This is a genomic window from Ruminococcus sporogenes (genome assembly GCF_054655175.1).
Genome location: NZ_BAAHOA010000001.1, coordinates 230687 through 286747, shown reverse-complemented (window position 1 = coordinate 286747; position 56061 = coordinate 230687). Strand labels below are relative to the sequence as shown.

Annotated in this window: 67 protein-coding genes (2 of these 67 only partly in view); 14 read left to right on the top strand and 53 right to left on the bottom strand. The window is 42.1% G+C overall.

Annotated elements, in window-relative coordinates; genetic code table 11:
• From ACYQ0N_RS01495 to ACYQ0N_RS01460, 8 genes are all read right to left on the bottom strand, one after another.
• Window positions 1-1520, bottom strand: the 5' portion of a protein-coding gene (locus ACYQ0N_RS01495) for an ABC transporter ATP-binding protein (RefSeq protein WP_460161667.1). 364 nt of this gene lie to the left of the window's left edge; only the first 1520 of its 1884 coding nucleotides appear in the window; its start codon is at window positions 1518-1520; its stop codon lies beyond the left edge, outside the window.
• Window positions 1520-3250: an ABC transporter ATP-binding protein gene (locus ACYQ0N_RS01490; protein WP_177532350.1), complete on the bottom strand. Its 1731-nt coding sequence runs from the start codon at window positions 3248-3250 to the stop codon at window positions 1520-1522. The genes ACYQ0N_RS01495 and ACYQ0N_RS01490 overlap by 1 nt, the downstream gene beginning before the upstream one ends.
• The gene (locus ACYQ0N_RS01485; RefSeq protein ID WP_460162159.1) at window positions 3247-3657 is read right to left on the bottom strand and encodes a MarR family winged helix-turn-helix transcriptional regulator; all 411 of its coding nucleotides are present in this window, start codon (window positions 3655-3657) and stop codon (window positions 3247-3249) included. Before ACYQ0N_RS01485 ends, ACYQ0N_RS01490 begins: the two co-directional genes overlap by 4 nt.
• A 225-nt stretch (window positions 3658-3882) precedes the next feature.
• Window positions 3883-5307 (bottom strand): 4Fe-4S dicluster domain-containing protein, encoded by a 1425-nt coding sequence (locus ACYQ0N_RS01480; RefSeq protein ID WP_177532348.1) that lies wholly within the window; start codon window positions 5305-5307, stop codon window positions 3883-3885.
• Between the two features lie 15 nt (window positions 5308-5322).
• Window positions 5323-6495 carry a SpoIIE family protein phosphatase gene (locus tag ACYQ0N_RS01475; protein WP_177532429.1) on the bottom strand — a complete coding sequence of 391 codons (1173 nt, stop codon included), beginning with the start codon at window positions 6493-6495 and terminating at the stop codon, window positions 5323-5325.
• Window positions 6488-8161: a [Fe-Fe] hydrogenase large subunit C-terminal domain-containing protein gene (locus tag ACYQ0N_RS01470; RefSeq protein WP_460162158.1), complete on the bottom strand. Its 1674-nt coding sequence runs from the start codon at window positions 8159-8161 to the stop codon at window positions 6488-6490. The genes ACYQ0N_RS01475 and ACYQ0N_RS01470 overlap by 8 nt, the downstream gene beginning before the upstream one ends.
• Before the next feature lie 39 nt (window positions 8162-8200).
• Window positions 8201-8443, bottom strand: coding sequence for an NAD(P)H-dependent oxidoreductase subunit E (locus ACYQ0N_RS01465; protein WP_460161666.1), 243 nt, complete (start codon window positions 8441-8443; stop codon window positions 8201-8203).
• A gap of 167 nt (window positions 8444-8610) precedes the next feature.
• Window positions 8611-10848 (bottom strand): AsmA family protein, encoded by a 2238-nt coding sequence (locus tag ACYQ0N_RS01460; protein ID WP_177532346.1) that lies wholly within the window; start codon window positions 10846-10848, stop codon window positions 8611-8613.
• Window positions 10849-11137: 289 nt separating this feature from the next.
• On the opposite strand from ACYQ0N_RS01460, the gene ACYQ0N_RS01455 reads away from it, so the two are divergent.
• The 3 genes from ACYQ0N_RS01455 (at window position 11138) to ACYQ0N_RS01445 (ending at window position 12839) form a co-directional block, all read left to right on the top strand.
• On the top strand, window positions 11138-11320 hold the full coding sequence (locus ACYQ0N_RS01455) for a DUF1540 domain-containing protein (RefSeq protein WP_177532345.1): 183 nt from the start codon (window positions 11138-11140) through the stop codon (window positions 11318-11320).
• Window positions 11321-11473: 153 nt separating this feature from the next.
• Window positions 11474-12223, top strand: coding sequence for a polysaccharide deacetylase family protein (locus tag ACYQ0N_RS01450; protein ID WP_460161665.1), 750 nt, complete (start codon window positions 11474-11476; stop codon window positions 12221-12223).
• A 280-nt stretch (window positions 12224-12503) separates the two neighbouring features.
• Window positions 12504-12839 (top strand): helix-turn-helix domain-containing protein, encoded by a 336-nt coding sequence (locus ACYQ0N_RS01445; protein WP_460161664.1) that lies wholly within the window; start codon window positions 12504-12506, stop codon window positions 12837-12839.
• A gap of 78 nt (window positions 12840-12917) precedes the next feature.
• Here ACYQ0N_RS01445 and ACYQ0N_RS01440 read toward each other — a convergent pair whose 3' ends face one another.
• The 3 genes from ACYQ0N_RS01440 to ACYQ0N_RS01430 all read right to left on the bottom strand — a co-directional run bounded on the left by ACYQ0N_RS01440 (window position 12918) and on the right by ACYQ0N_RS01430 (window position 17259).
• Window positions 12918-13532 carry a TIGR04100 family radical SAM protein gene (locus ACYQ0N_RS01440; RefSeq protein ID WP_460161663.1) on the bottom strand — a complete coding sequence of 205 codons (615 nt, stop codon included), beginning with the start codon at window positions 13530-13532 and terminating at the stop codon, window positions 12918-12920.
• Window positions 13533-13627: 95 nt separating this feature from the next.
• A complete protein-coding gene (locus ACYQ0N_RS01435) occupies window positions 13628-16498 on the bottom strand; it encodes a YfhO family protein (protein ID WP_177532343.1) in 2871 nt (956 codons plus the stop codon).
• 125 nt (window positions 16499-16623) lie between these two features.
• On the bottom strand, window positions 16624-17259 hold the full coding sequence (locus ACYQ0N_RS01430) for a manganese efflux pump (protein WP_460161662.1): 636 nt from the start codon (window positions 17257-17259) through the stop codon (window positions 16624-16626).
• Between the two features lie 127 nt (window positions 17260-17386).
• On the opposite strand from ACYQ0N_RS01430, the gene ACYQ0N_RS01425 reads away from it, so the two are divergent.
• The 5 genes from ACYQ0N_RS01425 to dnaJ all read left to right on the top strand — a co-directional run bounded on the left by ACYQ0N_RS01425 (window position 17387) and on the right by dnaJ (window position 23341).
• On the top strand, window positions 17387-18361 hold the full coding sequence (locus tag ACYQ0N_RS01425; RefSeq protein ID WP_177532341.1) for a biotin--[acetyl-CoA-carboxylase] ligase: 975 nt from the start codon (window positions 17387-17389) through the stop codon (window positions 18359-18361).
• 170 nt (window positions 18362-18531) lie between these two features.
• Window positions 18532-19572 (top strand): heat-inducible transcriptional repressor HrcA, encoded by a 1041-nt coding sequence (hrcA, locus tag ACYQ0N_RS01420; RefSeq protein ID WP_177532340.1) that lies wholly within the window; start codon window positions 18532-18534, stop codon window positions 19570-19572.
• On the top strand, window positions 19565-20122 hold the full coding sequence (grpE, locus tag ACYQ0N_RS01415; protein WP_177532339.1) for a nucleotide exchange factor GrpE: 558 nt from the start codon (window positions 19565-19567) through the stop codon (window positions 20120-20122). The genes hrcA and grpE overlap by 8 nt, the downstream gene beginning before the upstream one ends.
• 30 nt (window positions 20123-20152) lie before the next feature.
• The gene (dnaK, locus tag ACYQ0N_RS01410) at window positions 20153-21988 is read left to right on the top strand and encodes a molecular chaperone DnaK (protein WP_460161661.1); all 1836 of its coding nucleotides are present in this window, start codon (window positions 20153-20155) and stop codon (window positions 21986-21988) included.
• Between the two features lie 180 nt (window positions 21989-22168).
• The gene (gene dnaJ / locus ACYQ0N_RS01405) at window positions 22169-23341 is read left to right on the top strand and encodes a molecular chaperone DnaJ (RefSeq protein WP_177532337.1); all 1173 of its coding nucleotides are present in this window, start codon (window positions 22169-22171) and stop codon (window positions 23339-23341) included.
• Window positions 23342-23436: 95 nt separating this feature from the next.
• Here the strand turns inward: dnaJ and htpG are convergent, their stop codons facing one another.
• Window positions 23437-25317 carry a molecular chaperone HtpG gene (gene htpG, locus ACYQ0N_RS01400; protein ID WP_460161660.1) on the bottom strand — a complete coding sequence of 627 codons (1881 nt, stop codon included), beginning with the start codon at window positions 25315-25317 and terminating at the stop codon, window positions 23437-23439.
• A gap of 125 nt (window positions 25318-25442) precedes the next feature.
• On the bottom strand, window positions 25443-26012 hold the full coding sequence (locus tag ACYQ0N_RS01395) for a M15 family metallopeptidase (RefSeq protein ID WP_460161659.1): 570 nt from the start codon (window positions 26010-26012) through the stop codon (window positions 25443-25445).
• 186 nt (window positions 26013-26198) lie between these two features.
• On the opposite strand from ACYQ0N_RS01395, the gene ACYQ0N_RS01390 reads away from it, so the two are divergent.
• The 5 genes from ACYQ0N_RS01390 (at window position 26199) to ACYQ0N_RS01370 (ending at window position 30152) form a co-directional block, all read left to right on the top strand.
• On the top strand, window positions 26199-26495 hold the full coding sequence (locus tag ACYQ0N_RS01390; RefSeq protein ID WP_177532334.1) for an RNA polymerase sigma factor: 297 nt from the start codon (window positions 26199-26201) through the stop codon (window positions 26493-26495).
• 9 nt (window positions 26496-26504) lie between these two features.
• Window positions 26505-27794, top strand: a complete 1290-nt coding sequence (locus ACYQ0N_RS01385) for an aminotransferase class V-fold PLP-dependent enzyme (protein ID WP_460161658.1) — start codon at window positions 26505-26507, stop codon at window positions 27792-27794.
• A gap of 134 nt (window positions 27795-27928) precedes the next feature.
• Window positions 27929-28252 (top strand): cyclic-di-AMP receptor, encoded by a 324-nt coding sequence (locus ACYQ0N_RS01380; protein ID WP_177532332.1) that lies wholly within the window; start codon window positions 27929-27931, stop codon window positions 28250-28252.
• Entirely contained in the window at window positions 28249-29223 is a 975-nt protein-coding gene (locus ACYQ0N_RS01375; RefSeq protein ID WP_460161657.1) for a DNA polymerase III subunit, read from the top strand. The genes ACYQ0N_RS01380 and ACYQ0N_RS01375 overlap by 4 nt, the downstream gene beginning before the upstream one ends.
• Before the next feature lie 65 nt (window positions 29224-29288).
• The gene (locus ACYQ0N_RS01370) at window positions 29289-30152 is read left to right on the top strand and encodes a PSP1 domain-containing protein (RefSeq protein WP_460161656.1); all 864 of its coding nucleotides are present in this window, start codon (window positions 29289-29291) and stop codon (window positions 30150-30152) included.
• Window positions 30153-30265: 113 nt separating this feature from the next.
• On the opposite strand, the gene ACYQ0N_RS01365 is transcribed toward ACYQ0N_RS01370, so the two are convergent.
• From ACYQ0N_RS01365 to ACYQ0N_RS01170, 40 genes are all read right to left on the bottom strand, one after another.
• Window positions 30266-31621, bottom strand: a complete 1356-nt coding sequence (locus tag ACYQ0N_RS01365) for a GH1 family beta-glucosidase (protein ID WP_460161655.1) — start codon at window positions 31619-31621, stop codon at window positions 30266-30268.
• A gap of 165 nt (window positions 31622-31786) precedes the next feature.
• Window positions 31787-33754 (bottom strand): glycosyl hydrolase, encoded by a 1968-nt coding sequence (locus ACYQ0N_RS01360; RefSeq protein WP_460161654.1) that lies wholly within the window; start codon window positions 33752-33754, stop codon window positions 31787-31789.
• 137 nt (window positions 33755-33891) lie between these two features.
• Complete coding sequence (locus tag ACYQ0N_RS01355) at window positions 33892-34935, bottom strand: tetratricopeptide repeat protein (protein WP_460161653.1); 1044 nt, start codon at window positions 34933-34935, stop codon at window positions 33892-33894.
• A gap of 174 nt (window positions 34936-35109) precedes the next feature.
• Window positions 35110-35451: a 50S ribosomal protein L17 gene (gene rplQ / locus ACYQ0N_RS01350; protein ID WP_177532326.1), complete on the bottom strand. Its 342-nt coding sequence runs from the start codon at window positions 35449-35451 to the stop codon at window positions 35110-35112.
• A gap of 58 nt (window positions 35452-35509) precedes the next feature.
• On the bottom strand, window positions 35510-36469 hold the full coding sequence (locus ACYQ0N_RS01345) for a DNA-directed RNA polymerase subunit alpha (protein WP_177532325.1): 960 nt from the start codon (window positions 36467-36469) through the stop codon (window positions 35510-35512).
• Between the two features lie 69 nt (window positions 36470-36538).
• Window positions 36539-37135: a 30S ribosomal protein S4 gene (gene rpsD / locus ACYQ0N_RS01340; RefSeq protein ID WP_460161652.1), complete on the bottom strand. Its 597-nt coding sequence runs from the start codon at window positions 37133-37135 to the stop codon at window positions 36539-36541.
• Between the two features lie 21 nt (window positions 37136-37156).
• A complete protein-coding gene (gene rpsK / locus ACYQ0N_RS01335; protein WP_177532323.1) occupies window positions 37157-37558 on the bottom strand; it encodes a 30S ribosomal protein S11 in 402 nt (133 codons plus the stop codon).
• Window positions 37559-37572: 14 nt separating this feature from the next.
• Window positions 37573-37941, bottom strand: coding sequence for a 30S ribosomal protein S13 (gene rpsM, locus ACYQ0N_RS01330; protein WP_177532322.1), 369 nt, complete (start codon window positions 37939-37941; stop codon window positions 37573-37575).
• 40 nt (window positions 37942-37981) lie between these two features.
• Entirely contained in the window at window positions 37982-38095 is a 114-nt protein-coding gene (gene rpmJ, locus ACYQ0N_RS01325; RefSeq protein ID WP_177532321.1) for a 50S ribosomal protein L36, read from the bottom strand.
• A gap of 66 nt (window positions 38096-38161) precedes the next feature.
• Window positions 38162-38380 carry a translation initiation factor IF-1 gene (infA, locus tag ACYQ0N_RS01320; RefSeq protein WP_177532320.1) on the bottom strand — a complete coding sequence of 73 codons (219 nt, stop codon included), beginning with the start codon at window positions 38378-38380 and terminating at the stop codon, window positions 38162-38164.
• A gap of 23 nt (window positions 38381-38403) precedes the next feature.
• Window positions 38404-38646 carry a hypothetical protein gene (locus ACYQ0N_RS01315; protein WP_177532319.1) on the bottom strand — a complete coding sequence of 81 codons (243 nt, stop codon included), beginning with the start codon at window positions 38644-38646 and terminating at the stop codon, window positions 38404-38406.
• 13 nt (window positions 38647-38659) lie between these two features.
• Complete coding sequence (gene map / locus ACYQ0N_RS01310) at window positions 38660-39409, bottom strand: type I methionyl aminopeptidase (RefSeq protein WP_460161651.1); 750 nt, start codon at window positions 39407-39409, stop codon at window positions 38660-38662.
• A 1-nt stretch (window position 39410) separates the two neighbouring features.
• Window positions 39411-40043, bottom strand: a complete 633-nt coding sequence (locus ACYQ0N_RS01305) for an adenylate kinase (protein ID WP_460161650.1) — start codon at window positions 40041-40043, stop codon at window positions 39411-39413.
• 13 nt (window positions 40044-40056) lie between these two features.
• Window positions 40057-41376, bottom strand: coding sequence for a preprotein translocase subunit SecY (gene secY, locus ACYQ0N_RS01300; RefSeq protein WP_460161649.1), 1320 nt, complete (start codon window positions 41374-41376; stop codon window positions 40057-40059).
• Window position 41377: 1 nt separating this feature from the next.
• Window positions 41378-41818, bottom strand: a complete 441-nt coding sequence (gene rplO / locus ACYQ0N_RS01295; protein ID WP_460161648.1) for a 50S ribosomal protein L15 — start codon at window positions 41816-41818, stop codon at window positions 41378-41380.
• A gap of 18 nt (window positions 41819-41836) precedes the next feature.
• Window positions 41837-42013, bottom strand: coding sequence for a 50S ribosomal protein L30 (gene rpmD, locus ACYQ0N_RS01290; RefSeq protein WP_460161647.1), 177 nt, complete (start codon window positions 42011-42013; stop codon window positions 41837-41839).
• Window positions 42014-42026: 13 nt separating this feature from the next.
• Window positions 42027-42527 (bottom strand): 30S ribosomal protein S5, encoded by a 501-nt coding sequence (rpsE, locus tag ACYQ0N_RS01285; RefSeq protein ID WP_177532313.1) that lies wholly within the window; start codon window positions 42525-42527, stop codon window positions 42027-42029.
• Window positions 42528-42543: 16 nt separating this feature from the next.
• The gene (gene rplR / locus ACYQ0N_RS01280; RefSeq protein ID WP_177532312.1) at window positions 42544-42903 is read right to left on the bottom strand and encodes a 50S ribosomal protein L18; all 360 of its coding nucleotides are present in this window, start codon (window positions 42901-42903) and stop codon (window positions 42544-42546) included.
• 18 nt (window positions 42904-42921) lie between these two features.
• On the bottom strand, window positions 42922-43467 hold the full coding sequence (gene rplF, locus ACYQ0N_RS01275; protein ID WP_177532311.1) for a 50S ribosomal protein L6: 546 nt from the start codon (window positions 43465-43467) through the stop codon (window positions 42922-42924).
• 13 nt (window positions 43468-43480) lie between these two features.
• Entirely contained in the window at window positions 43481-43879 is a 399-nt protein-coding gene (gene rpsH / locus ACYQ0N_RS01270; protein WP_177532310.1) for a 30S ribosomal protein S8, read from the bottom strand.
• Window positions 43880-43901: 22 nt separating this feature from the next.
• The gene (locus ACYQ0N_RS01265; RefSeq protein WP_177532309.1) at window positions 43902-44087 is read right to left on the bottom strand and encodes a type Z 30S ribosomal protein S14; all 186 of its coding nucleotides are present in this window, start codon (window positions 44085-44087) and stop codon (window positions 43902-43904) included.
• Window positions 44088-44105: 18 nt separating this feature from the next.
• Window positions 44106-44645 carry a 50S ribosomal protein L5 gene (gene rplE, locus ACYQ0N_RS01260; RefSeq protein WP_177532308.1) on the bottom strand — a complete coding sequence of 180 codons (540 nt, stop codon included), beginning with the start codon at window positions 44643-44645 and terminating at the stop codon, window positions 44106-44108.
• Between the two features lie 16 nt (window positions 44646-44661).
• Window positions 44662-45027 (bottom strand): 50S ribosomal protein L24, encoded by a 366-nt coding sequence (gene rplX / locus ACYQ0N_RS01255; protein WP_177532307.1) that lies wholly within the window; start codon window positions 45025-45027, stop codon window positions 44662-44664.
• A 13-nt stretch (window positions 45028-45040) separates the two neighbouring features.
• Window positions 45041-45409 carry a 50S ribosomal protein L14 gene (rplN, locus tag ACYQ0N_RS01250; RefSeq protein WP_177532306.1) on the bottom strand — a complete coding sequence of 123 codons (369 nt, stop codon included), beginning with the start codon at window positions 45407-45409 and terminating at the stop codon, window positions 45041-45043.
• A 59-nt stretch (window positions 45410-45468) separates the two neighbouring features.
• Window positions 45469-45726: a 30S ribosomal protein S17 gene (gene rpsQ, locus ACYQ0N_RS01245; RefSeq protein ID WP_177532305.1), complete on the bottom strand. Its 258-nt coding sequence runs from the start codon at window positions 45724-45726 to the stop codon at window positions 45469-45471.
• Between the two features lie 18 nt (window positions 45727-45744).
• Complete coding sequence (gene rpmC / locus ACYQ0N_RS01240) at window positions 45745-45951, bottom strand: 50S ribosomal protein L29 (RefSeq protein WP_177532304.1); 207 nt, start codon at window positions 45949-45951, stop codon at window positions 45745-45747.
• The gene (gene rplP, locus ACYQ0N_RS01235) at window positions 45951-46376 is read right to left on the bottom strand and encodes a 50S ribosomal protein L16 (protein WP_177532303.1); all 426 of its coding nucleotides are present in this window, start codon (window positions 46374-46376) and stop codon (window positions 45951-45953) included. The genes rpmC and rplP overlap by 1 nt, the downstream gene beginning before the upstream one ends.
• Window positions 46376-47125, bottom strand: coding sequence for a 30S ribosomal protein S3 (gene rpsC, locus ACYQ0N_RS01230; RefSeq protein ID WP_177532302.1), 750 nt, complete (start codon window positions 47123-47125; stop codon window positions 46376-46378). The genes rplP and rpsC overlap by 1 nt, the downstream gene beginning before the upstream one ends.
• An 18-nt stretch (window positions 47126-47143) precedes the next feature.
• Window positions 47144-47479 carry a 50S ribosomal protein L22 gene (gene rplV / locus ACYQ0N_RS01225; RefSeq protein WP_177532301.1) on the bottom strand — a complete coding sequence of 112 codons (336 nt, stop codon included), beginning with the start codon at window positions 47477-47479 and terminating at the stop codon, window positions 47144-47146.
• Between the two features lie 17 nt (window positions 47480-47496).
• Complete coding sequence (rpsS, locus tag ACYQ0N_RS01220; protein WP_177532300.1) at window positions 47497-47781, bottom strand: 30S ribosomal protein S19; 285 nt, start codon at window positions 47779-47781, stop codon at window positions 47497-47499.
• Window positions 47782-47802: 21 nt separating this feature from the next.
• Window positions 47803-48636, bottom strand: coding sequence for a 50S ribosomal protein L2 (gene rplB, locus ACYQ0N_RS01215; RefSeq protein ID WP_177532299.1), 834 nt, complete (start codon window positions 48634-48636; stop codon window positions 47803-47805).
• 68 nt (window positions 48637-48704) lie between these two features.
• The gene (gene rplW, locus ACYQ0N_RS01210; RefSeq protein WP_177532298.1) at window positions 48705-49016 is read right to left on the bottom strand and encodes a 50S ribosomal protein L23; all 312 of its coding nucleotides are present in this window, start codon (window positions 49014-49016) and stop codon (window positions 48705-48707) included.
• A complete protein-coding gene (gene rplD / locus ACYQ0N_RS01205) occupies window positions 49016-49639 on the bottom strand; it encodes a 50S ribosomal protein L4 (RefSeq protein WP_177532297.1) in 624 nt (207 codons plus the stop codon). The genes rplW and rplD overlap by 1 nt, the downstream gene beginning before the upstream one ends.
• Before the next feature lie 17 nt (window positions 49640-49656).
• The gene (gene rplC / locus ACYQ0N_RS01200) at window positions 49657-50289 is read right to left on the bottom strand and encodes a 50S ribosomal protein L3 (RefSeq protein WP_177532296.1); all 633 of its coding nucleotides are present in this window, start codon (window positions 50287-50289) and stop codon (window positions 49657-49659) included.
• 114 nt (window positions 50290-50403) lie between these two features.
• On the bottom strand, window positions 50404-50718 hold the full coding sequence (gene rpsJ, locus ACYQ0N_RS01195) for a 30S ribosomal protein S10 (protein ID WP_177532295.1): 315 nt from the start codon (window positions 50716-50718) through the stop codon (window positions 50404-50406).
• Between the two features lie 384 nt (window positions 50719-51102).
• Window positions 51103-52464, bottom strand: coding sequence for a peptidoglycan DD-metalloendopeptidase family protein (locus ACYQ0N_RS01190; RefSeq protein ID WP_460161646.1), 1362 nt, complete (start codon window positions 52462-52464; stop codon window positions 51103-51105).
• A 166-nt stretch (window positions 52465-52630) separates the two neighbouring features.
• Window positions 52631-53098 (bottom strand): S-ribosylhomocysteine lyase, encoded by a 468-nt coding sequence (locus ACYQ0N_RS01185; RefSeq protein WP_177532293.1) that lies wholly within the window; start codon window positions 53096-53098, stop codon window positions 52631-52633.
• Between the two features lie 37 nt (window positions 53099-53135).
• Window positions 53136-53987 (bottom strand): RluA family pseudouridine synthase, encoded by an 852-nt coding sequence (locus ACYQ0N_RS01180; RefSeq protein WP_177532292.1) that lies wholly within the window; start codon window positions 53985-53987, stop codon window positions 53136-53138.
• Window positions 53978-54742, bottom strand: a complete 765-nt coding sequence (locus tag ACYQ0N_RS01175) for a DUF975 family protein (RefSeq protein ID WP_177532291.1) — start codon at window positions 54740-54742, stop codon at window positions 53978-53980. The genes ACYQ0N_RS01180 and ACYQ0N_RS01175 overlap by 10 nt, the downstream gene beginning before the upstream one ends.
• A 47-nt stretch (window positions 54743-54789) precedes the next feature.
• Window positions 54790-55413 carry a histidine phosphatase family protein gene (locus tag ACYQ0N_RS01170; RefSeq protein ID WP_177532290.1) on the bottom strand — a complete coding sequence of 208 codons (624 nt, stop codon included), beginning with the start codon at window positions 55411-55413 and terminating at the stop codon, window positions 54790-54792.
• Window positions 55414-55651: 238 nt separating this feature from the next.
• Here ACYQ0N_RS01170 and ACYQ0N_RS01165 point away from each other — a divergent pair, with 238 nt between their 5' ends.
• Window positions 55652-56061, top strand: the 5' portion of a protein-coding gene (locus ACYQ0N_RS01165) for a helix-turn-helix domain-containing protein (protein WP_177532289.1). The gene runs 205 nt beyond the window's last position; the window shows 410 of its 615 coding nt (coding positions 1-410); the start codon lies at window positions 55652-55654; its stop codon lies off the right edge, out of view.

The window sequence follows — 56061 nt, the reverse complement described above, 5'->3', positions numbered from 1 at the left end:
ATAAAAGTATCGGCATTAGCGAGCACAGCCGCCGACCTTACCTCCTCATCAGAAGCTCCAAGCTTTCCGTATCGTATATTGTCCGCTATTGTTCCCGTAAATAAATGAGTGTCCTGAAGTACTATCGACTGTGAACGCCTTAAATCAGCTTTTTTTATTTTATTGATATTAATATCGTCATATCTTATTTTTCCGTCCGGAACATCATAAAAACGATTTATCAGATTTGTTATCGTCGTTTTTCCGGCGCCCGTCGAGCCTACGAAAGCGATTTTCTGTCCCGGCTTCGCATAAAGCGTTATACCGTTGAGAACGGTCTTGTCTTCATTATATCCGAAAACCACATTATCAAAGGTAACCTTACCTCTCACCTCGGTATATGTCAGCGTTCCATCATGATGAGGATGCTTCCAAGCCCATAACCCGGTTCTGTGGTCAACTTCATGGAGCCCGCCGTTTTCATCCTTCTGGGCATATACAAGAGTTACATATCCATCGTCCGTTTCCGGCTGCTCGTCTATGAGATTGAATATTCTTTCAGCGCCTGCAAGCGCCGAAAGCACGGCGTTGAACTGCTGCGAAATCTGAGTAATAGGCATTGCAAACTGTCTTGTATACTGTAAAAAAGCCGCTGCTGCTCCGAAGGTTATATATCCTAAAACAGCTATAATTCCTCCTGCCATCGCCGTAACGGCAAAATGTATATAAGACAGATTGTTCATCACCGGCATAAGTATATTTGCATAAGTGTTTGCGTTGGTTGACGCTTCTCTAAGTCTTTCGTTAATTTTTTCAAAGCCTTCTTTGGATTTTTCCTCATGACAGAAAACCTTAACTACCTTCTGTCCCTCTATCATTTCCTCGATATATCCGTTTGCAGCTCCTATCGCCCGCTGCTGGTCCTTGAAATATTTTCCGCTTTTTCCGCCGATATTCTTTATAACCAGCAGTATAACGCCAAGCATTGCCACAACTATAATAGTAAGCTGCCAGCTCAGAACAAGCATCATGCAGAAAACGCTTACAACTGTTATTCCTGATGAAATAAACTGAGCGATACTGTTTGTAAGCATTTCTCTTACAGCGTCCGAATCATTGGTATAACGGCTCATTATCTCGCCGTGGGTGTGAGTATCGAAATACTTTATAGGAAGAGACTCCATTCTGCTGAACATATCGACGCGTATTTTATAAAGCGTTTTTGTAGCGACGCTTATCATTACTCTGTTAAAAAGCCACGAGGACGCCGCGCCTATGATATATATAAACGACATTAGAACCAGCATCCCAATAAACTTGCTAAGATCCGGATTTTCCTTGCCGATAAAGGGTTCGATATAATTGTCGATTATTGGCTTTAGCATATAAGTACCTGCAACCGACGCCACCGAGCTAATTACAATCGCTATAAAAATCACAAATAATTTAAGCTTGAATTCACTCATATAGCTGAATATTCTCCGAAGAGTAGCAAAAGTATTCTGCGGTTTGCCGATCGCTCTTTTCTGCGGTCCGGGCATTATCGGTCACTTCCTTTCTGCTGAGATTCGTAAACCTCCCGATATATTTCATTAGATTCAATAAGCTGCTCATGAGTTCCTATACCGCTTATCCGGCCGTCGTCAAGAACGATGATTTTATCGGCGTCGCTTACCGAAGAAATTCTCTGAGCTATTATTATAGTTGTCGTATCGGCAAGCTTTTCTCTGAACGCCTGCCGGATTTTACTGTCAGTCGCGGTATCAACCGCGCTGGTGCTGTCGTCGAGTATTATAATTTTAGGCTTTTTCAGCAGCGCTCTTGCGATGCATAAACGCTGCTTCTGCCCTCCGGAAACATTTACGCCGCCCTGTCCCAGATCAGTATCGTATCCGTCCGGAAAGGACATTATAAAGTCATGAGCCTGAGCCGATTTGCAGGCGTCGATTATTTCATCGTCATCAGCGTTTTCATTTCCCCATTTTAGGTTTTCTTTTATTGTGCCTGAAAACAAAACGTTTTTCTGAAGCACCATCGCAACCTCGTCCCTCAAATGCTCGAGGCTGTATTCCTTAACGTCATGACCGCCTACGTATACCGTTCCGGAGGTAGTATCGTAAAGCCTCGGAATAAGCTGAACAAGACTTGTCTTAGAAGATCCTGTTCCGCCTATAATACCTATGGTTTCACCTGATTTTATCTCAAGATTTATATCTGTAAGGGCGCAGTTTGATTCATCGTTTACATAGCTGAACGATACGTTTTCAAATTTAATTGAACCGTCGCCTACGAACACGTCCTTTCCCGAACCGTCGCAAATATCCGGCTGCTCATTTAAAACCTCGGAAATTCTGGCGATTGACGCCCTTGAAATAATACACATAATGAAAATGAATGAAATCATCATAAGCGACATTAAAATCTGAGTCACATAAGTAAGAAAGCTGGTAAGCTGACCCGTTTCCATTGTTCCGCCTATTATCATATTTCCGCCGAACCAGAAAATCGCAACAATACTTGCATACATAGTAAGCTGCATTATCGGATTATTTAAAATTACAAGTTTTTCCGCGAAAAGCTGGGCCTTTCTTACATCGTCGGCAGAGGCTTCAAATTTTTTATTTTCATGCTTTTCCCTGACAAAGGCCTTAACTACTCGTATACCTATCAGATTTTCCTGAACTGACGCGTTCATAGCGTCATACTTTTTCAACATCTTCTGAAAGCGAGGATGAGCATGAGAGCCTATAAGAAACAAAGCGATTCCCAAAAACGGTATTGCAATAAAAAATATAACGGAAAGTCTCAGGTTTATAGTAACGGCCATTATGGTTGCTCCTATCATCATCATAGGCGCTCTAACTGCTGTTCTGATAATCATCATAAAGGCGTTCTGAGTATTAGTAACATCTGTTGTAAGACGAGTTACCAAAGAAGCCGTACTGAATTTATCTACATTTTTAAATGAAAAATCCTGAATTTTATTAAAAAGCTCTTTACGGACATTTTTTGCAAATCCCATACCCGCCGTTGCCGCGAATTTTCCGGCAAGCGCTCCGCAGATAAGAGAAAAAGCGGCCATAAGCAGCATAACGATTCCCATTTTTATTATGTAAGGTATTCCTCCGTCGCCGTTTATACCCACGTCCAGTATTTTAGCCATAACAAAAGGTATCATAATTTCCATCAAAACCTCGCCGATAATAATTACCGGCGTTAATATCGCATATTTTTTGTATTCGCCGATGCAGGAAATAATTTTTCTGATCATATATCCTTATTTTCCTCCTTTTCTTCCCTTACTCGCCTGATAAGTTTATTTATTTCATAAAAATCAGCTCCGCTGTGATTATCGCCTATTGCCTCCTCCATATTATAAATCAGCTTATCAAGAAATATTTCCGCATTTTTAATTTCATCGGCATTTATATTCCTGAATATATAATTATCATATTCGTCAAAAGGAGCGTGACATTCGTCAAGCGCCTTTTTCCCTAATGGAGTTAGGCTAAGCCTTTTGCATCTCAGATTATCCTCATCAATTGTTTTCGTAATAAAACCGGATTTCTGAAGTCTTTTTGTAGACGTTGCAACGCAGGCGGCAGTCACCTGAAGCCTTTCAGCAATATCCGCCTGTGTACAGCCGTCGTTTTCCGATATATAATTCATTACCGGAATCTGACCGAAATGCAGCTTGGATTTTGCCGTAAGACGCTGACAATAAATCCTGCGCAGAAGATGAGCCTTTTCCAGACGGTTAATAATGTCACAGTAAATTTTTATCGCCTCCTACTGTTAAACGTTTAACTGTTAACCGTTATATTATAACAATTCCAGCTTTTTTTGTCAATGTTCAAAATTCAAAAAAAATATGCGGAATCTCCGCACATTTTTTATATAAAATTATTGCGTAAAACTAATCGCGCTTGTAATGGTTTTTTCCATGGCCTCTCTTCCGTACTTATCAACCTCATTCTTATCCTTAACGCCGTGCGTAAGACAACCGGCGCCGCCTATACAGCCGCCGCTGCAAGCCATTCCTTCAATAAAATTATTGGGCAAAACATTTTTTGAAGCCTTAAGCAAGGCTACTCTGCATGCTTCAATACCATCGCATGAAACGGGATCATATTTAAAGTCCTCAATTCCATGCTCGGAAAGCGCCTGACTTACGGCGTCCGCAAGACCGCCGCTTCTTGCAAATATACGTCCGTAATATGAAGCGTTGTCAAGCACGTCCTCTTCAAGCTTTGTTATATCTATTTCCCTTCCGTCAAACAACGCCTGAAGCTCTTCAAAGGTTATAACGCTGTCGATATAAGGCTTTACTCTTTCCTTCTGAAATTCCATTTTTTTAGCCGTACAAGGTCCGATAAAAACAATTTTTGCGTTTTCATCTGTTTCCTTGATATATTTTGCAATAGTAGCCATAGGCGATAAATTATGAGAAACATGCTCCTTCATTACAGGAAATTGTTTTTCAATATAATCAACAAACGCCGGACAGCAAGAGCTGGTCAGAAATTTCTTTTCAGCAAGCTCCTGAGCTTCCGCATAAGCTACCATATCAGCTCCTAACGCCGCTTCTACCACTGTATGGAAGCCCAGTTCCTTTATGCCTGTAACTACCTGACCAAGCTTAGCATATGAAAACTGGCTTGAAATAGACGGTGCGACTACCGCATAAAGCTTATCGTCGTTTTTGTCCTTATTCTTTATCATTTCTATAACGTCTAAAATAAAGGATTTGTCCATAACTGCTCCGAAAGGACACTGATATACGCAAGCCCCGCAGGATATACATTTATCATTGTCAATTTCAGCGCATTTTGACTTGCCCATATGTATAGCGTTTACCTTACACGCTCTTTCACACGGACGCTTTCTGTTTACGATCGCTCCGTAAGGACATACAGTCGAGCATCTTCCGCACTCAACGCACTTATCCTTGTTTATAACCGCCTTCTGATCCTTATCGAAATCTATCGCGCCCTTCATACAGACATCCTCGCAGCGATGGGCTATACAGCCTCTGCAAAGATCATGAAGCACGTTATAGCCGCTGACAGGACATTCGTCGCACGCTATATCTATAACCTCGATAACGTTAGGATTCGATTTATCTCCTCCAAGCGCAAGCTTGATACGCTCTGTGACTATAGCTCTTTCCTTGTATACGCAGCACCTCATAGTAGATTCGTCGCCTTTAACGATAACTCCCGGAATATCGGTATAGCAATCCATGAGATTTCCGGCAAAAGCATGCTTTGTAACTTCTCGTAATATTTTATATTTCAGATACTGTACCTTTGTGTCAAACTTTCTCATTGCTCTTGACCTCCATCAAAAATAACTTACATTGATCCGTTTTCCCATTTTTTTCAGACATTCCGAAAGCTCTTCCACTATCCTCATTTTAATGCTGAAATTGATCGGCAGATTCGGATTCTGATGCGCGGGATTTTTAGCTCTTCCCACATAAAAATTTATGTCTGTCGCCTCTTCAAAAATAATTCTGGAAATTTTTGAGGCTCCGTCACGTTTAGTACTCCAGTCGTAATAGCATTCGTTGTCCGAGATATAACTTTTTGCATATTCCAATACTCTTGTCATGGTAATGACTCCCTCAGTTGAAAGATCCACTCCCTTTATCTCTGCTATAGGAGGTATTTCAGGATCAAGGTAATCCATATCGGGAATTACCTCTGTACCAAGATATTGAGCCGCCAGCGAGGACGTGGTGCCTCCGCAGACTATATGCTTGCCTTCCTTCGAAAAGAAAAGAGCCATCATTTTATTTACGTCCTTAGGATCGGCAGGCGGTCCGAAAAGAAGACTGACCGGCTTTCTTGGTCTTATCTTTATTGCCGCTACCGTTGTATCGTCGCCCGGTTCGTTTCCATAAAGCCTGTTGCATTCGTCAAGTATCAGGGTAGAAATAACCTTTGCCGTATAATTAGGTTCATACAGCTTTTCAATATAATCTATGATGTTTTCTCTCTGCCAGCCGAAATTCATATATTTGCCTACGCCCGCAAAGATTGCGCCGTCGCTCATAGCTATAAATACGTCGTTTTCACAAAGCTGAATTTTTGACGTGTATATCGTTTTTCCGCCGGTTTCAGACGAGGTTTTCTCATAATCAAAATTTCTGCCGTTTCTGAGTAAAATAACCTGAGGGTTATCATACTGTATCAGCTCCGCTTCACTGTTATTCCGAACGCACATTATTGTAAACGTGGAATAAGCGACCTTTCTGACCTCGCATACCGGCAGCGTAGCGGCTATTGTTGAAACACAGTCCTCAAGACTCATTTCATTGGCGATCATAGTTGAAATGATTTTTGATGTAAGAGTTGATAGTATACTCGCCTTTACGCCGCTTCCCAGACCGTCCGCAAGAACAAGAACGGTATAATCCTCTCCCCTTTCTATAACCTCAACATGATCTCCGCAAAGCTGTTCGCCGTATTTATTGATACTGCGGTATCCTATATCGGTGCAAAGATTATTCATCACTCAGGCTCTCCTTTAAGTTAGTAAGCGCAACCTTTGTTTCTGCGACAGTTTCGCCCAGCAGCGACGCGATTTCCTGAACGGTCCTCATCTGCTTTTCAATAACCTTATCTGTAATCTCGATCGTATTACTGCATATTTCACCGCGTTTTTCCTTATCCTTTTCCTCTTGGGTTATGTCTCTAAGTATTCCCATGACTATATGGTATTCCGGATCATATATAATAGTTTCCTCGACATATTTACCGTATTCGGCAAGGTAAACCTTTTTATCGTGTATATTTCTTCCGGTATCCATTACGGTAATAAACTCAAGCGGATTAAGTATTCTTACTACCGGCGAATTCAGAATATCAGACGGGTTTTTAACGTTCATTATTTCACACGCGGACTTATTGATTTGCTGTACCTCAAGCTCCTCGTTCAAAACTATTATACCGTTCGGCGTATTCCTTATTATTTTATCGGAAAACGACTCTGCCTTTTCCTTCAAAAACGGCAGGCACATAGTAAAATCAGCCTTATTCTGATATACCGCAATAGCTTTTTCACGGCATGTATCATATCCGCAGCTTCCGCAGTTGAGCTCCTGATCAGGAGAGGTTTTTCCCATTTTATGCAAAATTTCCTCAATAATCCTGCTGCTCGGCATTGCCCTGTGCAGAATTTCTCCCTTGAACTCCTTTTTAAGCTTCGCACTGTCAACCTCAGGTGTTTTAAACCTTTCTTTCCCGGCATATTTGTCAACAGCAACAAAATCAGTCACAGGCTGTCTGTGTTCCTTATCCATTGCCGGTCCCCCTATGCAGCTTCCGGCACATGCGGACATCTCTATAAAGCAATCGCTTATTTTTCCGTCAATTACATCTTTGATAGCCGCAATACAGTTATCTGTGCCGTCAACCGATAAATAACTATATCTTTCACTGTTCCTCGACATTGTACGAAGTATTCCTCCGCTTGTCGGGTAAAGCCTTGTCAGCCCCTTTTCGACCGTATCCTCCATCGGTCTGAATTCGATTCCTTCTTCATTAAGCCATTCAGTCAGTTCCTCAAAGGTCAGAACAGTATCGACCAATCCCTTATATTTATCCGCTTCCTCTTTTTTAGAAATACATGGTCCTATAAAAACGGTATAACAGTCGGGATATTCGTCCTTTAGCTTCTGACAGTGAGCCTGCATAGGCGACAAAACGTCAGCCAGATATTTTACCGCTCCGGGGTAATACTTCTGTATAAGAGTGTTAACAGTATTGCAGCATGAAGAAATAATAACGCTATGGCCGCCTTCCTGTATTAATTTTTCATATTCAGACGTAACAAGCTGCGCGCCGACTGCCGTTTCCTCCGCAAAATAAAAACCCAGTCTTTTCAAAGCGTCCTGCATTGAGGCTATTGTAACTCCCTCATAATTTGCGGCAAACGCCGGAGCTATGCTTGCAACTACTCTTTTTCCCCCCGACATAGCCTCTCTGACTCTTGACACGTCGTTTCTTATCTGCTTGGCGTTCTGAGGACAGACTACGAAGCATGTTCCACAGAGAATACATTCATCATTTATTATATTCGCCTGATTTCCCGAAAATTTTATTGATTTAACCGGACAATGACGTATACATTTATAGCAATTTTTACAATTCAACTTTTTAAGCTGCAAATAATCCATCATTTTAATCTGCTCCATTTCAATATGTATTTCAGGCGTTTATATCTTATCGAGAACATGCTTTTTAAATATATCGTCAAAATTGTCCGGAGATACGCCGCATATAATCTCATCGTCAATTTTAATTGATACCCCTTCTGTACATTTTCCCAAACAAAAAGCTCCGGAAAGCTTTATTTTATCCTCAAGGTTATTTTCCTTTACCGCATCTTTTATAAGTTCTACTATTTTTGCGGATCCTCTCAGATGACACGAGCTTCCGACGCAAACAAAAATATTCATTATCTTAAACCTCCGTTTTTATATTAGATCCGTATTGTTAATTTATTAACAATCATATTATATCATATAGAATTTTTCATGTCAACGGGTTTTAATAATATTGTTGTTTTAAATAAACAAAAACGGCTGGAAATTATATCCAACCGTTTCAGTTTAATTTTTAAAAGTTAAAACTCCATAAACTCTATATTTATTTCATAAATTTTTCCATCGTAATAATAAACTACCATTTCGTTCCATTCAGATGATATATCATAAATGGTGAAGTATCCGTTATTAGCATCCTGTAGCTTTACGCCGTATTTATTCGCCAAATCCGCAACGTTGCCTCCGACAGCAAAACCGTCGATTGTAACCGAAACCGGCGAGCCCTCGGAAACATCAATACCTGAAATCAGGCAGTCCTTCGGAGCCGCGTCCGTATCAGATTCATTAGCAACAGTTAATCCAAATGAATAATCATCATTATAAAAGCTTTCAAGATATCCGGCTTCAACCTTTTCCTTATCAATTGTAACCTGATCTATAAGTCCGTCAATTTTGGCAGGAAGCTTGACGCTCTGTCCGTTTACCTTTATATCAAGCTTTGAAAAATCATAAGTAACATCTCCGCTGACGCCGGTCGTTGAGCCTGAGGTAATGTCTCCGGCAGATCCGTCTGTTATGCCGCTTCCGGTATATCCGCCTGTAACATCTCCGCTCTGATCAGACATAGCCGCACTCATTAACGCTCCCAAACCGTCAACTCCAAAGGCAGAGCCTATATTATTAATAAAGGTTTCAAGATCTGCATTTGATATATACTGCTCAAGCTGTGCGCCATCCTCTGAATACTGATAAACCTGCTGAGAAGAATCAAATTCCGGAATATCCACGGTAAGCTCTTCCTTAGAGGTCAGCGACAATGTTCCGTAATTTTTGCCGTCGACAGTGATGTCTGATTTAATTGTTTGGCTCTTTCCGTCCGAGTCAAGGTTTACAGTAATAACCGGACCGTTTAACGATGTCAGGTCAACTGAAACGTCTCCCTTTAAATATCCTTTATCTTCATTAATAGTTTCTAAATCGCTGTAATTAATCGCAAATTCAATATTATCGCCCGATCCCGCAAACATAACCTTAGCGCTGCCGCTTTCCTTACCGGATTTTTCTTCACAATTTCCGACGATCTGAAAACCTTCGTCATTTGCTAAAAGCTTAATGTCAAAAGAACTGTCAGAACCGTCCTTTGCAGTCATATAACCGATATCGATATTTTCTTCATCAGGAACAACAAATTCACGTCCGCAGATTTTTCCGTTGGAATCAACGTAAACGTACATTTTTAAAACAGTATCTCCGCCGCTGACGCTAACTGTTCCGATTTGCGAAAGCAGACTATCGACAGCCGCTGTATAATCGTCTTCAGTTAAACCGAACTTTTCAACTAGCTTAATAAGAGTTTTATCCTTTTTAGCCTCTTTCAAAACGTCCTTGACAATACTGAAAACGGTTCCCTGATCAATATTTGCTTCAAGCTTATTATATGTAGTTTCAACTCCGTTTACTTCGCATTCAATGCTTTTGTCAAGCTCTACGTCGTCAATATTCTCGAAAACAATCGTAAAATATTTTACCATAAGCTCGTTAAGCTCTTTTTCAGAGAGCATTTCTTTAAGAGACTCAGGATCAGTAGATATGGACATTAATGCATCCATATATGATTCTATAAAAGCCGCTTCCTCAACTCCCATATCGCTATACATTTCTTCCATAACTGTATCAAGATCCATGGATATGTAAGAAGGCGATAGCTCCGGAATCTGATAATAATAAACTCCGTCCATCATATATAAATTCATTGTAGCAAGTGTTTTATCATCAGAATTAAAAACTAACGATGATTTGATATTTCCGTTTTCATCAATATCAGCGCCGCTTTTTATTGCTACGCTCGACGGAAGAACAATACCGCTTTCAGAAAGCGGAGAACCGGTCAGTTCCTCGATCAGCGCGCCGACATTTGCAGAATCCAAATCCGCTTTAAACTCAAATTCCTCTGAAGTTGCAGACGAACCAAGCATTTTACCGTAAGCTTCAGAAAACTTATCGGCAGCGTTTTCAATGTTTTCCTGTTCAACCCAAGCATAGTAGTCTTCGGGACTATTTAAAAGCATTTTTACATTATTTTTTACCCATGGTATAAAGTTATATGCCGCAGCGCTGCCTGCCGCCAATATCACCACTATTATAGCTATAATCAAAAATACAGGTTTTTTCTTAGCCGGCTCAACCCCTCCTACAAGCTCGGCGCCGGCGAACGACGCTTGATCCGGCGAAGCGGAAGCAGACTCTGCGGAATTGCTTTGAGAAACTTCTGCAGTCTGAACCTGCTCGTTTGTCTGATTTTCATTTAAATCTGACATTTCATATCCCCCTTAAAAATATTAAATAAATCCAGAATATAATCTGAATAATATCATATTAACAAATTAATTTTATAAAGTCAATATAAAAATTTAATTTTTGTTTATTTGTATATAAATTGTAATTATATACATATTATTTTTATCGGTTGTTTTAACACGGATTTAAATATACGCCTTAATTTTTTACATGCGCTGTTTTTTATGAATTTTTAAAAATTTTCTGTACATAATAATATTGTTCTCTTAATGGATTGAGAATTAAACTTTATGAAAAAGGTGATTTAACATGGAATCAAAGAAGAAGAATTCAAACATCCACTGTACAGTCAAGCAGTGCGAGCACAATATGCGGACTGAAGATTACTGCTCTCTGGACGCTATCAAGGTTGGAACTCACGAGGCTGATCCTACTGTTCCTGAATGTACAGACTGCAACTCTTTTGTACGCCGTTCAAACTGCTGCGGCTAAGCAAATTATAAAAATAAAAGGGACGTCTAAAACGTCCCTTTATTTTTTCTTATTTATTCCACGCTTTTTTGAAAAGCTTACCTTGCATATGAAAAAGAACCTGTCGCATACTATTTACACCGGATTAAATAAATTCCGGTACGAGGTGACCTGATGATATTAAAACAAAAAATAGCCGCGGCTATGACGGCCGCTATGATACTCTTTACCATGCCCGGAGCCGCAGCTCAGGCGATGAGCAATAATAAATCGGGTTATGGCCAGGGGAAAGAAACTGACTGCAAAAACTGTCCGTTAGGCGCGGTGGATTTCAATTCTCAATATGGAAAATACGACGCATATGCATTGACAAACGATGAAAACCGTATAATCCTTACGTTCGATCAGGGCTATGAAAACGGCTACACTGCTCCGATTCTTGACGTTTTAAAGGAAAAGAATGTGAAAGCAATATTTTTCCTAACCGGAGATTACGCTAAAAAGGAAGAGGATTTAGTAAGGAGAATGGTCGATGAAGGACATATATTAGGCAACCACGGCATGTCGCATGCCTCGATGCCGGATCTTTCATCTGAATCTCTCAAAGAAGAAATTATGAGTCTTCATGATTTTGTTGCGGAAAAATACGGGTATGAAATGCAGTACCTGCGTCCTCCCTGCGGTGAATTTTCGGAACAGTCCCTTGCTCTAACAAGCGAATTGGGATATAAAACTCTGATGTGGAGCTTTGCTTACGTCGATTGGAAAACTGACGATCAGCCGGATCCGTCACAGGCCTTGGAACGGATAGTATCTTCCGCTCACGGCGGAGGAATATATCTGCTTCATTCGGTATCAAGCACTAATGCCGCAGTACTTGGCGACGCCATTGACGGTCTGAGAGCAAAAGGATTTACTGTATAAAAACAATTATGCGGATACTAAAAAAGTATCCGCATAAATTAATTCAGCCTTTTTCAAATCGCTCCGATAAATCAAATCAAAACCTTTTGGGGAAGTCTTAATTTTTGATGATGATATAATTCAGGAGCTTACCGGAGCGATTTGAAATAAGCCGAAAAGTTCTAATAACTATTCGGTGTTTGTATATTGAATTATAACACCATTCGGTTAGAATGTCAAATATAACCATATAGTTTGCTATATAATATTAAAAATATGACAATTTTAGGAGTGAGAAGTTATGTTTTTTTATCAAAGATTACGAGATTTACGCGAGGATGCAGATAAAACTCAGAAGGAAATTGCATCATATTTAAATACCAGCCAGGTTCAATATCAGAGATATGAATCCGGCAAAAGAGAAATTCCATTTCATATGGTAATTAATCTTGCGGAGTATTATAATGTTTCCATCGACTACATAGCCGGTCTGACAAATTTAAAATCAGGAAAGAATAACCTATCAGAAGATGAAAAAGATTTTCTTGAGAAATTCAACAGAATAAATGAAAGAAACAAGGGAAAGCTTGATTATTTCATCAATACGGTTTTAAGGAATCAGCGCCTTAGGAAATAAATAAAAAGGAGCGCTTTTAAAGTGAAGTAGTATACTAACTATTGACTGCTTCGCTTTTAATGCGTTCCTTTTTATTTATCAGCTTTCATATTTTCTTATTCTAAGCCTAATTCCCAGCTTGTCAGCCAGCATACGGGACGCGTTTAATTCTTCTTCGCCTATAACGTCAACAACAGTAAAAACGACATTATCAACATACTTCTTACATTCAGAAGCAAATTCCTGCATTGCGTAAAACGCTTCTTCTCCAAAAGACGGTCTTGTCACCTTTATATACTCTTCCATGGTGCCTGCGTTTAAACTTATAGAAACCGTATCCACCCTTCCCTCCAGCATATGAGCCGTAGGCTTTTTATTGATAAGATCTGACAAGCCGTTTGTATTCAGTCTTACAGGAGGACCTCCGTTTTTCTTTATAAATTCCGCCGTAAGAACAAGAATGTCTATACGCTCGGTAGGCTCTCCGTATCCGCAGAATATTATTTCATTATACTTCTTAAAACCCGCCTTTTTCAGCGCGTCTTTAATCTCTTCCGCCGAAGGCTCATGCTCAAGCCAAAGACTGTCAGAGCCATAAGCGCCGTCGCCGTTCTGCCTTATGCAGAATGTACAGCTACAGGGACATTTATTGGTTAAATTAACATAGAGGCTGTTACCGACCTCATAAACAATTGTCATAGCTTTTTCAGACATCGGTTTTCTCTCCCTTCCTCCGCCGTATAACGGCAGTCTGCAAATTCCTTGTTTAAATTTAAAATAGGGAACGCTTTTTAGCGCCCCCTTATTTATTATTTTTTCTTTTTATTTCCGGATTTTTTACTCTTTGTTTCAGCCATATCCTGTGAACGGTACCTTGCAATCAGAATTTTATTGTTTCTTTTGTCATATCTGTAAATAAATACAATACATACGATTCCGATTATCAAAGTTATTATTCCGAAAGTTAATCCCGGCGGAGTATAAGTCATAACCACGGTATGCTCGCCCGGTGCAAGCTTAATTCCTATAAGAGCCTCGGCAACCTCAATATATTCGGTTTTCTTGCCGTCGACCTTAACCGTCCAGCCCGGCTCATAAGGAATGCTTGTCATCATTATCTGACCTTCGCCGGCTGTAATTGTTCCTTCAATCCGTCGGCCGCCGGCCTCTGTAATATTCCACTGATTCTGCTTCAAGGTATTTATAGAATCGGCGAAAAGCTCCTCGTCAAATTCATAAAAGAAAAAGTCCTTTACTATTGTATACTCATTTGCTACAGTCATACGTAGATTTATAACGGATCCGGGCTCGAAGGTTCCAAGCTCAAGAGTATGATAATCATGATTTTCAAAATAGGTGCCGACAAATTCATGATCTGTATACATTCCGTTTTCATCCTGTGTTTGACTTAACCACAAGTTTACAGCTTTCTGATTTTCAGTCTTAAAAAATATATAAATAGGCTTATCAGACGGTACCGTTATAAACATATCCACAGTAGGATCGCCGCTTTCAGCCGCCGTATACATCGTCTGATTTCCGTAAGGAGAAGTCGTTACATTATTAAGAACAAAATCTTCCGGATTGACTTCTATCCTCTTAAAATATTCATTGAATGAATTGAACTGTCCGGTCGTCAGATCAATATCCGTATTTCCTGATAAGGTACTGAGCAATATATTCTGGCTGTTGAAAGTATTATCATTTCCGAACCTTTGAATATTCGTTATTGATTCGTCCGCCATATATCCGATTGAAAGAGCATATGGATTTTCATAAACATCAATTATTCTTTCCTTATCGCTTTCATCAGTATACTCATAGGAAAACACCTGATTATATGCTGAATTAACCAACCGCTTATAGTTTTCAGTTCCAACGTCAGCCTTATTATTTCTGTCCATTGCATATTTTATGCCAAGCAGGGAATCCGTTATAGGGGTAGCTCCGTCGTATCTTGAATAGTACGTACTTGTGGAATATCCCATCGCCTCCAGGAATTTAAGAAGCTTAGCGTTCATTACAGAGCTTGAATGACTGACGCCTCTGAGTCCTAAAGCCGCGTTGTCGTTAATCATTCTGTGAAAGGTTTTTTCCGCACGGTAGAAGCTATCGTCATAATCATAAAGCTTCTGAGTAACCTCTCTTCCGTTGTCGATAAAATTATACCATGTGGAACGTTCGGAATAACTTATTTCCTTGTCCTCGGCTTTTAACGTGTCGACGCAGTTATACAAAAGCTCGCCTCCGGACACGGCAAGTATCATTACAGGCACTGCAACCGCAAGCGCCTTTTCCTTTTTTCTTGCTATGAAAATGAAAGCGCAGTAAACCGCCGACAGCGCGATACATATCCAAATATCCCTCGAAGCTATATGCTCTATATTTCTCGATTCGGTTATCAGCAGAAAAGCTGTTATTCCGGCAAGGGTACCGCCTATAGCCGTAAGCTTTATACCCTTTAAGCTTTTAAAGGTCTCTGCCGCCATACAGAGCAGCACAAACGAAAACGTAAACGAATACCTGAACGGAAGCCAGTTAGGCATCTGGAAGCCATGCCAAACCATATCTACAGGTCTTATATACATACAGAAGAACAGAACGCCCGCAAGCAGCGCATAGCCTGCCTTTTTTAAAGTTTTTATTTCCTTGTTCAAAAAGAAAAGCGGAACAAGAACAACTGTAAGAAGACCGCAGTAAATTTCCGGAAGCCCCTGTACGTTAACGGAATCATACTGAGCCGCCATAAGCTGCGGGAAGAAATCCAGCGGCGAAAACTGAGTGGCATAACTGAAATCAGGCTGGGTAAAATCAAATTTACCAAGCTTTAAAGCATTATAAACGGGCAAAAGCATAAACGCTGCACATGCAAGCGCTACAACTGCGGACAGAGCAAACCTCAGAAACGACTGCCAGATTTCATATAGGCGATTTTTTTTGCCTGCATTGGCGCATCCGAATATAGTGTAATACAGATAATACAAAAACGTAAAAATACATATCATATATCCGATATAAAAGTTGGCTACAAGCATTATGGCAAGCGGAATAATAAAATTTATTTTTCTTCCGTCATCAACGAGATATTCCACACCGAGAATTATAAGGGGAAGAAAAATCAATCCGTCTATCCACATAGGATCAATAAGCTGTATAACCGCATAAGCGCAGAGGGAATAAAGTGATGAAAACACCAGAGAATGCAGCGGAGAAAGCTTTTTTGACTTCTGCATAAAATAACAGAAGGTAACCGCCGCAGACCCGAGCTTAACAAGCTGCATTATCATAAGGCTGCCCAAAAGCATAGTCCTTGGCAGAAGCATAACTATAAGAGTGAAGGGACTTGCGAGATAATATCCTATGACGCCTGCGAATCCTCCGGAGAGATTTCTGGACCAATTATATAAAATACTTTTGTCGCCGCTCCAAAAGGCGTCTCTCAGGGCTTCAAAATAATATACATACTGACCGTTTAAATCAAGCACCAGAACCGACTGATCGCCGAAAGGATAAACTCTAAATATAACGTATGCGGCGTACATTATTACGACCGGTATAAAAAATGCGATAAAATAAATTTTGTTTCTGAAAGCCCAGTCGCGCAGAAAAATAAGAAAACCCTTGAATCTGCCGCTTTCCGACTTCTGCGCCCGAAGCCTCATCTCTGATGAATCAGACATTTTTATCCTCCTGAATTTTATTTCGGCATATCTGCGCCGATTTCATAAGCAATTAACATTATACAATATTTCTGCCGATTTTACAATAGTTTAGATCGAATTTTAACAAAATAAAGAACTATTACTTAATAAATATATTTAAAAAGTCCCAGTATTATAAGTATAGCGCCGGAAAGCCACGAAAGACGCGGCTTTTTGCAGGCCGCCTTCTGACCGAAAAAACTGCCTGCCACAATAGAAGCCAATCCCACAGCAAGGCTTATCAGGGCTATTCTTATTATATTGGCGCCGCCAAGTCCGGCTCCGAAGCCGCTTGCAAGGGAGTCTGCCGAAAGGGCTAAAGCCAGTGTTACCGCCTCCTTAGCGGACAGCGTTTTGGAACTGTCGCAGTCCGCTTTAGTTTCGTCGAGATAAACGCAAATTACAAAGTCTATATTGAAAAAACTAAATTTCAGCCCTCCCTCCCCCTGACGCTTGCGAAGGGCGTTTTTAAGCATATTCTGAAAAAGCGAAACGGTCCCCATAACGGTAAGCAGCCCCGCGCCCGCCGCACTGCAAAGCCTATCGGGTATCATTCCTCCGAGAAGAGAGGAAAGTATTATTGAAGCAGTTAGAATAAGCGAGCATATAAAGCTTATAATAAACGCGGAATACGCCGGAATCCTGATCCTTCCGGCTCCGTAAGAAAAGGCCGCTATCAGCGCGTCTACCGAAACGGCTGATACAAGCATCAGATCCTGTATTAAACTATGTACGTCCATTGCCGCTCCTTTCATTTTATGACATACTTGTTATTCTTATTTTTTTGTGCTATATTAATGTATGCGGAAAAAACAAATCGGTGCGCATTACTTAAAGCGCGCAAAAACAAGAAACGGAGATTTTTATATGACAACTAAGAATAACGTACTTTTAGCTCTGCTCGACTGTAAAGATCACCTTTCAGGAGGAGAGCTTGCTGAAAAGCTCGGAGTTTCGAGAAACGCGGTATGGAAATCAGTCAAGGCTCTTCAGGCGGAAGGATTTGATATAAAGGCAGTCCCAAACAGAGGATATTTTCTGAATTCAAGCGTTTCCGTATTAAATGAAACCGTTATAAGAAAATATCTTCCTAAAGGAGATAACCGAAAAATTTTTATTTTCGATTCAATAGATTCAACCAATAATTATGCAAAATACCTCGCCGCCTCCGGCGCGGAGAACGGCGCTCTCGTAACAGCAGAAACTCAAACTGCCGGAAAGGGAAGAATGGGAAGAAGCTTCTACTCGCCGTCAGGCGGAAGTATTTATATGAGCGTAGTGCTGCGTCCGCAAACAGACATGGAATCAAGCCAGCTTATAACCTCATGCATTGCCGTAGCAACGGCAGAAGCGATTGACCGCGTTTGCTCTACGGACGTTAAGATAAAATGGGTAAACGATCTTTTTCTCGGAGAAAAAAAAATATGCGGCATTTTGACGGAAGCGTCGCTCAATTTTGAAAACGGCAGACTTGATTATGCGGTTGCAGGAATCGGTATAAATTTAAAAAGCGTCAAAAATTCGTTTTCGCAGCAGCTTTCAGAAATAGCCACTTCAATCGAGGACGAAACCGGAAATATCCCCGACAGATGCCGTCTTATAGCAGAAATACTTAAAAATATTGATTTATATATGTCCAATATGGAAAAACGTAATTTTCTTAATGAATACCGCAGACGCTCGTTTATTTTAGGAAAACGGATTGCAGTGTCAAAATTCAATTCAGAACGCATGGCGACTGCAATAGGAATAAGCGACAATGCCGGTCTGATTGTAAGATATGACAACGGCAATGAGGAAACCCTTCATTCTGGAGAAGCAAGAATTATAAGGCAAAGGTAAAAATGCTCATAAAACATACTTGTTTTAAGCCGCGTTTTGTTTAACTATACAAAAATGAATAATTCTCTTGACTTTCGTCTATAATAGTGATAAATTATATTTAGCACTCATAGACGTTGAGTGCTAACACTCATAAATAACATCTGCCAGCAGTAAAGGAGGAAGGAGTAGTGGATGACAGAAAGCTTAAAATATTAGCCGCTGTCATTGACGAGTATGTTATGACGGGAGAACCGGTAGGTTCAAAAGCGATAGCATCACTTCCGGATATTACAGTTTCTGCTGCAACAGTAAGAAACGATATGGCAGTGTTGGAACAGATGGGATATCTTGAACAGCCGCATACGTCGGCAGGCCGTATCCCAACGTTCAGCGGCTACAGGCTTTATATCGACAAAATAATGAAATGCAATTCGCTCCCGGAGGACGAAAAAAGGCGTCTGGACTGCATGCTTGAGGAAAAGGGCGCTTTGACCGAGGAACTGATAATCGAAAGCGCTACGACTGCTCTTGCAGAGCTTACAAAATGCGCGGCGGTCGCCGCAAATTCCGCTCCTAAGTTTTCAGTGATTTCTAAGGTGGAAATAATACCCACCGGAAAAAGACTATATGTCATTTTATTGATAACCTCCAACGGAAGCATTAAAAACAAGGCATGCAGGCTTGAATTTGATCTTACAAATGAACAGCTTGAGTTTCTGACGAATTACATTGAAGAAAATCTTATGGGGGTTTCAGTTTCAGAGCTTTCTGACGAAATGCTTGCAAAGCTTGTCGAAGCGCTCGGAACCTACATGCTGACGCTGTCCCCTCTGGTTGAGGGAATATACGAGCTTTCAAAAGATCTTCTCCATAAGGAACTGACGGTTAGCGGAACAAAAAACCTTCTTTCCTGCGACGAGCTTAACACAATGGAAATTGTAAAGTTTATGGACCATCATGAGGAACTTGAAAGTTTGCTTAATGAATCATTCAACGGAATACACGTTATGTTCAGCCAGGAAAGTGACGGATTTGTAATAGGCAATTCAAGCATGATAGTGTCCAATTATCAGAAGGGCGACAAAACAGCCGGAGCTCTCGGCGTTATAGGTCCAATGAGACTTGATTACGCAAAGATAATACCTTATATAGAATATTTTACACAGAAAATTTCCGATCTTATTTCAGAGGATACGGAAACCGACGGAAAGGAAGACGAAGATGAGTGAAGAAAAGCATAAGGATAAAAATAAAAAGGAACCGGCTAAGGATATGGAAATAGATATACCGGTCGGCTCCGGAGACGCCGAAAAAATGAAACAGGAAATAGAAGAGCTTAAGGAAAAAATCGAGGAAAATGAAAAAAAGCTCGGCGAATGCGACGACAAATATCTACGTCTTTGCGCTGAATACGACAACTACAGAAAGCGCACGTCAAAGGAAAAGCTTGAGATATTCAGCGATTCGACAATAAAATGCGTGGCGGAATTTCTGCCGGTGCTTGACAGCTTTGAAAGAGCCATTGAAGCCGAATGTACGGACGAATCCTTTAAAAACGGCATGAAAATGATCTATAATCAGTTTATAGAATCTCTTGATAAAATAGGAGTTAAGGAAATGGAGGCGCTTGGGAATGAATTCAATCCTAATCTTCACAACGCTATCAAACAGACAGAGGACGAAAACTTCGGCGACAACATAGTATGCGAGGTTTTCCAAAAGGGCTACATGCTTAACGACAAGGTTATCCGTCATGCGGTTGTGGCGGTTGCAAACTGATTAAAGGGTATACAGAAAGGAAGATTTATTATGGGAAAAATTATAGGTATTGACTTAGGCACTACAAATTCATGCGTAGCTGTAATGGAAGGCGGAAACGCCGTTGTAATCCCTAATTCCGAAGGTGCAAGAACTACTCCGTCGGTAGTAGCGTTCTCAAAAACAGGTGAAAGACTTATAGGTCAGGTAGCAAAGCGTCAGGCTGTAACAAACCCGGAAAAAACAGTCATCTCAATCAAACGCCATATGGGTTCTGACCATAAGGTTGATATTGACGGCAAATCATACACGCCTCAGGAAATTTCGGCTATGATACTTCAGAAGCTTAAATCTGACGCCGAGGCTTATCTTGGCGAAAAAGTAACGGAGGCCGTTATAACCGTTCCCGCATATTTTACGGACTCCCAGCGTCAGGCTACTAAAGACGCCGGTCAGATTGCCGGTCTTACCGTTAAGAGAATTATTAACGAGCCTACCGCAGCGGCTCTTTCCTATGGAATAGACAAGGAAGAGGATCAGAAGATAATGGTTTACGACCTCGGCGGCGGTACATTCGACGTATCTATCATTGAAATGGGAGACGGCGTAACGGAAGTACTTGCAACTGCCGGAAACAACCACCTCGGCGGCGACGATTTCGACCAGAGAATTATAGATTGGATGACCTCAGAATTTAAGAAGGCTGAGGGAATAGATCTTTCAAACGATAAAATGGCTATGCAGAGATTGAAGGAAGCGGCAGAAAAGGCTAAAATAGAGCTTTCGTCTACTCCTACCTCACAGATTAATCTACCGTTTATTACAGCCGACGCAACAGGTCCAAAGCATCTTGACCTGACTTTGACGCAGGCTAAATTCAATGAGCTGACCGCTGATCTTGTTCAGGCTACAATGGGACCGGTAAAGCAGGCTCTCTCTGACAGCGGACTATCAGCCAGCGAGCTGCATAAGGTTCTTATGGTCGGCGGTTCTTCAAGAATTCCGGCTGTACAGGACGCTGTTAAGAATTATATGGGCAAGGAACCGTTTAAGGGAATAAATCCTGACGAATGCGTAGCTCTCGGCGCGGCTTATCAGGGCGGCGTTCTCGGAGGCGACGTTAAAGAGGGGCTTCTTCTTCTGGACGTTACACCGCTTACACTCGGAATCGAAACGGCAGGCGGCGTAAGTACTCCTATGATCAAGAGAAATACGACTATTCCTACAAAGCAGACTCAGGTTTTCTCAACCTATGCAGATAACCAGACCGCTGTTGACATTAACGTACTGCAGGGCGAACGTGAATTCGCAAAGGACAATAAGCTTTTAGGTACCTTCCGTCTTGACGGTATAGCTCCGGCTCCGAGGGGAATCCCGCAGATCGAGGTTACTTTTGATATTGACGCAAACGGTATCGTTCATGTTTCGGCTAAGGATAAGGGTACCGGAAAAGAGCAGAACATTACTATTACCTCTTCTACAAACATGTCTAAGGACGATATTGACAAGGCTGTCAGAGACGCCGAAATGTTCGCCGAGGAAGATAAAAAGAAGAGAGAAGAAGTAGATACGAAGAACAACGCTGAAAATTATGTATTCCAGTGCGAAAAGGCGCTTAAGGATTTCGGCGACAAGGTTACTTCCGAAGAAAAGGCGCCTATAGAAGCTAAGTGCGAAGCGCTTAAGGAAGCCCTGAAGGGCAGCGACACCGCCGATATAAAGGCAAAGACAGAGGAGCTCCAGAAGGCGTTCGGTGAACTTGCCGCAAAGGTTTATCAGAATGCAAGTCCTGAAGAACAGGCGGCTGCCCAGCAGGCGGCAGGCGCTGCGGCAGAAAACAATTCAGGCGACGACGGAGTAGTTGACGCTGATTATACAGAAGCATAAATTTATTGAAACAAATACTTTCAGGGCGGATAAAAAATGTCCGCCCGAAAGCTGTATATTGAGGACATTAACTAACGCCGGATTATGGCTGGTATTCCGGCAATACTGATACGGTTTCGGTCGTATCATGATAAGAATTTACCCATGGGCTTTTAAGAAGGCCGGAAAGGTGTGGTCAGAATGGCTGATGAAAGAGATTATTACGAGGTGCTGGGGTTAAAAAAGGGAGCATCAGACGATGAAATAAAAAAAGCCTTTAAAAAAATGGCAAGGCAATACCACCCCGACCTGCATCCGGACGATAAGGAATGCGAAGAAAAATTCAAGGAAATAAATAAAGCGTACGAAATACTATCCGATCCGGAAAAAAGACAGAAATACGATCAGTTCGGTCATGCCGGAGTTGATCCTAATTATGGAGGCGGAGGCTTTACAGGCGGATTCAACGGCGGCGGATTTGGAGATATGGGCGATATCTTTGAGGATATATTCGGCGGTATATTCGGCGGCGGCTCCGCGAGAAGATCAGGACGTTCAAGCGTAAACGCTCCAAGAAGAGGCGGAGATATAACCGCTAACATCAATATAAGCTTTATGGAGGCCTGCACCGGCAAAAAGCAGGATATAAAGATCAATCACATGGAACAATGCTCGGAATGCGGGGGCACCGGCGCAAAAAAAGGAACATCCCCTCAGACCTGTCCCGAATGTAACGGAAGCGGAACCGTCAACATAACACAGGCTACTCCGTTCGGCAGAATCACAAATACAAGAACTTGCACAAAATGCGGAGGTAAAGGAAAGATTATAGGCTCTCCGTGCTCAAGGTGCGGAGGAACGGCAAGAATCCGCGTGGAAAAGAATATCAGCGTTGAGATTCCCGCCGGTATTGACGACGGACAGATACTTCGCGTTGGAGGACAGGGCGACAGCGGCTTGAACGGCGGACCTTCCGGAGATCTTAACGTGGTTATTTCAGTAAGACCTCATCCGATTTTCGTAAGGGACGGATACGACGTACACTGTGAAATACCTATTACTTACACACAAGCGGTACTGGGCGATGAAATAACGGTGCCTACTATTGACGGAAAGGTTAAATACACTATTGCGGAGGGTACTCAAACCGGAACGGTTTTCCGTTTGAAAGGCAAAGGCGTCAAAAAGCTAAGACGTTCAGACAGAGGGGATCAATATGTAAAGGTCAATATCGAGGTTCCGAAAAACCTCAATAAAAAGCAGAAGGAAGCCCTTAAAAACTATGAAAAAACGATGAGTGAAAGCTCCACTGATAAACACTATACTAAAAGACAGTCGTTTTTCGATAAATTCAAAGAAATATTCAATCAGTAAAAAAGAAACCGCGGCATTAAAATGTCCGCGGTTTTTTTAATATAAGAAGGGACGCTGTTTTATAAAGCGTCCCTTCTTATATTATTCTGTTTAAATTATACCATAAGCTCACATACCAAATTAGAAAATTCAACAGGATCCTCAACCGGTAGTCCCTCAATCATAAGAGCCTGATTATAAAGCAGTCTGCAATATTTTTCCAGCCTATCATTGTCTTTTCCGTAAATGTTTTTAAGCGTTTCAAAAACCTGATGCTCAGGGTTTATTTCAAGAACCTTATCAGCTTTAACCTTCTGATCGTTAGGCATAGCGTTTAAAACCTTTTCCATTTCAACTGAAAGCTCGCCGTCGCTTGTCAGGCATACGGGATGAGTTTTCAGACGCTTAGAAAGCCGCACCGTCTTAACCTTGCCAACCAGCTTCTCCTCCATGAATTTGAAAAGCTCCTTTGCGTCCTCTTCCTTAGCCTTGATTTCTTCCTTTTCTTCAGGCGTATCAATATCCAGGTCGCCCGCTGAAACGGACTTGAATTCCTTTTCCTTAAAGTTCATAAGCATTTTGATTGCAAATTCGTCAACGTTATCTGTAAAATACAGAATTTCAAAGCCCTTGTCCTTTACAAGCTCTGTCTGAGGAAGCGAATCTATTCTTGCAACAGACTCTCCGCAAGCATAATATATATATTTCTGATCCTCCTTCATTCTGTCAACGTACTCATCAAGCGTCACCAGCTTCTTTTCGCCGGAAGAATAAAACATAATCAGATCCTTAACAGAATCCTTGTCCATGCCGTAATTATTATAAACTCCGAATTTAAGCTGTAAGCCGAACGCCTTATAAAATTCCTCATACTTTTCACGGTCATTCTTCAAAAGCTTTATAAGCTCGTTCTTAATAGTTCTTTCAAGACTCTTTGCTATAAGCTTGAGCTGTCTGTCGTGCTGGAGCATCTCTCTGGATATATTGAGAGACAGATCCTCCGAATCAACAAGTCCCTTTACAAAGCTGAAATGATCAGGCAGCAGATCGGCACATTTATCCATAATCAGCACTCCGCTTGAATAAAGCTGAAGTCCCTTTTCATAATCCTTTGAGTAATAATCGTAAGGCGCCTTGGAGGGTATATAAAGAAGCGCGTTATATGTCGCCGTTCCCTCTGTTTTAGTATGGATATGAAGAAGAGGATCTGTATAATCGAAAAATTTTTCTTTATAAAACGAATTATAATCCTCGTCCTTTAGCTCGCTTTTATTTTTGCGCCAAATAGGAACCATGCTGTTTAAAGTTTCAGTTTCGATATAATCCTCATATTCGTTTTCAGTACCCTCTTTCAGCCTGCTCTTTGACATATCCATCTTTATTGGAAATCTTATATAATCCGAATACTTTTTGACAAGCGACTGAATTCTGTATTGCTCCAGAAACTCGCTGTATTTCTCATCGTCCGTATCGTCTTTGAGCTTCAGCGTTATTTCTGTTCCGACTGTATCCTTATCGCATTCGCCTATCTGATAGCCGTCAGCGCCCTCAGAAATCCATTCGTAAGCCTTGTCGCCGCCGTATGCCTTTGTTCTAACCGTTACCTCCTTAGCAACCATAAACGCAGAATAAAAACCGACGCCGAACTGTCCGATAATATCAACGTCCTCTTCCAGCTTATTCTCGTTTTTGAATTTGAAAGATCCGCTGTTTGCAATTGTACCAAGATTGTTTTCAAGCTCCTCGGCCGTCATTCCTATACCGTTATCGGATATAACGATTGTTCTTGAATCCTTGTCAACGCTTATTTTTATTTCAAATTCATCCTTTTTCACGCCCACCTTATCGTCTGTAAGCGACCTGAAATAAAGCTTATCAATAGCGTCGCTGGCATTAGATATAAGCTCCCTCAGAAAAATTTCCTTATGTGTATAAATCGAATTGATCATCAGGTCAAGTAATCTTTTAGACTCGGCCTTGAATTCCTTTGTCTGCATTTTTATCAACTCCGTTAAATTTTATAAAAATTAGCACTCTACTTATTTGAGTGCTAATTACATTATAATAATATTTTACGAAAAAATCAAGTCTTTTCACGAAATTTACACAATTTATTCACCGTTTAAACACCGCAGCGCTGTCTTTGAAAATATTCCTCAAGAGTCAAGCCCATTCTCGTTATACAGCCGGCATGAACCTTTCCTACATAACGATAGTGCCACGGCTCATATGTAATTTCTGTTATATGAGTTTTATTTTTTGGATACCTTAAAATATATCCAAAATGATAGGAATTTTTACACAGCCATCTGAATTCCGGGGTATTCTCAAATTCCTCTGTTATTTCTCCAACCCAGTCAACAGTGGATATATCAGCGGCAAGACCGGCATTATGCTCGCTCTGACCGGGTATCGCTATGCTCTTGGAGGTTTTGGCGTATGCCTCCTCATAGCTCATTCCCGAAAGCATGTACCTGTCAACGTTTTCATTAAACAGTCCCTTTTGGTATGATATACTTCTGTAAGCTGAAAACACACGAAGCCGAATTCCGTCCCTTAATGCGGCGCAGAGCATTTTTTTCATAGCGCAAGCGGCATGCGCCTCCATAAAATATCCCTCGCATACCTCCTGAAGCTCCGGTTTATAGTCCTTCGGAAGCGGATTATCCTTATTTATTAACATTAATTTCATTTTTTAACTCCTTTATAATAATATCATATTATAATTTTATGGATTTTTTTTACAAATAGAACTTGACAAATAACAAAAAAAGGTATATACTATATGTTAGAACAAATGTTCTGATAGTTGTTTTTATTTAATCCTATTCAAGATGCCTAAAAATCTATAATATTAAAACATATCGGAGGATAAGGAATGAAAAGAGTTTCAATGGACGCTCTTGAATTTGACAGCAAAATTGCCGAGCTTTCTTTTGCGGAGGATGCTGAAACAAATTCTGAGCTGACGGCAAAAGTAAAAAAAACTATGGCAAAGATCATAAAAAACGATTTAACGCCAAGACAAAGAGAAATAATTATGCTATACTATTATAGTGGACTTGGCGTGTCGGAAATTGCCGATAAGCTTGAAATTGCCCCGTCAACAGTTTCCCGTACTATTAAAAGGGCAAGAGATAAAATCTATAAATACTTAAAATATTATTTTATTTAAGGAATTATTATGAATACGCCGATTTATGATTTTTTAAAAAAATATTCTGATTCAAAAGCGTTAAGACTGCATATGCCGGGCCATAAGGGCAAGCGCTTATCAGAGCTTCCGTCCTATGAATTTGATATAACGGAAATAAAAGGCGCGGACAGTCTTTTTGAAGCGGACGGTATAATCGAAGAGAGCGAAAACAACACTTCTAAGCTTTACAAAACTGCCGGAACCTGCTACAGCGCGGGAGGTTCTACTCTATGCATACAGGCGATGCTTTGGCTGATGAAACAGGAGAAGAGAGAGGTTATAGCTGTAAGAAACGTTCACAGAAGCTTTATCGCCGCCTGCGCTCTCCTTGATATTCAGCCCCTATGGATTTTTCCGGATTATTACGGAAGTATTCTTTCAGGAGATTTTCCCTATGATAAGGCGGAAGAGCTTTTGAAAAAAGAAAAAAACGCATGCATTTATCTAACGTCTCCTGATTATTTAGGTAAAACTGCCGATATCAGTAAAATAGCGGCTCTTTGCCGCAAATATAATGCCGTTTTGCTCGTTGACAACGCTCACGGAGCGCATACGACAGCTCTTGGTATGCATCCGGCTCAGCTCGGCGCAGACCTTTGCTGTGATTCCGCTCATAAAATGCTTCCCGCTCTTACAGGCGGCGCTTATCTTCATATAGTAAATCCGATTTATAAGGATAAGGCAAAGCAGGCCATGTCTCTTTTCGGCTCGACAAGTCCAAGCTATCTTATTATGGCCTCCCTTGATCTATGCGCCGAATATATAGCCGAAGGACTTGATAACGATATTAAAAGCCGTTTAACGGCTCTTACTTCGCTTCGTAAAAGGCTAAGTCATAAATATCGAATTTATGAAGGAGAGCCGTTTCATTTAACGCTTATCTGCAACGGAATAAATCTTGCAAAGCAACTGCGAAAATACAATATAGAATGTGAATATGCGGACAACGACTGCATTGTATTATTATTTTCACCCGTTAATACAGAAGCGGAAATTAATTTAACCGCGGATATACTTGAAAAGTGTATTCCCGAACCGCCTCTTAATACGGAAGCGGTAAGCTTTCCGGAGCCTATAGCCGCAACGACCATAAGAAACGCCGTTTTAACAGATTATGAAACCATATCTACCGAAGAAAGCGAAGGAAGAATCTGCGCAGGAGTAAACGTTCCTTGCCCGCCCGCCGTGCCTATTGCAGTAAGCGGAGAAATCATAACTGAAAATTGTATTAAAATTTTCAAAAGGTATGGTATTTTAAAAGTAAATGTGGTAAAATGAATATATAAAATACGAGCAATAGCTTTAAACGCATACCGTTACTAAGCGGGCCAGCCGCCGGCCTGAATTTTTATAAAACCGATGCAGCAAGCGTCTGTCAGCGCTAATTTAAGGCGGCAGAACGGAGAATCATTATGAAACTTATATTTGCAGTAGTAAACGGAGACGACAGCCAGTCGGTAGCGAAATCTCTTACCAAAAAAGGCTTTTTTGCGACCAAGCTCGCCTCTACCGGAGGATTTCTAAGCGCAGGCAACACAACCTTTTTAATCTGTACAGAAGATGAAAAGGTCGATGAGGTCGTTGAAATTATCAAAGATAAAAGTCACAAAAGAAAGCAGTTTGTTCCGTCGGCAGCCGCATACGGAATAGGTACATACACCTCTTTTCCTGTTGAAGTATCAGTCGGCGGCGCTACTATTTTTATTACCGACGTTGAACGATTTGAAAAGGTATGAATAAAATATATGGAAACAGCTTTGTCTTAGAAACAATCGAGGCTATGATAGATAGCGGCAGGCTTCCCCACGGCTTTGTTATTCACGGCGAAACAGGTCTCGGGAAAAAAACTATAGCAAGATATATTGCCAAAACGCTCCTGTGCGAAAAGCGTCAGAGCAGACCATGCGGAAAATGCCGGTCCTGTATTAACGTAACGAAGGGAATACATTCGGACCTAATAATTCCGGAGCAAAGCGGAAAGCTTATGACATATACCGTTGAAACCTGCCGCAAAATCTGTGCGGACGCTATAATTAAACCAAACGATTCAGATAAAAAAATATATTTATTTGCCGACGCTGATAATATTCAGATACCTGCTCAGAATTCTCTTCTTAAGGTCATAGAGGAGCCGCCGGAATTTGTTTACTTTATTTTTACCGTTAAATCACGAGATTCGTTTCTGCCGACAATTCTTTCAAGAGTGATTTCACTTGCGGCGTCGCCGTGCAGCCGTGACGAATGCGCCGCGGCTCTTGCGTTTAAAGGCTTCGACAGTAATCAGATTTCCAAGGCGCTTAGTATATTCGGCGGAAATATAGGAATGTCCGTAAAATACCTGGAAAACGAAGACCTTCAGACGATAGCGTCGTTGACAAAAAAAGCTACGGATAGTATAATTAACAGAGACGCCTACAGTCTTTTAGTTACGCTGTCCTCAGATATTTTAAAGGACAGAAAAAACGCCGTAACCTTTTTGGAAATGCTTGACAGAGTTATAAGAGACGCGGCGGTCGTTCAAATATCAGGTTCTGAGGAGTGTATAGGTTGCTGTCCTAAGGCTTCTATACTTCTAAGCGAACGTATATCCGCTGCCTCGGCTGAAAAAATACATAACGCAATCGCAGAAGCGGCGGACGATTTCAGAGCTAACGTTAACAGCTCTCTGATTATGTCCGGGCTATGCGGTGATATATTGAGTTATTAAAATACGGTGAACCGCTCTCCGTAAATGCGGACCGCATTGTATTCATGCGGCGAATCGAGAATATAATGACTGAAATAATCGGAATTCGTTTTAAAAAAGGAGGAAAGGTTTATTATTTTTCTCCGAATAATCAAAAATTCAGCCTTAACGATAAGGCTATTGTAGAAACTGCAAGAGGAGTTGAATGCGGAGACGTTGTAATAGAAAACAGATTTGTCGAGGATTCCGCCATTGTTCCTCCTTTAAAGGACGTAATAAGAAAAGCCTCCGACGCCGATATGATAATTGTTGAGAAAAACAAGCAAAAGGAAAAAGAAGCTTTCAGTATATGCGAAGACAAAATAGCTTTTCGTAAGCTCAATATGCATTTAGTCGACGTTGAATGTACTTTTGATAATAATAAGATATTATTTTATTTTACCGCAGAAAACCGCGTAGACTTCCGCGAGCTTGTAAAGGATCTTGCTTCAATTTTTAAAACTCGTATAGAGCTGCGCCAGATAGGCGTAAGGGACGAAGCCAAGATATTAGGCGGACTTGGTATCTGCGGTCGTGAATTCTGCTGCCGAGGTTATATGGGAGAATTTCAGCCGGTATCTATAAAAATGGCTAAAGAGCAGGGACTTTCACTTAACCCCACCAAAATATCCGGAACCTGCGGACGCCTTATGTGCTGTCTGAAAAACGAGCAGTCAGCATACGAGGATCTGCTGAAAATCACCCCTAAGGTAGGAGCCTTTGTAAAAACACCGGAATGCCGGGGATATGTGGAAGAGGTAAACCTTATAACCGGAAGACTTAAAATAAATCCGGAAAAGAGCGACGTTCCGGTTTATGTAAACCGCGACGACGTTAAGGTTATTAAGGACTCTGAAATAAAGCTCAACCGTGATGAAATAAATGCTCTTAAGGAATTAGAGGACAAATAAAAGCTCCTCCTATGGCGGATTAATGCCATAGGAGGAGCTTTCTTTTTAACTGTCAGTTATCTCAACATTATCAGACAGCAAACCTTAGTTTCATGTGTAAATTAGATTTATATTTACAGGTCCTCTCCGTTTCCGCGGATTATTTCACTGTAACGATAAGCAGAATCCTTTAAAATTCGTTCCTGCGTTTCATAATTAACATATATTAGTCCGAAGCGTTCTGAATAGCCATATGCCCACTCAAAATTATCCAATAACGACCACTGGAAATAGCCTCTTATATCTACTCCTTCCATATATGCCTTTTTAAGACCTGAAAGATACCCGTTTAGATAATCTATTCTCTCCTTGTCATGTATTTTTCCGTCCTTATCGACTATATCCTGACATGATTTTCCGTTTTCAGTTATATAAATCGGCGTTTTATATCTTTCATATAAGAATCTTGTTCCCCAATAAATACAATCGTTTGTTACAGGCCATTTATAAGGAGGTCTTTTGAATCCGCCCGGATCACTGATTATTCTGGGATTTCCGCCTTCGGCAGCAACAATGTGCCCCCAGTAAATATTATGTCCGAGGAAATCTATAGGCTGGCTTATAAGCTTCATATCAGTTTCAGTTATTTTAGGCATATATTGCTCGCAGATACTCAATCCCTGCTCAGGATATCTGCCGAGCAAGATAGGATCGTTGAACCAAACAGTGCTTCCGGGAGCCGACTCTGCGGACGGTATTTCAAACATTGAACGTCTTGCCGCCTCAATATCCTCAGGCTTCTGACTAGCGGGAATATTCATATTTCCGCAAGGCGCATAGCCTATCTTTATAGGCTGTTTTGCAAAAGTTCTTAAGGTTACAACGGCGGCGCCGTGAGTTTTTAAAAGAATATGAGATACCTCAAGAGCCTCCGGAGTAGTAAGCCTCAAACCGGGCGCTATCGTACCCTGCTGATAACCAAGTCCGATAATAACCTGCGGCTCATTGATTGTCATAAAATATTTAACCCTGTCTGAAAAGTTTTCCGCAACAACCCTTGCATATTCCGAAAACCATTTTATCATATCCGGATTTCTCCATCCTCCAAGCTTATCCAAAGCAAGCGGCAGATCCCAATGATAAAGAGTAATATATGGTTCGATGTCATTTTTTAAAAGCTCGTCTATCAGGGCGTTATAGAATTTAATACCATCGGGATTTGTTTTACCGGTTCCGTCAGGTATAATTCTTGCCCAGTTAAGAGAAAAACGGTAAGCCTTAATTCCTATCCGCTTCATAAGAGCAATATCTTCTTTCCAGCGATGATAATGATCGCATGCCGTATTACCGGTATCATTATTCAGTATACGTCCAGGTATACTGCAAAACGTATCAAAAATATTTAATCCCTTGCCGTCCTCATAGGCTCCTCCTTCAATCTGATAAGCAGACGTCGCGGCTCCCCAGACAAAATTATTACGAAATCCCATAGCAATTCATCCTTTCAATAGTTTAACAGTCATTCTGTTGTTAATATTATACGAAAAAAACCGGATAAAATCAATATAAATCTAAATTTTAAATATATATTAATCAAATTAGGAATAAATGCTTAAAAAGCTGTCCTGCTTTCCAGCAGAACAGCTTTTTTATATTTATTTACCAAGCTGACTTTCGTCAATTATCATTGCTACAAAATTCATAAGAGTAAGGCTGTCAGAAGTATTGATAACTCCGTCCTTAACGCAATCAGAATTAGCCATAGCCACATCGCTTATTTTATTAACTTCAGGATTAAGCAGATACATATTCAGCGCAACTACATCCGCAATATTCACATCGCCGTCCATATTGACGTCGCCGTATCTTGTAGCCTCAACGCCTGAAGGCACTACATTTTCCGACGGCTCAGTAGCTGACGTAGTAACATCAGTAGCGTCAGTAGCAGGAACGGTTGTAGTAGTGTCTGAACTGGGTGTAGTAGTTGTCTCTGCCGTAGTTTCAGTTGTTACTTCTGTAGTAGCTTCTGTTACAGGCTCTGTCGTTTCCTGAGTAGGCTCTGTTGTTTCAGGATCAGTCGGATCAACGCCTTCCATAGGATAGTTCTTCAAATCAGGAAGCTCGTCAAGGGTTATACAATATTCGCTCTGATAAATTTCTTTAAGAGTTTCCGGATTATTATAATTCGTATCCATTATATGCTCGCCGTACCATGGACAGAAATAAAGCCAGTAGGCGCTTTCGTCTATCATATTCTGTATTGACGGTATAGTATCGCATTCCATTAAAGCGATCATTTTAGAACTGTCATACATTTTAAGCAAACCGTAAAAGGTAGAAGATATAGCGCTTTCATTCGGAGCAACATTTCCGGTAGACCAGTCCTTAGCGTTATATTTATCATAGCCTATCAGATCTACGTATTCTGCTCCCGGATACCATAATGCGGAATCATCGGAATACACATAGCTGTTGAATTCCCAGATAAGGTTATGCAGTCCGTATTCTTCAGTCAGTAAATCATATAAATATCTATAGAGCTGAACATAAGTAGTAGCGCCTTCCTTACTCCACCAAAACCATGCGCCTGCTCCGTCCGCTCCGCCGTTGCCTTCTGCCTCATGGAAAGGTCTGAATAATATAGGAACGTCTGCATCCTGACACTTTTTCAATGATTTTGCTAAATTCTCAACAGCAAGAAGGAAATAATCATGCTCAACCGTACCCTCGATCATAACGTTAGCCGTTACAAAATCGGTTTTTTCAGAATAGGTTGTTTTAGAAAAATCCATTGTGGAACCTAATGTATATTCCGACATTGTTACCGGAACATTAATATGCCAGCTTGCCGTAGCGATACCGCCCTTATTATTTACCCAGTCAATAGCGCGTTCTGCCGTCTGAGCGTCCCAGTAATATAGAGGACACGTTTCGCCGAAGTCAAAGCCTTTGATAGCAGGCAGTTTACCTGTTTTATCCTTAATATAATTAAATTCATCTTCTCTGGAAGTGCCGTAATACTCCTGCTGACCGGATATAATATAGTTTCCGTATGTATCGGATAAAAATTTCATAAGTCTCTGCGTGGATTCGGTAGCCTGAGGATCGCTGCACTTAGTGTCCTTTGCCGTAACATCAGGGAGAACCGCTTCTTCTATACGCAGATAATCGAGGTTTGTCCAACCCCAGCTACTCTCTACGGCAATTACGTTGTCACCCGCGGAAAGCTTTACTGTTCCTGCATTCAGTTCATCCCATGACGTTGTTTCGGGAAATCCCAACTGGCCCTGATTAACTCCGTTAACATACAAATTATGAATCTTCTGTCCATACGGCGCTGAAAAGCCTATAATAACGTCATACATTCCGGTCTTATCCACGTTTACGTTTACAGAAGCTGTTTCTCCTGCGTTTTCAAGAAAAACGAACTGATTTCCAGAAGCGCCTTCCAGCCATCTTTCAGAGCCCTCTTCCGGAACAACCGAATTGGGATGAGAGCCGTCCTCAAATTCATACTTCACGCCGGTTTCGGCAGTAACCAACGACGGTACTACAGAAGCATTGAATATGCATGATAAGGCAACCGCAGCCGCGCATACCTTTCCGAAAAATTTCTTTTTCAAAATATAATTCCTCCTTTTTAACTTAAACGTTTATAATTTGAATATCATTATACCATATTTTTTATATTCATTCAATAAATTTATGGCAAATTGTTAAACAAAATTAGCCCATATTATTTGTATATTATTACTACTCTTTATCGGTTTTCCTTTATATCCCTCAGCGTTATGTCTATTTCATCAATTATTTCTTTCACGTCGTCACTCTCTGTTAGCTCCCAGACGGTTTCATAATAATATTTCGCCATCTCGTAATCAAGCTGCTGGTGGCTGTGCTTTGCAAGATAATACGCGGTATTGATAACAAGCTCAGACGGTCCCGCCGGAATATTTTCAAATCTCATTATTTCAAGAAGCTGCTCCTTACTATGCTTAGGCGGAAGAGCTCCTATGCCTGTGCAGCCCGCTATATATTTAAGCTCGTTTTCTATAAGCTTTTTGTCATTACAAAATATACGGCTCATTTCAAGCATTGCCGACGCTTTATCATATTTATTTTTTTCAGAAAAATAATAGCTGTAATTAAAATACCCCTTACCAAGCTGTTCCTTTGTCACCGCGCACCTCATCATTTTGTCTACGGCGCTTTTTAATTCGTCCGGTTGCTTTATCTGCTTTAACAGCTCGCAGTAATTCAGGTAAATTTCCGGATCAACAGGATTAAGGTCAAGAGCCTTTCCGAATGCGTCAAGAGATTCGGTAAACCTTTTTTTATGAAAAAGTCCTAATCCATACAGAGAATAAACTCCGCTCAGATCGCATGTTACAGGGCAAACCTTTTTATCGGGACTGTAAATCTGTATATAAAGCGCATGTTCTAGCGGAGTTCCGAAGCTTTTGTATAGCTTATCATCGTCCTCCTCCCATGCGAAAAGATTATTTCTGATTATTTCCCTTAATATCTCAATACCCTTGTCAAAGTTTAAATTTGCAAATCTTTTCCGTACTTCCTTAAGTTTCTCGTTTACCTTTGGATTTTCGGAGGCAAGAAAATTATCTATGGTTTTATGCATATCGTCGTAAGAGCATTGATAAAGCAGCTTTGCAAGTTCCCTGTTTATTTCGGCGCTGTTTTCATCGTCCTTATATTTTTCGGATTGACTTTTCAGAAAAGGACCGTCCTTTTTCGGATCTCCCGTCATACTATTTTTTATTTCTCTGATTATTGAATCTGTATCCATTTTAATTGATCTCCCGTTCCGCCTTTTTGCACGGCTGTATTAAAATAATTATATATGAATATATACAATTTGTCAAGCCAAAGAGATTATCATTTTATTAAGAATATATAAAAACAGCGTGAAGTACATATTGTTCTTCACGCTGAAAGCATATATTTTACATTTATTTATAAATCAAACCAACTGAATAATCGCCATTTCTGCAGCGTCGCCGCGACGGGGACCGATCTTCACGATTCTTGTATATCCGCCGTTTCTGTCTGCATATTTTGGTGAAATTTCATCAAAAACCTTTTTAGCAACGTCTTCCTTAGTAACATAAGCGAAAACCTGACGTTTTGAATGCAGATCACTGTTTTTACCGATTGTTATCATCTTTTCGGCAACTGCTCTGACTTCTTTTGCTCTTGTTACAGTTGTTTCAATCTGTCCATTTTCCAGCAGGTAAGTAACCATTGCTCTAAGCATTGCTCTTCTATGATCAGTTGTTCTTCCAAGCTTTCTTGTACCTGGCATCGTAATTCACTCCTTTACAAATCACAGGAACGAACCGCTAAGCGGACTTCCGGCAGTTTTATTCCTCTTCTGAGCTAAGGTCAAAGCCAAGTGATTGAAGCTTTTCTTTAACCTCATCAAAGGATTTTTTACCAAGGTTTCTAACCTTCATCATTTCTTCTTCCGACTTGTTGATCAAGTCGTCAACGGTATTAATTCCGGCGCGCTTCAGACAATTGAAGGAACGCACCGATAAGTCAAGTTCCTCAATGGTCATCTCCAGGATTTTTTCTTTTCCTTTGTCATCCTGTTCCACAAGAACTTCCGCGATATTCGCCTCTTCAGACAAATCGACAAAAAGCTTCAGATGCTCGTTGAGGAGATTGGCTGCCTGTGATAAAGCTTCCTTTGCCGAGATCGTTCCGTCAGTCCAGACCTCAATCGTCAGCTTATCAAAATCAGTTACCTGACCCAGACGTGTGTCTTCGACCTTGTAATTTACCTTCAAAACAGGAGTATAGATACTATCGACCGCAATAACGTCAATAGGCATATTACCGCCCATTTGCTGCTTGTTGCGTTCAGCAGAAACATAGCCTCTGCCTCTGTCAATAGTTATTTCCATATAAAGCTTCGCGTCCTTGCCGAGAGTTGCGATATGCATTCCCGGATCAAGAATATTGACCTCAGAGTCTGTTTTGATATCACCGGCAGTTACTTCACATTCGCCTTCGGCTTCAATATAAACGACCTTAGGACCGTCGCCGTAAAGCTTGGCTGTAAGTCCCTTTATTGCAAGGATGATTTCTGTTACATCCTCCTTTACACCGGGAATTGTAGACAATTCATGGTGCACTCCGTCTATTTTGACAGCATTAACTGCAACGCCGGGCAGTGAGGAGAGCAATACACGTCTTAAACTGTTGCCAAGTGTAATGCCGTATCCGCGTTCCAGCGGAGCCAAAACGAATTTACCGTACTTGCCGTCGCTCTTCAGCTCAACAGTATCAATTTCCGGCTTTACGATTTTTTCAAGCATAAGAACCCTCCTATTTCGCAATCACTTTTTATCTCTACAATAATCAACAGGCTAATAATAAGTATATTATTATTTGGAATAAAGCTCGACGATAAATGTTTCGTCAACCTCATAGTCAAGATCATCCTTGACAGGCATACGTACAACCTTTGCTGACGCAGCCTCCTTGTTAGCCTCAAGCCAGAGAGGGATTACTCTGCCCTTTGTTCCTTTGGCGATTTCCTTGAACTTGTCGCTCTTCTTGCTGTTTTCGCCAAGCTCAATAACGTCTCCGACCTTTACTCTGTATGACGGAATATCAACGCGCTGGCCGTTTACATTGAAATGACCGTGAGTAACGAGCTGTCTTGCTTCTCTTCTTGTCAGAGCGAGGCCCATTCTGAAAACTACGTTATCAAGTCTTGATTCAAGAATTGTGATAAGGTTTTCACCGGCCTTGCCTTCCATTTTTTCAGCAATTTCGAAATAGTGATAAAAAGGCTTTTCCAGAACGCCGTATATGAACTTAAGCTTCTGCTTTTCCTTGAGCTGCATTCCGTATTCTGAAACTTTCTTTCTCTTATTTGCATTAGGGTTACGGTTACTTTCCTTGGAAATACCCATAACTGCCGGGCTGATTCCAAGATATCTGCATCTTTTGAGAATTGGTTCTCTGTTAATAGCCAATTTGTTTACACCTCCTGTAAATTAGACACGTCTTCTCTTTGGAGGACGGCATCCGTTATGCGGAATAGGGGTAACGTCTTTGATCATTTTTACTTCCAGACCGACAGTCTGCAAAGCTCTTATTGCTGCTTCTCTGCCTGAGCCAGGGCCCTTAACGTATACTTCAACGATCTTCAGACCATGCTCCATAGCTGCCTTAGCAGCCGTTTCCGCCGCCGTCTGTGCTGCAAACGGCGTAGATTTTCTTGAGCCTCTGAAGCCAAGTCCGCCGGCGCTTGCCCATGAGATAGCATTTCCCTGCGTATCTGTAATAGTTACAATCGTATTATTGAATGTGGACTGAATATGAACAGCGCCGCTTTCAATGTTTTTACGCTCTCTGCGTCGTCTGATAGCAACTTTTTTAGGTTTCTGCTGTGCCATTGTTCATGTCCTCCTTACTTCTTCTTGTTTGCAATCGTCTTAGCCGGACCTTTACGTGTTCTGGCGTTAGTCTTTGTTCTCTGTCCTCTTACAGGCAGACCCTTACGGTGACGAACGCCGCGGTAGCAGCCGATTTCCACAAGTCTTTTGATATTGAGCGCAACTTCTCTTCTGAGATCGCCTTCAACATTGCAGTTTCTGTCAATATAATCACGCAGCTTAGCTACGTCTTCTTCTGATAAATCCTTAACTCTTGTGTCAGGATTAACTCCTGTTTCCTTAAGAATTGTTACAGCAGTCTGACGACCGATGCCGTAAATATAAGTCAAGCCGATTTCAACTCTCTTATCCTTCGGCAGGTCAACACCAGAAATTCTTGCCATTAATAAATAGCACCTCCGTTAATAAGATGTCAGGATTTAATTATCCCTGACGCTGTTTATGCTTTGGATTTTCGCAAATTACCATTATTTTTCCCTTGCGTTTAATAACCTTGCACTTTTCGCAAATAGGTTTAACTGAAGGTCTGACTTTCATTGAAAATACCTCCTTGATAGATTACAGAAGCATTATTTTCACAACGCCTCAGGTTTCATGAGCCGATTACTTGGCTCTCCAAGTGATTCTGCCTTTAGTCAGGTCATAAGGCGACATTTCAACCGTTACCTTATCGCCGGGAACGATTCTTATATAGTTCATTCTCAGCTTTCCTGATACATGCCCGAGAATTACATGACCGTTAGGCAGCTTCACCCTGAAATTAGCGTTCGGCAAAGCTTCCTCAACGATACCCTCTAATTCAATTAGATCTTCCTTAGACAAAATAAACTACCTCCCCATACAGGTTACGGTGTGCCGGCATAAACGCGCAGCACATTTCTAAGCTCTTTATCGGTTATATCATTCAATCCGATTATTTTATCGGTGAATTTCAGATGTCTGATATTTTTACGTTTCGGCGAACTCAGCTTGCGGGTCTTACCGTCTGCTATAAGGATAAATCCGTCCTTTTCACCGACTACTGCAAAATATCTCCCGCCGTCTCTTCCCGCCGACGCTTTTACGATTCTTCCCTTTTGTATATCCACTTCGCCGTCCTCGTCAGGGCTGCGTCAGGATAACCGGTCCTGAAGACGTTACCGCAATAGCATGCTCAAAATGAGCCGAAAGAGATCCGCTTTCCGTTATAACAGTCCATCCGTCCCTGAGTACCTTTATTCCGTCGCCTTTCTGATTTATCATAGGCTCTATACAAAATGTCATTCCGGCAACAAGTCTTTGTCCATGCCCTTCCTTTCCGTAATTCGGAACCTCAGGCGATTCATGAAGATCTCTGCCTATTCCGTGTCCGCAGTAATTTCTTACGATTCCATAGCCTCTTGACGAACAGTATTCTTCGACTGCGTGACCAACATCGCCCAGTCTTGCGCCGACCTGAGCAGCCCTGATACCCTCGTACAGACTTTCCTCCGTAACCTTCAAAAGCTCTTTAGCTTCTTCCGATATTTTTCCAACTGCAAACGTAGCGCAAGTGTCTCCGTGAAAACCGTTATAAAACGCTCCAACGTCGACGCTTACTATGTCGCCTTCGGCAATTCGCTTTTTATGACTCGGAATACCGTGAATAACCTCGTTATTAATTGATATGCAGGCGCTACCCGGAAATCCGCCGTAATTTAAAAACGACGGTATGGCTCCGCAGCCGACTATAAAATCATGGATTATTTTATCAAGCGCCTTTGTAGTCATGCCTGCCTTTATAGATTCGCCGGCCAGCTTCAGCGCTCTGCCGGCTATTTGACCGGCCTCCCGCATTTTAGCTAAATCAGTGCTGGATTTTATGCTAACCATATCATGCCTCAACAGCTTTCAGCGTCAGCTTAGAGGTATCGGCAACATCCTCCTGGCCTACGACGGTTTCAAGCTTTCCGCGTTTTTCATAAAAATCCTTAAGAGGCGCGGTCTGCTCATGATATACCTTTAAACGCTCGATAACCGTATCAGGATGATCATCCTTGCGCAATACTGTGTTACCGCCGCATTTATCACATTTTCCTTCTGCCTTTGAGGGCTTGAATTCTAAATGATATGATGCGCCGCAGTCTTCGCATACTCTTCTTCCTGAAAGTCTTTTTTGAATCGTTTCATCCGGAACGAATATCTCGATTACTTTGTCAATTTTAACGCCCATAGACTCAAGAGCTTCCGCCTGTGGAACAGTTCTCGGAAAGCCATCAAGAATAAAACCGTTTTTGCAGTCGTCCTCAGCGATTCTGTCCTTCAGTATTCCGATAACTACGTCATCGGAAACGAGTGAACCACTCTCCATAGCGGCCTTTGCCTTAAGACCGTATTCCGTACCGTTTTTAACAGCTTCTCTCAGGATATTTCCAGTCGAGATCTGAGGGATCTTTTTAGCTTCAGAAATTACTTCAGCCTGCGTTCCCTTTCCGGCACCCGGAGCACCCAACAAAATTAGATTCATCTTTGACCTCCTCTTATTCAAGGAATCCCTTGTGATGACGCATCATCAGTTGTGATTCAAGTGTACGAACCGTTTCAAGAGCAACGCTTACCACGATAAGCATCGTTGTACCGCCCATTGAAAGGCTTCTTAAATTATCGTCCGCCATTCCGAGGAATATCGGGAAGATTGCGATAATACCAAGGAAAAAGGCTCCGACTAATGTAATCTTTGACAAAACTCTATGAATATAATCAGATGTCGGTTTACCGGGTCTTATTCCGGGTATGCCGCCGTTATTCTGTCTTAACTGGTTAGCTATTTCAATAGGATTATACTGCATTGAAACGTAAAAATAGTTGAATGCTATAATCAAAATGAAATAGAGAATTGCATATGAAAATGATTGTGTACTGAAGAATTTGAGGAATCCGTTGTAAAAGCTCTGCCAGAATCCATCAGGATTTGCATAAGGAGCTTTAAACATACCAATTGTACTTGGAAGAGACATGAAAGCCATAGCAAAGATAATCGGCATAACGCCGCTCATACAAACCTTGACAGGAATATGAGTGCTTTGACCGCCATATTGTTTTCTTCCGACAACTCTCTTTGCATATTGGATCGGAATTCTTCTTTCAGATTCATTCATGAATACAACGAATCCAATCATAACAATAAATACTATTGCAATTGCAATCGAAACGAACAGGTATTTGGAGGGTGTTTCCTTTGTAAGAGAAACAAGAGTTCCGACATCAGTCGGGAATCTTGCAACGATACCGGCAAAAAGAATCATAGATATACCGTTTCCGATACCCTTATCATTGATTCGGTTACCCATCCAGACTACAAGCATAGCTCCGGCAATAAAGCATACTGATATTACAATTGCGGCAAACACTCCCTGAAAGCCTTCAGTATATTCAACTGCGCCCATATTTTTCAAAGTAAAATAATAAGCAATAGACATGAATATTGAAAGTCCCAAAGAAACTAAGGCGGTTATCTGGTTAATACGCTTACGTCCCTCTTCTCCTTCACTCTGAAGCCTTTCTAACGGCGGAATAGCATATGTCAGAAGCTGCATTATGATTGAGGCGTTGATATAAGGAGTTATTGACAATGAAAATATTGTTGCCTTTGATAACGCACCGCCTGTAAGAACATTCAGATATTCAAGGAAGTTACCGCCCGTTGCGTTCTGATCCATCCATGTCTGAACCTTTGAAAGCTCCAGAAATGGAACGGTCAAAGCGCTTCCGAATCTGAATACTATAATGATGAATAATGTGAACAAAAGCTTTTTACGAATTTCCGCAACTTTCCATGCGTTTCTTAATGTTTCGAACACATTAAATCACCTCTGCTTTCCCGCCAGCCTTTTCAATTTTTTCGATTGCGCTCTTAGAGAATTTAGCAGCCTTTACAGTAATTTTAGATGTAAGATCGCCGTTTCCAAGGATCTTAACACCGTCATTTTCCTTTTTAACAAGACCTGAAGCGATCAACATTTCTGTGTCAACAACAGTTCCGTCAACAAATTTGCTGAGATCTGAAACATTAACGATAGAATATTTCTTTGCGAATATATTGTTAAAGCCTCTCTTAGGGATTCTTCTTGTCAAAGGCATCTGTCCGCCTTCAAAGCCTATTCTTACGCCGCCGCCTGAACGGGCATTCTGTCCCTTGTGACCTTTTCCGGCTGTTTTGCCGTTACCTGAACCGTGGCCTCTGCCTACTCGCTTACGCTCGGAAACAGAACCCGGTGCCGGTGATAATTCGTGTAACTTCATCGTGATGCACCTCCTTGCTTATGCGTCCTTAACCTCCACGAGGTGAGAAATTTTATTGATTTTACCCTTTGTCTGCTCATTGTCAGGCTGAACTACAACCTGACCTATCTTTTTAAGTCCAAGTGAATGAGCAGTAGCGATCTGGTCGTCTTTTCTTCCAATAAGGCTCTTTATAAGCTTAATCTGCTTTGCCATTTCTGCTCTCTCCTTAACCTAAAATTTCCTTGATGGATTTGCCTCTCTTAGCGGCAACTTCCTTTGCTGTCATGCATGATGTAAGTCCGTTTATTGTAGCTCTTACAACATTGCACGGATTGTTTGAGCGCAGGGATTTTGTTCTGATATCCTTGATACCTGCCATTTCGATAACGGCACGAACAGGACCGCCTGCGATAACGCCTGTACCGGGAGCGGCAGGCTTCATAAGAACTCTTCCAGCGCCGAATTCGCCTACGATTTCGTGCGGAATTGTTGTACCATACATAGGAACCTTTACAAGATTCTTCTTAGCGTCTTCGATACCCTTGCGGATAGCGTCAGGAACTTCGCCTGATTTTCCCAGACCAAAGCCTACTGTGCCGTTTCCGTCGCCTACTACTACAAGAGCTGCGAACTTAAGAATACGTCCGCCCTTAACAGTTTTTGAAACTCTGTTAATGGAAACAACCTTTTCGGAAAGCTCCAATGCTTTAGCGTCTATATTAGCCAAAAGTATTACCTCCTTCTTAGAACTTCAGTCCGTTTTCACGAGCTCCTTCAGCAAGCTCTTTTACTCTTCCGTGATAAAGAAAGCCGCCTCTGTCGAATACGACCTCTGCGATTCCCTTTTCGGCTGCACGCTTCGCAACCATTGCTCCGACCTTGCGCGCGCCCTCGGTATTTCCGCCGTTTCCTTCAAATTCCTTATCCATGCTTGAAGCGGAAGCAAGCGTAACTCCGTTTACATCGTCGATAATCTGAGCATAAATGTGCTTTGCAGAACGGAATACATTCAGACGAGGACGTTCAGGAGTACCGGAAATCTTGCCACGGACTCTGGTATGTCTTTTTGCTCTGGCCTTTTTTGTATCAGCCTTTTTTATCATTGCAAATTCACTCCTTTATTACTTCTTGCCCTTACCGGCCTTACCTTCCTTGCGGATGATACGCTCGCCGGCATATCTGATTCCCTTGCCCTTATACGGCTCAGGCGGACGCTTTTCACGGACTTCAGCCGCAAACTGTCCTACAGCCTGCTTATCTATTCCGTTTATAACTATTTTATTAGGCTGCGGAACGTCTATTGTGATGCCCTCGATTTCAGGCATTATTACCTGATGAGAAAATCCGAGGTTCATAACCAGATTCTTACCCTGCTTTGCGGCACGGTAACCTACGCCCTCGATTTCAAGATTCTTCGAGTATCCGTTGGATACGCCTTCAACCATATTAGCTATAAGCGTTCTTGTCAGACCGTGAAGACTCTTGTTAATTTTTAAATCATTCGGACGGGCAACTGTAATAACTCCGTCCTTCAGCTCAATAATCATTGAGCTTGAAAATTCCTTAGTGAGCGTGCCCTTAGGACCCTTTACGGTAACAACGTTGCTGTCAATTTTTACATCAACGCCGGCAGGGACACTAATCGGCATTTTTCCTATACGTGACATTTCCCTGTCCTCCTTACCAAACGAATGCTAACAGCTCGCCGCCAACGTTAAGTTCACGAGCCTTCTTATCTGTCATGATTCCCTTTGAAGTAGAAACGATTGCGATTCCCAATCCCTTTCTTACCTTAGGCATATCCTCACAACTTGAATAAATACGTAAACCCGGTTTTGAAACCCTGCGAAGACCGGTTATAACAGGCGACTTGCCGTCCGTATATTTAAGAGTGATTCTTATTATACCCTGCTTACCGTCTTCAATGAGCTGAAAGCTCTTTACATAACCCTCGTCAACAAGGATCTGCGCGATAGCTTTCTTAACATTTGAAGCAGGAACGTCAACCGTGGCGTGCTTTGCGGAACTCGCATTACGAATTCTTGTCAGTAAATCTGCTATTGTATCAGTAATCTGCATGCCAATGACCTCCTTTGTATTTTTACCAGCTTGACTTTCTTACACCAGGGATCTGTCCCTTGTGAGCCAACTCTCTGAAGCAGATACGGCATATACCGAATTTTCTCAGATATGCGTGAGGTCTGCCGCAGATTTTGCATCTGTTATAAGCTCTGGTGGAATACTTGGGAGTTCTCTGCTGCTTATTAATCATCGCTTTTTTTGCCATTTGAATAATCCTCCCTAATTACTTAGCAAACGGTGCGCCCAGCATTTCGAGCAGCTCTTTTGCTTCTTCATCAGTCTTAGCTGTTGTGATGAAATTTATATCCATTCCTCTTACTTTGTCGATCTTATCATACTCGATTTCAGGGAAAATAAGCTGTTCCTTGATACCGGTTGAATAATTGCCCTTGCCGTCAAAAGAGTTGGGGTTAATACCTCTGAAATCCCTTACGCGAGGAAACGCCACATTGAAAAGCTTATCAACGAATTCATACATATTCTCTCTTCTCAACGTAACCTTAACGCCGATCGGCATACCCTCGCGGAGCTTGAAGTTAGCAACGGATTTCTTAGCCCTGCAAATTATCGGCTTCTGGCCTGTAATCTGCATAAGGTCGTTCATAATTGCGTCTATAACCTTTGAGTTTGAAATTGCCTCGCCGGCGCCGACATTGATAACAACCTTATCGAGCTTCGGAATCTCCATAACACTCTTGTAGTTGAATTTCTTCATCAAAGCAGGAGCTACGGTATCAACATAATATTCTTTTAATCTTGCCATGTCGTTTCTCCTTCTATTAGAAATTGTGTCCGCACTTCTTGCAGATTCTTACCGGCGTTTTCTTTTCTTCACCGGCAGCGTTTGTCTTTACTTCAAAGCCGTGACCGACTCTTGTCGGCTTGCCGCATTTTGGACACACAAGCTGAACCTTTGAAGCGTAAATAGGAGACTCGGCTCTGATGAGGCTGCCGGACTGTCCCATTCTGTTTGGCTTCATATGCTTTGTAATCATGTTGATTCCCTCAACGATTACCTTGTTTTCCTTCGGGCTTACCTCTAAAACCTTACCGGTCTTTCTCTTGCCCTTATCCTCGAATTTATCCTTGTAATCACCTGTCAGCAAAACGACTGTGTCACCTGTTTTAACGTGTAACTTGCTCATCATGACACCTCCATTATAATACTTCCGGCGCAAGGCTCAATATCTTCATATAGTCCTTGTCGCGGAGCTCTCTTGCTACAGGTCCGAATATACGCGTACCCTTCGGGTTCTTATCTTCCTTAATGATAACAGCTGCATTTTCGTCGAAACGAATATATGTGCCGTCTTCTCTCCTCAGGCCCTTTGCTGAACGAACGATAACCGCCTTTACAACGTCGCCCTTCTTAACAACGCCGCCGGGTGTTGCTTTCTTTACGGAAGCCACCACCACGTCACCGATATTTGCATATCTTCTGCGTGTGCCGCCCAGAACTCTGATACACATAAGCTCTTTAGCTCCGGTGTTATCAGCAACCTTCATATAAGACTGCATTTGTATCACAGCGAGTTCCTCCTTTCAGAAGCGCATCAATTAAAACCGCTTCCTCGTCTATTAATAAATTACTTAGCTTTTTCAATTATATTTGTAACGCGCCATCTCTTATCCTTTGACAAAGGACGCGTTTCCATTACCTCAACACGATCGCCGATGCGGCATTCGTTGTTTTCATCATGCGCCTTAAGCTTTACGGTGCGCTTGATAATCTTCTTGTAAAGCGGGTGTTTAACATTGTCAGCGATAGCAACAACGATAGTTTTGTCCATCTTGTCGCTTACAACTTTACCAACCCTTGTTTTTCTAAGGTTTCTCTCAGACATAGCTAAATCCTCCCTTTCTTACTGACTTACGCCCGACTTGATTTCAGCCTCGCGCATAACTGTCTTGATTCTTGCGATATCCTTTTTAACAGCCTTTAAGCGTGCAGTATTGTCAAGCTGGTTTACAGCAAGCTGAAAGCGGAGCGCAAAAAGTTCTTCTTTTAAGCCGGTCAGCTTTTCGTTCATTTCTTCTACCGACATATCTCTGATTTCAGACGCCTTCATTACTGCTCCCCTCCTTGCTCTTCTTTTGCAACAAATTTACACTTTATAGGAAGCTTGTGCATTGCAAGACGCATAGCCTCTCTTGCTGCTTCCTCCGGAACTCCGGAAATCTCAAACATAACCCTGCCCGGCTTAACAACTGCAACCCAGTATTCGGGAGCGCCTTTACCGGAACCCATTCTGGTGCCGGCCGGCTTCTTGGTTACCGGCTTATCAGGGAATATCTTAATCCATACCTGACCGCCACGCTTGATGTAACGCGTCATAGCTATACGGGCGGATTCAATCTGATTTGAAGTTATCCATGCAGGTTCAAGCGCCTGAAGACCGAATTCACCGTAGCTTACCTTATTGCCTCTTGTGGCCTTTCCCGTCATACGGCCTCTGTGTACTCGACGGTATTTTACTCTTTTTGGAAGTAGCATTACTGGTTACCTCCTTCATTTTTCGCTTCTCTGACTTTATTATCACGTCTTTGATTGCCGCGTCTTCTGTTATCTCTTCCGCCTCTTCTTGATTCTTCCGGCTTAGCGGCTGTTTCGCCCTTTAAAACCTCGCCCTTATAGATCCAAACCTTAACTCCGAGTCTGCCGTAGGTAGTATGCGCCTCGGCGGTACCGTAGTCAATATCTGCTCTTATGGTCTGAAGAGGAATTGTTCCCTCGTGATAGGTTTCGCTTCTTGCGATTTCAGCGCCGCCCAGACGACCTGATACCATAACCTTGATTCCCTTTGCTCCCAGACGCATAGCTCTGCCGATCGCCTGCTTCATCGTACGTCTGAACGAAACTCTGTTTTCGAGATCAAGCGCAATTTTTTCAGCAACAAGCTGAGAATTAATATCAGGATTCTTTACTTCAACGATGTTCACAGCAACCTGCTTGCCCATCATCTTTTCAAGCTTCTGACGGAGCTTTTCTATTTCTGTGCCGCCTCTTCCGATTACTATACCGGGCTTTGCACAGTGAATGTGGATTCTTACTTTATCTTCAGCGAATCTTTCGATCTCAATCTTTGGAACACCTGCTGCGTACAAGCTCTTCTTAATATAGTTACGAACGTTGTAATCTTCAACAAGAGTGTCGCCGAAAGTTGACTTATTCGCAAACCAGCGGGAATCCCAATCCTTAATAACGCCGACACGCAAGCCGTGCGGATTAACTTTCTGGCCCATTATTTCTCCTCCTTGGGATTATTCTTTTTCTTTAAGAACAATTGTAACATGTGATGTTCTCTTCAAAATTCTATATGCTCTGCCCTGTGCTCTTGGCATGATTCTCTTCATTATCGGACCCGGGCAAACAAAACACTCCGCAACATAAAGGTCGTCCTTATTCATGCTGTGATTGTTTTCTGCGTTTGCAATAGCGGATTTCAAAAGCTTTTCAAGTATTTCACATGCAGCCTTTGGTGTATAATTGAGAGTAGCAAGTGCAACGTCAACAGGCTTATTTCTGATAAGATCAAGAACAACCTGAACCTTTCTTGGTGCGATTCGAGCGTTTCTCAGATATGCTCTAGCTTCCATTTGAATTCCTCCTTCCGCTATTTCTTGCCGTTATTAGTAGTCTTAGAACCGGCGTGTCCCCTATATGTTCTGGTAGGGGCAAACTCTCCGAGCTTATGACCTACCATATCTTCCGTAACATAAACCGGAACGTGCTTGCGTCCGTCATGAACTGCAAATGTGTGACCGACAAATTCAGGGAAAATAGTTGAGGTTCTGCTCCAGGTTTTGAGAACCTTCTTTTCGCCTGCTTCGTTCATAGCCACGACCTTTTTATAAAGAGCCTCCTGAACGAAAGGGCCCTTTTTAATGCTTCTGCTCATTAATCAGTTCCTCCTTTCAGCTTATTTGCCGTTTCTGCGTTTTACAATAAACTTATCAGAACGGTTATGCTTCTTACGGGTTTTATAGCCGAGCGCCGGCTTGCCCCAAGGAGTAACAGGTCCCGGACGTCCGATTGGAGATTTTCCCTCGCCGCCGCCGTGCGGATGATCGCATGGGTTCATAACGGAACCGCGGACTGTAGGTCTGATACCCAAATGACGTGTTCTTCCGGCTTTACCGAGATTTACGTTTTCATGGTCGATATTGCTTACCTGTCCGATTGTTGCTTTGCAGTTAATCGGTACGTTTCTGAGTTCTCCAGAAGGAAGCCTTACGAGCGCGTATTTGCCTTCCTTAGCCATGAGCTGACCCATATTGCCTGCCGAACGCACCATCTGCGCTCCTTTTCCCGGATAAAGCTCAATAGCGTGAATAAACGTACCCACTGGAATATTAGCCATCTCAAGAGCGTTTCCCGCCTTTATGTCAGCGTCCGGACCTGAGCATACCGTATCTCCGACCTTCAGGCCGTTAGGAGCCAGTATATATCTCTTCTCGCCGTCCTCATACTGAACGAGAGCGATAAATGCGGAACGATTAGGATCATATTCCAAAGTCATAACTGTCGCGTTCATATTATCCTTATCGCGCTTGAAATCAATAACGCGATATTTTCTTCTTGAACCGCCTCCTCTGTGGCGGACTGTAATTCTTCCGTAGCTGTTTCTGCCTGATTTCTTCTTTAAAGGCTCGAGCAGACTCTTCTCCGGAGCAACCTTTGACAATTCCGAATAGTCAGTACAAGTCATCTGACGACGTGAAGGAGTTGTCGGTTTGTAGGTTTTTATAGCCATTGTTTTCACTCCTTAAAATGCGTTGTTTGCGGGAGCATCACTCCCATACCTTTCAGCTTGTACAGCTATTAATACAAGCCGTCAAAGAACTCGATAGATGACTTGGTCTTCTTGTCATCAGGTTCCTGATTTATTGTAACGATAGCCTTTTTCCAGTCAGGCTTCTTGCCTTCAAATCTGCCTACGCGTTTTGCGCGTCCCTTGCAGTTCATTGTGTTGACCTTAGTCACCTCAACGCTGAAAAGCTGCTCTACTGCCTTTGCTATCTCAACCTTGTTTGCATCCTTAGCAACCTTGAAAGTGTATTTTCCGCTCGGAAGCATGTCTATGCTTCTTTCGGTTATGATCGGCCTGAGGATGATATCCTGCGGTGCTTTCATTATGCGTACACCTCCTCGATTAATCCGACAGCGTTCTTGACAACGATAAACTTATCATGATTAAGAATGTCGTAAACATTAAGAGTGTTTACTGCGGCTGTCTTAACGCCTGGTATATTAGCGGCGCTCTTTACTACCTTCTGATCCGCCTCAGCCGTTACAATGAGAGCCTTGCCGTCAACGTTTAGCGACTTGAGCATTTCAACGATAGTCTTAGTTTTGTAACCGTCCATGTTCAAAGCGTCCAGAACAATAATATTTTCTTCCTTGACCTTTGAAGACAGAGCGGATTTCATAGCAAGTCTTCTTACCTTCTTATTAAGCGTATATCTGTAGCTTCTTGGCTTCGGGCCTAAAGCGATACCGCCGTGAACCCACTGAGGAGCACGGATTGAACCCTGTCTTGCATGACCGGTACCCTTCTGTCTCCATGGCTTTCTGCCGCCGCCGCGAACTTCCGTACGTGTCAGTGTGGACTGTGTGCCCTGACGCTGATTAGCAAGGTAGTTTACAACTGAAGCGTGCATTACAGCCTCGTTTGGTTCGATACCGAATACGGCGTCGGAAAGCTCCGTTTCTGCAACCTGATTTCCCGCCATATCAAAAACTGAAACCTTTGACATATATGCTTCCTCCTTCCTTAAGCCTTAACACTGTCTACTATGGAAACAATTCCGCCCTTAGGACCTGGAATTGCGCCCTTGAGCGCGATAAGATTATTTTCTGCGTCAACCTTTACGATTTCAAGATTCTGTACAGTAACCTTTTCGTTACCCATCTGTCCCGGCATTCCCTTGCCCTTGAAGATTCTTGAAGGGGAAGAGCATGCGCCCATTGATCCGGCATGTCTGTGAACAGGACCCGAACCGTGAGTCTCCTTGAGTCTTGAATTGTTGTGACGCTTGATTGTACCCTGGAATCCTTTACCCTTGCTTGTTCCGCTGACGTCTACCATATCGCCTGGGGCGAACGTATCAGCCTTGAGAATATCTCCCACGTTTACTGACTCGCAGTCTTCAAGTCTGAATTCCTTTAGGTTCTTCTTATAGGCGGCGTCCGCCTTGTCGAAGTGTCCCTTAATCGGCTTGTTCACTCTCGTAGCCTTTTCATCGCCGAATCCGAGCTGAACAGCAGCGTAACCGTCGTTTTCAACAGTTTTCTTCTGAACAACAACACAAGGACCGGCTTCAACAACTGTTACGGGAATAACTTTTCCTGATTCGTCGAAAATCTGCGTCATACCGATTTTCTTGCCGATAATACCTTTTTTCATGTATTTTTCCTCCTGTTAGGTTATTGGTTGACCCTTCCGTCAACATGACCGATGGCTTTTGCCATCACATTCCGCATCGGTTTTTCTGCGGAATCAGGGGCTTTTGCAAGCTTATTACTTAAGCTCCATAACGATGTCCACGCCTGCCGGAATTTCCAGCTTCTGAAGAGCGTCCGTAGTCTTAGCTGTCGGTCTGATAACATCAATAAGTCTCTTATGCGTTCTCATCTCAAACTGCTCACGGCTGTCCTTGTATTTGTGAACTGCTCTGAGGATTGTTATAACCTCTTTGTTTGTAGGGAGCGGAATAGGACCTGATACCCTTGCGCCGCTTCTCTTTGCCGCCTCGACAATTTTTGCTGCGGCTGCGTCCACCTTAGCGTGTTCATAACCCTTGATCTTAATTCTGATCTTTTCGTTGACTGCCACTTTTTTTCGCCTCCTTAGGTCGTAATTATTGGGGGCCGGAATTGAAATACCACACGCTCCCGTGTGTTTCCTGCTCTTAACAATAAAAAAACCCGAAATCCATGCGGATTCGGGTTACTGTTATCAGGACACAATTACAGACTTATAGCTTATTTAAGCTTTAAGAATGACACTAACTGTGCTCAAGTATTTCAGTCGCCCGGTTTAAAATCGGACATACTCCACGAAAATTACCCGGCATACCGCCGGCAACCTTTCGCTTCACCGCATATCTGTTGCAATCACGCTTGTATATTATACCATAAACGCAAAATGAATGCAATAGTGGTTTGTAACTGAAATTGTAAACTTTTTGTGAACGAATTAAATTAATTAATTATATATCTATCCTCCGATAAATGACGCCGGATTTAGATAGCCTCCGTCATATCTTATTTCGAAATGACAATGATTCCCGGTTGAATCTCCGGTTGTTCCCACAGCGGCAATAACGTCTCCCGCGGAAACAATATCTCCGGCGGAAACATAAACCTCGCTTGCATGACCGTAAAGTGTAACATAGCCGTTTCCGTGATCGATCATAACATAGTTTCCGTATCCTCCGTCGTTCCAGCCTGCGTCAATAACCGTTCCGCCGTCCGCGGCATATATGTCTGTTCCGCTGTCCGCGGCAATATCCATTCCCTTGTGACTTCTGTCGCTCATGAAGGGATCGCTGACATATCCGCCGTTTACCGGCCAGATAAAAGAGCCTGTAGCAGCTTCAGAAGCGGTAACAGGTATGCTCTCGGTATAGAGGCCTTCATCGTCGACTTCCGCCTCAAACGTTTCAACGACCGGCTCAAGTATCGTTTCAGACTCTTTAAGCTTTCTTGAAACTTCTACACCGTCTATATAAGTCACCTCGTAACGGCTTATCCGCTTTCCCTTTTCACCGGTTTCTTTTACAGCGTCGTCTCCGCTGTAAAAGCCTCCCGCCATAAGGATCTCATAATCAAGCTCTTCTTCTTCTGTTACCTCGCAGGTATACTTGACCGGAAGAACCGACACCGTTTCCTTGACTCTTACAGATTCTCCTTCTTTCAGATCTTCAGAACCGTCTTCTATTTCCGGATTAAGCTCCTTTATATCCTCTACCGACATATCAAAGTCTTCTGCAAGCTTTTCCGCGGTATCGCCGTCATCGGCAGTATACTCCTTAACAACCTCCTTTTCACCGGTAAGGTAGTCGGTCATATCCTCCATAGAAACTAGAGCGGCCGAACGGTATACTCCCTGCTTGAGATCAGTTTCAACAGCGTAATCAGCTTCAATTATATTTTCATCCTCGCGGTAATCCTCAAGCAGAAGATCCAATTCCTCTTCTATATGATCCCGGCTGACTACCGCTCCGATAAATTCGTCGTCTATATATACTCCGCACGCCTCCACCAGTTCGGCGCCGATGTTTTCAGTTACGGCTATTCCGCTTTCGGGAAGTCTGGTTTCAACAAATCCGGTTTCGCCTTCAACAACTCCTCTGGGAGAAAGCACAGCCGCGGCTTCCGGATTGCTATCGTATTCTACTGAATCTCCGTACTGCATTTCAGCAGCCCAGCAAACGCTTCCCGCAAGGAATATGACAGTCAGCAGCGGTGCGGCGCAGTTCATGAGAAATGCATATATTCTTTTCTGACGCTTTTTATTGTTTTCTTTCAGGCAAACGTCTTTGTACTCAATATCCTGATTAAGACGTTTCTGATTCATAATAACAGCTCCTTTCGATACCAGTAACAAAAAATTACAATTGTTACAATTCAGTAACATTACAAAGCTATTATAACAAGTAAACAATAAAATGCAAGTCGATTTGTATACATTTTCCAGAAGTCGACGATATTTCGTCAGTCTGCACAAATATACATGTCAATATTTATTTCATATGCCAGGAATAATCCAGCATTTCGACAGTATAGTTTTCCAGCGCGTTCAGAAGCGGCAAAACATCCTTTCTTGCGTCTGCCAGATTATGTTCCTTATAGTTACCGCATTCCTCCTCGGAACAGCCCGGTATCCTGTCGTCGTATTCAGATATAAATTTATATGCGTCCCTGACAAGCTTAATAGCCGCCTCATGCGCAAGTCCTCTTGTGAGAAGATAAAAACCTGTACGGCAGCCCATAGGTCCTACATATATAATGCCCTTTTTAAATTCAGAGCTCCTGGCATAGGTAGCAAAAAGATGTTCAATCGTATGCATGGACGGTGTCTTAAGATAAACTCCCCCGTTAGGCTTCACCATTCTCAGATCATAGGTAACTATATCCCCGTCTATTCTTGATATGTACATTCCCACATTAATTTTTCTGTGATCCACCTGAAAACTTGCTATTTTTTCCATGATAATCTCCTTTCAGCCCTTTTTTAACGGCTGTTAATTATAATATAAGCTTTTTCATATCTTCCCGAAGCTCGGATTCAACCCTGACGTATTCGCCGCTCATGGGATCTTTAAAAGTAAGAACGCCGCAGTGAAGCGCCTGATAACGGATAAATTCGGCGCTTCCACCATAAAGGCTGTCGCCGGCTAAAGGATAACCGATATGAGAAAAATGTACTCTTATCTGATGAGTTCTGCCGGTTTCAAGCTTTATTTCAAGAAGCGTAAATCGAGAGTTGCCGGCTATAGCCTTATAATGAGTTACCGCTCTCTGACCGTCCTGCCTGACAACTCTCCTGATGATAGAATCACGTTCCCTTGCTATTGGCAGATCAATTGTTCCGCTGTCTTTAAGACTTCCCTGTATTACGGCATAATATATTTTTTCAATCCCGCGCTGTAGCGCGGCGGCGGCATACGGGTTTTTAGCGGCGGCGCAAAGTCCGGAGGTATCCCTGTCAAGTCTGTTGACAGGTCTGAATCTGACGCCGGGATAATCCGCGGAAAAGCAGTTTCCTAAAGTGTCTCCCTGATGCTTTACCGACGGATGGACAGGCATACCGACAGGTTTGTCATAAACTACCAAACTTTCATTTTCAAAAACCTTAGGCACGTCAAGCTCGGAATTTCCCTCCAAAAAGCCTTCGCTGTCTTTGGAAAGGAGAACGACTATGTCGCCGGGTTTTATTTTTACCGTAACCTTCGACTGAACTCCGTTTACAGTTATCCCGTTTTCACATCTTTTAAGCTTAGCCAAAAGCCGTTTTGAAATCCCGCAGTCATGAATAAGAAAATCCTTCAGAACGGCATTATATTCAGAAATAAAGCTCAGCTCTGTTTTTAACGGCATAATTGATTACCGTCCCTTCCGGATATGTCTGTATAGGAATTTTTCTGCGCGAATACCGCCGCCGCCATTACGGCGGACGGTATCACGAAGGGTATAGTAACCACGGGAAGCATAGCCGGAACAAAGCTTAGTATAAGCCTTATAAACTCAAGCTTTTTACCCTTCATACAGACAGAGGATTCTTTCAGCACTTTAAGCGGATTTTTATCAGGATGGCCGATAAACATAAACGGAGCCAGCGCCATCGAAGCCGCCGTGCTGAAATAAAGTCCTATAAGGACTATCCCCAGCATAAAAAACTGAAACGCCGCAAATACGGTAAACGATTCGCTAAGACCTGTATTCCCGTAAAGCAGAACATAAGCGGCCGTCCAGCAGAAGGCCGTCGGAAAAAGAGAAAAAAAGCTTTTTATCCACATAGCGGCGTAAAGCAATGCCGCGCGGCAGTTCAGACGAAACCCGGAATAAAGCTTCAGCAGACTTCTGTTATCCTCTCCGCACGCCGTCTGAAAAAACCACCAGAAACCGCCGGTAAGAAGCGGCGTTGTCAGCAAAAAGCAAAGCGCCGTTACAGCGGCCTTCAGAAGTCCTGAAATCAGAGATCCGGCATATCCGGACCAAAAATATGCCATCAGAAGCTCCGCAGCCTTAAACGATAAATATACGAAAAGACAAAGCGCGGTTACTATAAACGCTTCACAGTAACAGCCCTTTAGATTTTTTCTGGCAATATGCCTGTATTCCGATATTTTCATATTAGTCCTCCGAACACGTTTGAATTTCCGTCAGAAACGGTATGTAATCATTCCTTATAATAGGGTATTTTCCCAAGTATCTCAAACGCCTGCGACTGCTGCCACATCTTAGCCGTAACTATAATTTCAAAACCCTCTCCGGGAGCGCAGACAAGCTCCTTGGGACTTATCTTCGGAAGACCGAAAGCGGAAAGCATATTGGTTATGATTCCCGAATGAGTAACAACGGCGCAGTGAGTAAGCTCCTCGTCCATCATATCGGTAATTATTTCATGCATTCCTTTGAAAAGCCTAAGCAAAAGCTCCTCCATACTTTCTCCTCCGGGAGGACGCTTGTCAGTTCCGCCTTTGAGCCATTCCTTATAATCCGTTCTGTCTATAAGCTCGTTTACACTCTTTCCGTCAAATTCGCCGAAATCAAGCTCTGTTATATTTTCAACGATCTGCACCTCTCTGTAAGGAAAAAGTATTTCGGCTGTTTCCAAACATCTTTTCATTGGACTTGAATATACTCTCTGAACCTTCGGATAATCAAATTCGTCCGTTTTATTGACAAGCTGGCTTATTCCTTTCTGCGAGAGCGAATAATCAGATCTGCTTCCTATGTATACGCCCGAATCGTTTGCAGATGTAAGACCGTGTCTTACTATGCTTAATCTGTAACCCTTCATTTATCAATCTCCTTTTTTACTATAAGGATAAAATATCCCTTTGCAGACACTCAACCGCCTTTTATATTGGTTATTATGCACTAAAAAAGCGGCGCAAATTCGCTGCGTTAATAGATTCTACAAATTTCGGCATAAAGTACGCTGAAATATGTTATAAATGTCATCTTTACTTTTTTATACAGTCTGTTATATAATTTTAATATGACTTATAAATTTCAAAAAGAAACGGAGGATGTTTATGAACGCCGATTTTCCTCGGATAATTACGCTTATACGTAAGGAAAGAAAAATAAGCCAGAAGCAGGCGGCGGCGGACCTTGGAATTTCACAGGCGCTTTTATCCCATTACGAAAAAGGCATCAGAGAATGCGGACTTGAATTTTTATCAAGAATAGCCGACTACTATCACGTTTCCTGCGATTATCTTCTCGGCCGCTCGCCGTCTCCGCAAAAGCAGGTGAGCTCTTCCTCCGAAATTTCTCCGGATAAAAACGGTATACGGAAAATGATATACGACTCTGAGGATATACTGCTCAGTCTCTGCGAGGAAAACGGAGCTACCGAAAACGCCGCAGGTTATATAAACGCCTGTATATATAAGCTGCTCCGTATAATTTACAATTCAAATCCCGAAAATGATATGAACGC

What these genes read in the sequence shown, in the direction of transcription:
- ACYQ0N_RS01490 (WP_177532350.1), bottom strand. Translation starts at nt 3,250, where the DNA reads ATGATCAGAAAAATTATTTCCTGCATCGGCGAATACAAAAAATATGCG.
- ACYQ0N_RS01480 (WP_177532348.1), bottom strand. Translation starts at nt 5,307, where the DNA reads ATGAGAAAGTTTGACACAAAGGTACAGTATCTGAAATATAAAATATTA.
- ACYQ0N_RS01475 (WP_177532429.1), bottom strand. Translation starts at nt 6,495, where the DNA reads ATGAATAATCTTTGCACCGATATAGGATACCGCAGTATCAATAAATAC.
- ACYQ0N_RS01470 (WP_460162158.1), bottom strand. Translation starts at nt 8,161, where the DNA reads ATGGATTATTTGCAGCTTAAAAAGTTGAATTGTAAAAATTGCTATAAA.
- ACYQ0N_RS01465 (WP_460161666.1), bottom strand. Translation starts at nt 8,443, where the DNA reads ATGAATATTTTTGTTTGCGTCGGAAGCTCGTGTCATCTGAGAGGATCC.
- ACYQ0N_RS01460 (WP_177532346.1), bottom strand. Translation starts at nt 10,848, where the DNA reads ATGTCAGATTTAAATGAAAATCAGACAAACGAGCAGGTTCAGACTGCA.
- ACYQ0N_RS01455 (WP_177532345.1), top strand. Translation starts at nt 11,138, where the DNA reads ATGGAATCAAAGAAGAAGAATTCAAACATCCACTGTACAGTCAAGCAG.
- ACYQ0N_RS01450 (WP_460161665.1), top strand. Translation starts at nt 11,474, where the DNA reads ATGATATTAAAACAAAAAATAGCCGCGGCTATGACGGCCGCTATGATA.
- ACYQ0N_RS01445 (WP_460161664.1), top strand. Translation starts at nt 12,504, where the DNA reads ATGTTTTTTTATCAAAGATTACGAGATTTACGCGAGGATGCAGATAAA.
- ACYQ0N_RS01440 (WP_460161663.1), bottom strand. Translation starts at nt 13,532, where the DNA reads ATGTCTGAAAAAGCTATGACAATTGTTTATGAGGTCGGTAACAGCCTC.
- ACYQ0N_RS01435 (WP_177532343.1), bottom strand. Translation starts at nt 16,498, where the DNA reads ATGTCTGATTCATCAGAGATGAGGCTTCGGGCGCAGAAGTCGGAAAGC.
- ACYQ0N_RS01430 (WP_460161662.1), bottom strand. Translation starts at nt 17,259, where the DNA reads ATGGACGTACATAGTTTAATACAGGATCTGATGCTTGTATCAGCCGTT.
- ACYQ0N_RS01425 (WP_177532341.1), top strand. Translation starts at nt 17,387, where the DNA reads ATGACAACTAAGAATAACGTACTTTTAGCTCTGCTCGACTGTAAAGAT.
- grpE (WP_177532339.1), top strand. Translation starts at nt 19,565, where the DNA reads ATGAGTGAAGAAAAGCATAAGGATAAAAATAAAAAGGAACCGGCTAAG.
- dnaK (WP_460161661.1), top strand. Translation starts at nt 20,153, where the DNA reads ATGGGAAAAATTATAGGTATTGACTTAGGCACTACAAATTCATGCGTA.
- dnaJ (WP_177532337.1), top strand. Translation starts at nt 22,169, where the DNA reads ATGGCTGATGAAAGAGATTATTACGAGGTGCTGGGGTTAAAAAAGGGA.
- htpG (WP_460161660.1), bottom strand. Translation starts at nt 25,317, where the DNA reads ATGCAGACAAAGGAATTCAAGGCCGAGTCTAAAAGATTACTTGACCTG.
- ACYQ0N_RS01395 (WP_460161659.1), bottom strand. Translation starts at nt 26,012, where the DNA reads ATGAAATTAATGTTAATAAATAAGGATAATCCGCTTCCGAAGGACTAT.
- ACYQ0N_RS01390 (WP_177532334.1), top strand. Translation starts at nt 26,199, where the DNA reads ATGAAAAGAGTTTCAATGGACGCTCTTGAATTTGACAGCAAAATTGCC.
- ACYQ0N_RS01385 (WP_460161658.1), top strand. Translation starts at nt 26,505, where the DNA reads ATGAATACGCCGATTTATGATTTTTTAAAAAAATATTCTGATTCAAAA.
- ACYQ0N_RS01380 (WP_177532332.1), top strand. Translation starts at nt 27,929, where the DNA reads ATGAAACTTATATTTGCAGTAGTAAACGGAGACGACAGCCAGTCGGTA.
- ACYQ0N_RS01375 (WP_460161657.1), top strand. Translation starts at nt 28,249, where the DNA reads ATGAATAAAATATATGGAAACAGCTTTGTCTTAGAAACAATCGAGGCT.
- ACYQ0N_RS01370 (WP_460161656.1), top strand. Translation starts at nt 29,289, where the DNA reads ATGACTGAAATAATCGGAATTCGTTTTAAAAAAGGAGGAAAGGTTTAT.
- ACYQ0N_RS01365 (WP_460161655.1), bottom strand. Translation starts at nt 31,621, where the DNA reads ATGGGATTTCGTAATAATTTTGTCTGGGGAGCCGCGACGTCTGCTTAT.
- ACYQ0N_RS01355 (WP_460161653.1), bottom strand. Translation starts at nt 34,935, where the DNA reads ATGGATACAGATTCAATAATCAGAGAAATAAAAAATAGTATGACGGGA.
- rplQ (WP_177532326.1), bottom strand. Translation starts at nt 35,451, where the DNA reads ATGCCAGGTACAAGAAAGCTTGGAAGAACAACTGATCATAGAAGAGCA.
- ACYQ0N_RS01345 (WP_177532325.1), bottom strand. Translation starts at nt 36,469, where the DNA reads ATGCTTGAAAAAATCGTAAAGCCGGAAATTGATACTGTTGAGCTGAAG.
- rpsK (WP_177532323.1), bottom strand. Translation starts at nt 37,558, where the DNA reads ATGGCACAGCAGAAACCTAAAAAAGTTGCTATCAGACGACGCAGAGAG.
- rpsM (WP_177532322.1), bottom strand. Translation starts at nt 37,941, where the DNA reads ATGGCAAGAATTTCTGGTGTTGACCTGCCGAAGGATAAGAGAGTTGAA.
- rpmJ (WP_177532321.1), bottom strand. Translation starts at nt 38,095, where the DNA reads ATGAAAGTCAGACCTTCAGTTAAACCTATTTGCGAAAAGTGCAAGGTT.
- map (WP_460161651.1), bottom strand. Translation starts at nt 39,409, where the DNA reads ATGGTTAGCATAAAATCCAGCACTGATTTAGCTAAAATGCGGGAGGCC.
- ACYQ0N_RS01305 (WP_460161650.1), bottom strand. Translation starts at nt 40,043, where the DNA reads ATGAATCTAATTTTGTTGGGTGCTCCGGGTGCCGGAAAGGGAACGCAG.
- rplO (WP_460161648.1), bottom strand. Translation starts at nt 41,818, where the DNA reads ATGAAGTTACACGAATTATCACCGGCACCGGGTTCTGTTTCCGAGCGT.
- rpmD (WP_460161647.1), bottom strand. Translation starts at nt 42,013, where the DNA reads ATGGCAAAGCAGATTAAGCTTATAAAGAGCCTTATTGGAAGAAAAGAC.
- rplR (WP_177532312.1), bottom strand. Translation starts at nt 42,903, where the DNA reads ATGATAAAAAAGGCTGATACAAAAAAGGCCAGAGCAAAAAGACATACC.
- rplF (WP_177532311.1), bottom strand. Translation starts at nt 43,467, where the DNA reads ATGTCACGTATAGGAAAAATGCCGATTAGTGTCCCTGCCGGCGTTGAT.
- rpsH (WP_177532310.1), bottom strand. Translation starts at nt 43,879, where the DNA reads ATGCAGATTACTGATACAATAGCAGATTTACTGACAAGAATTCGTAAT.
- ACYQ0N_RS01265 (WP_177532309.1), bottom strand. Translation starts at nt 44,087, where the DNA reads ATGGCAAAAAAAGCGATGATTAATAAGCAGCAGAGAACTCCCAAGTAT.
- rplE (WP_177532308.1), bottom strand. Translation starts at nt 44,645, where the DNA reads ATGGCAAGATTAAAAGAATATTATGTTGATACCGTAGCTCCTGCTTTG.
- rplX (WP_177532307.1), bottom strand. Translation starts at nt 45,027, where the DNA reads ATGAGCAAGTTACACGTTAAAACAGGTGACACAGTCGTTTTGCTGACA.
- rpsQ (WP_177532305.1), bottom strand. Translation starts at nt 45,726, where the DNA reads ATGTCTGAGAGAAACCTTAGAAAAACAAGGGTTGGTAAAGTTGTAAGC.
- rpmC (WP_177532304.1), bottom strand. Translation starts at nt 45,951, where the DNA reads ATGAAGGCGTCTGAAATCAGAGATATGTCGGTAGAAGAAATGAACGAA.
- rplP (WP_177532303.1), bottom strand. Translation starts at nt 46,376, where the DNA reads ATGCTACTTCCAAAAAGAGTAAAATACCGTCGAGTACACAGAGGCCGT.
- rpsC (WP_177532302.1), bottom strand. Translation starts at nt 47,125, where the DNA reads ATGGGCCAGAAAGTTAATCCGCACGGCTTGCGTGTCGGCGTTATTAAG.
- rplV (WP_177532301.1), bottom strand. Translation starts at nt 47,479, where the DNA reads ATGGAAGCTAGAGCATATCTGAGAAACGCTCGAATCGCACCAAGAAAG.
- rpsS (WP_177532300.1), bottom strand. Translation starts at nt 47,781, where the DNA reads ATGAGCAGAAGCATTAAAAAGGGCCCTTTCGTTCAGGAGGCTCTTTAT.
- rplB (WP_177532299.1), bottom strand. Translation starts at nt 48,636, where the DNA reads ATGGCTATAAAAACCTACAAACCGACAACTCCTTCACGTCGTCAGATG.
- rplW (WP_177532298.1), bottom strand. Translation starts at nt 49,016, where the DNA reads ATGAAAGCACCGCAGGATATCATCCTCAGGCCGATCATAACCGAAAGA.
- rplD (WP_177532297.1), bottom strand. Translation starts at nt 49,639, where the DNA reads ATGTCAAAGGTTTCAGTTTTTGATATGGCGGGAAATCAGGTTGCAGAA.
- rplC (WP_177532296.1), bottom strand. Translation starts at nt 50,289, where the DNA reads ATGAAAAAAGGTATTATCGGCAAGAAAATCGGTATGACGCAGATTTTC.
- ACYQ0N_RS01190 (WP_460161646.1), bottom strand. Translation starts at nt 52,464, where the DNA reads ATGAATCAGAAACGTCTTAATCAGGATATTGAGTACAAAGACGTTTGC.
- ACYQ0N_RS01185 (WP_177532293.1), bottom strand. Translation starts at nt 53,098, where the DNA reads ATGGAAAAAATAGCAAGTTTTCAGGTGGATCACAGAAAAATTAATGTG.
- ACYQ0N_RS01180 (WP_177532292.1), bottom strand. Translation starts at nt 53,987, where the DNA reads ATGCCGTTAAAAACAGAGCTGAGCTTTATTTCTGAATATAATGCCGTT.
- ACYQ0N_RS01175 (WP_177532291.1), bottom strand. Translation starts at nt 54,742, where the DNA reads ATGAAAATATCGGAATACAGGCATATTGCCAGAAAAAATCTAAAGGGC.
- ACYQ0N_RS01170 (WP_177532290.1), bottom strand. Translation starts at nt 55,413, where the DNA reads ATGAAGGGTTACAGATTAAGCATAGTAAGACACGGTCTTACATCTGCA.